This is a genomic window from Nostoc sp. LEGE 06077 (genome assembly GCF_015207705.1).
In the GTDB taxonomy this organism is placed as follows: domain Bacteria; phylum Cyanobacteriota; class Cyanobacteriia; order Cyanobacteriales; family Nostocaceae; genus Nostoc_B.
In genome coordinates this window covers 1-57,671 of sequence record NZ_JADEWI010000013.1, presented here as the reverse complement: position 1 = coordinate 57,671, position 57,671 = coordinate 1, and the positions used below count along the sequence as shown (strand labels likewise).

Genomic DNA, 57,671 nt, shown 5'->3' with positions numbered 1-57,671 from the left:
GTAATTTTCCTAAAGCTGCCAAAATATAAGCACTTCCTTTGGCTTCTCTATTCGTTGGTGCATGAACGATTTTGAGTTTTTTATGATTTAATTGTGGGGGAAATAAATCTATTCCTGCAAAACTCAGTGAATAAGGTAAAAATGATGATTTATTTGGTGGGAGAAAATAAAGTAAATCAGGATTTAATGCCCAAATATGTTTAACATAAGGCTCAATTTTTTGTAAGCCTACACGCCTATAATTGTCTAGCTGACCAGAATTACATTGCCCTTGATAACAGTTGGAATTATGACAAGCAGCTATTTGTGTTCTCTGCATAGTGGGATATTTTTGTCTAATATCACAACCGTTATAAGTAACAAATAGTTTAGCATTCTCTGGGTAGAATGGCAGTTCAAACTGATTGAGATGACTATTAGGGAAATGAATTAGTGATGAGCCAAAATTAAAGTGAAAAACATCATATTTATTTCTGATATTCATAAAAGCTAAGGCTAACTTTAAAAAACGCCCAGCTTTCGGTTTTATTTTTTGAATATTCAGATTAATATCAGCAGGATATTCTAACCAATTTTGTTGCGAGATTAAAACTGTACTATCTAATCCTAATGCTTTCTCACCTTGAGCTAAACCCCAAGAATTACCACCAACTGATGTAGGTAAATGCAGAACTTTCAAAATGACATTTTACCTCTCAAAATTATTAACTTGATGTAGGGATTGCATAATTGTTTTCTCAATACCAATATTAAAAGAAGTAAAAACAGGATTTAACGTTTGTTTTAATAATGTGATATCAGCAATCAAATCAAAATATCGAGTTTTATCTGCTACTTCAATATTGACTTGTCTTTGAGCGAAATTGCTAATTAGATTAGCAATTTGCCTTAAATTTATAATTTCTTGACTTGCTATATTAATTAAATAATGATTAGGGGATTTTTTTAAAAATTCGGTTAGAATACCCACAAGGTCGTATATATAAATAACTGATAGTTTTAAGCCATCTAAATCACTAAAATCATTTTTGTTTTTTTCAATAAAAATTTTATTTCCTTGTAATATATTATTAATTAATCGAGGAATTAGCTTATCCATTTGTCCAGGCCCATACACACCAAATAACCTAGTTATCGTAATATCCATATCATGACGAAACAGGGCTAATGCTTCTTCTGCACAAATTTTGCTGAGAGAATACCAGTTGTCTCTATTCAGAGGAGATGTTTCGACTAGAGGTTGAAAGCTTGGTGAATAAACATTACCAGTAGAAGTATAAATAAAGCGTTGTACTTTAGCTTGACGTGCTATTTCCGCTAATTTTACTGCACTAACCACATTCACATTCAATAAATGTGCGGCTTTTTCTGGTACCTGACGGTAGTATGGTGATTGCGCCAAATAGATAACAGCGTCAGTCCCAGGGCTGATAGAAAATTGTGCAGATAAAATACCAGTTTCTAGATCAATTCCCTGTTTATCAGAAGAACTAATTCCATATACATCTACTCCCAGTAATTTTAAGTGATTAAATAAATATCTACCAATAAAACCTTTAGACCCAACAATTAATACTTTCATTTGGCTATTCCTAAATCTTGATAAGCTTTTTGTAACCTCTGGGCAAAGGCTTCGAGAGTAAAGTATTTTTCTATATATTGTCTACTTTTGATGCCAATTTCTGGTAATTTTTCCCTACAATTAACTAAGTCACGTAAATCTTTTTCTAAAGTCTGAATATGCGTATTAATAATTGGGCATTCTTCTGGGTTTAATAGGTACTCTTGTGGTTTTCTGATAAAACACATTACAGGCTTACCCATTGCCATCCCTTCAAGTGCAAAATAGCCATGAAAACCTATTAAGCATTGATCAAAAATTATATCAGCAGTACGGTATATTTCTAATGCTTGTTCATTAGGCATTTTTTCAACAAGAATTAATTCTATGGAAATACCTTCATTTTGAAGATTTTCTACTGCTTTACTTAAGAAGTGAGTGCCTTTAAATTTGCGATGATTGGGAGCATGAACAATTCGTAATGGTTTCGTTTTATCTATTTCAGGATATGCAGGTTGATACTTTTCACTATTGACACCATATAAATCAACTGGCCAAAAAAACAAATTGTTTAAGCTACCGGGAGTGTACTCGATCATATCTCCCATAGAAAAAATAGCAGTAGCGTATTGTTTAATCTTATTTACATAATTTATTCGTCTATTTTCATCACAAATACAAGCTTTACCAACAGCATCACATTCTATACAACAATTCGGTTTTCCCAGTATTTGTGTAGCTTGTTGACTGCGAACATCAGCACCGTATGTCCAGAAAAAAATATGTATGCCTAGTAATTTATAAACGAATAATTCTCTAAAATTTATCTGTAGAGGTTTCCAAGATAAAAGTAACCCGCGATCGCAGTATAAATGAAGCCGATCAGCCCAAAGACAAGCCCATACAAAAATAAATAATGAAGTGAACTTACCTATTAATGGAATTCGAGTCCATTGGCTTAAATTGTAGTCAAAGCTTTGGGTGATAAAATAGGTTTCGTAAACTAACGACCTAGCTTTTATCCCTAACAGACGTTCTGCTTTAGCTTTTAAAGCTAAAGTAATAATGGGCGTTCCCAACCACAAGCTGTTTATCTGAGATGAAGTTAACTTTTTATAAATAAATCGTAAGGGTGATAAAAGTATGACTAGAAATATCACCCCAATAGATAAAAAATCATAAATAAGCCTAAATATTTTTTTCACACGACGGGCTTAGTTAAGAGAACAGAGATACCATTGGGATTTGCCGGATTAAATTGATAATCTTGAACTCCTAATTCTTGCAACCATTCTTGAACTTCTTCTTCTGTATGTTGCCAAGCATTGTGGGGATGATACCAGTCGAAGTTGACCATATTATTAGTCTCGAAGTCAAATGCGTCATTCCAAAAGCATTTTACGAAGTTGTAATAAATTAGTCTTTGGACATCATGGGTTCCAGCAGGTATACCAAGAATGGGGATAGGTTGATTTAATATAATTTTAGCGTTGAGATGATTTAATTCTCGCCCTAACTCAGTTAAACCCTCACAAGCTTTGTAGCAAGATTCTGGATCAAGGTTTGTAAATGATTCTCTAATATATTGATCACAAAATTGCCTAGCTGCACCCATTTTTTTATAAACATAAAAAAACAATTGCCCACCAGGTTTAAGTTTGCTATAAATTGCCAATAAAGCATTTTTTGTATTAGGAGTATGGTGAAGTACACCATCTGCAATAATAAAATCAAAAGAGTCATCGCTAAATGGCATATCCATTAAGTCAGCCTGAACGACATGACAGTTTGGCAGATGTTTTGTATTTTCAAATGTCGTGAAGGCTGCTTCTGAAATATCGACTGCAAAAACTTGTCCTTTGGTATTTTCGGCAATAAATTTCGTGTTAAAGCCAGAACCAGGGCCAACTTCCAAAATTCGATCAAATTTTTGATAAAAAGCTTGGAGGTTTTCTAAATTAGCAATACCCAGTTTTTTGCAATACCATTCGTATAAAAATTCTTGATGGCTAGATTCTAACCCGTAATTGCGAAAGCGACTCCATTTATCAGAGAATGTTTCGTTAGTCAAAAGTTGCTCTTTAGCCGATTCTTGTTCAGATTCATCAGCGATCGCACTCAATCCGTACTTTTCCTCAAACCATTTTAAATCAGGTTTTAATGTTCCTTGTAAAAAACAAGGAACACCTCTAAATACTGGATACCAAGACTGAGAATTGCTTTTGATTATTCCCTCAATAACCTCTTCTTGATCTAATTTTAAGGGAACAAATTCAGCGCTTTGATGTATTTTATCTAGGTAAAAAACAAATTCTTTTTTCATATAAAATATTTTTTATGATTTTGGTAAAAGACCCTGTTTATCAAGAAACTTCTCATAGGCGAGCATTTGCGTTTTTATTGTGTCCCATGAACTATGATATTTATCAATCCAGAGTTTTGATAATGATGCTAAATACAATAGTTTATCTGGATTTTCAATAATGTCTTCCATCTTAGAAAAAATCTCATCTTCACTTTTGCAGTTAATTACAGGTGGTAATTCACTGTATTGTTTGAGAATATCATCTTCGTTAATATAAGTACAAATAGGAGCAGCAACTGCCATTGCTTTAAAAACAATGCCACCAAAAGAACCAAGCTTGAATTGATCAACTACCACATGACAGGCTTTAGCTGTTCTTTCAAATTTTATCGTTCCCATTGGCTGGCTCCAGAGGACGAAATCAGCACAATCTTTTTCAGTTAGTAATTTAATACTATCTTGGACATTGGCTCCCCACATACAACATACCATGCCAACTTTATAGCCAGCTTGACGAAGATTACAAAAGGCATTTAAGAATATTTCATTACCTTTATCTGCATATCCTGTGCCAACTACCCAGTCATGACGTGTAGGAAAGAAAAACAAAAAGTCTGCATCTAATTGTTGACAAAGCTTTTGTCTTAGTTCTTGCCAACCTTCAATTTGCAATCCATGATTTTCATCATAGGGATGATTCATCCCAGAAACATTTTCACCAGCTAACAAAATTGCATTATTGATGCAGTCGGAGTTTGTGACAAAAACATGTTCAGCTTGACTATATGCAATAGATGTTAGTCTTCCTTGTGCTGTAGGTTCAAAGGGAATGTCTCGTAGGGTTCCGTGTTCAAAGGCAAAATAGGGATGTTGTGTTATTAAGGGTAAGATAGGATCTGTAGAATAGCCTTGGATAATATCATAGGAGTCAAAAAGTTTTTTCCACAATAGAATAATATAACGATAACCTTCTAAATCTTCACAAACTAACTGGTCTTTACGGTTAGGAAACTTATATTTAAATGTTTCAATTATCTGCTGAGTTCGTTCATCATAGTTAACATTTTTATAGTTATTCTTGAAGTTAGTATTTCGCTGACTTATTTTATTTGTCTTATGGGAAATATTCAATACTCTTTTTAAAATTTTTTTTAACAAGATGATGCGAAACTTTTGGTAAACAAATCCGAAAATATAATGTTTGATAAAAATAATTTGCTTGATAAATAATTTTAAGCTCTTTGTTATTCGGGAAATGATTTTATATACATTTCCATTCATTGAGCAGCGATAAAATCTGTGAATTTCTAATACTTGCCACCAAAACCATGCTAAATATACTTTGTTTTGACGTTTTGCTGTTAAGTAAAACAAGCAATATAATATATAGCCTTGGGCAAACCATTTAGGGCGTTGAAATTGTTTTAACTCTACTGAATTCCAATCAGGAAAAAATTGGTCTTTAATCTCTCCTTCAAAATCTGCATCTTCCCATTCAGGACACCCCATAATATGGTAGTAGTCATAACATATAACATCACAATCAAATCCTATTTTATTTAGAAGTTTGGCATTATTATAAGCATTATTTGCAATGTTACCTATGTGTAGAATACTTGGCTTGCGCCCATACTTTTGTTGAAAGTCTTTAACCCATTGGAAAGAATGATTTAACTCTATGTCATTCATAATACTTATTTAATTGAAGGTAAATTAAAAAAAATACACCATTTAAGATATAAATCAATCTGTTGATAAATTAGCCTCTATTAGTTGAATTATTTTTTTATGCAAAAATTATAATCACATTGCAGAGTGTTTTCTAAGACCAGCTTTCAAGGAATTTACTACTAGCTGTTGATCGCTATCAGTCATTCCTGGGAAGATAGGTAATGTAATTGTCAAGTCCTCTGCATTTGCCGCATGAGGATATTGTTCTGCTTTGAGGTTGTATTTGTTTTGGTAATAACCAAGGCGGTGGACAGCGTGGGTTCCGGGTCTAGTTTGGATACCATCTTCTGCTAGTGCTTCCATTATGGCGTTGCGACGATTGTTACCACCTTCTAGGATACGTATGACATAAGATTGGTAACTGTGTCCACACATAGGAGATATGCTAGGTGTGGCAATGTCGGCTATGCTTTCTAACAGCACATTGTATTGTTTAGCGCAGCTGATGCGATCTGATAAAAGTTGATTGAGTTTTGCCATTTGTGCTAGACCGATCGCAGCTTGGATGTCACTAAAACGAAGATTAAACCCCAAGTGATCAAATCGCCCCATATAGTATGGTTTTGTCGCCTCAATATCACGGTTGGGCGAAGCACCATGATTTCTTAAAACTTTTAGTCTTTCGGCTAACTCCCCATGATTAGTTGTGACCATTCCGCCTTCGCCTGTAGTAATGACTTTGCGTGGATGAAATGAAAAACAACCGATGTCACCAAGTCCACCGACTGGCTGACCATTATATGTAGTACCAACTGCACAGGCGGCATCTTCAATGATGGCAATATTATACTTCTGGGCGATCACTAAAATTTCTTGCATTCGTGCAGCTAGTCCAAATAGATGCACTACGACTACAGCTTTAGTTTTTGGAGTGATGGCTGCTTCCAAAGCTACAGGGTCAATATTAAATGTATCGATTTCTACATCAGCAAAGACTACCTTAGCACCTACGTATTCAGCACAATGAGCAGATGTCACCCAGGTAAATGCTGGTACAATCACTTCATCTCCTGGCTGTAATTGCAAAGCCATAACCGCCAAATGTAAAGCAGCTGTACAAGAGGTGGTTGCTAGAGCATATTTTACTTGGTGGCGCTGTTGAAATAACTCTTCAAATTGGCGAGTCATTGGCCCTTGAGTCACCCACCCGGAGTCTAAGCATTGCTTGACCATCAGGATTTCTTGCTCGTCAAAGGCTGGGGAAGTGATCTGCATTTATTTACCAATAAATTTTTCTAAAATTAGGCGATCGCAATAGTTTTGTACTACTAAATGTTCCAATACTTTAGTCACACTATCTGTTAAATTCTCTTGATCTGTGAGACATTCCACTTCTGGATTGAGTGGTTGTTCATAAGGGTCATCAATACCAGTGAAGTTTTTGAGTTCTCCAGAACGTGCTTTTTTGTACAAACCCTTAACATCGCGCATTTCGCAAACTTCTAGAGGTGCATTGACAAACACCTCAATAAAAGACCCGATATTCTGTCTCACTTCTTCTCTGACTTGACGATATGGCGAAATTACTGAAACCAAGACAATGACTTCATTGCGAGTTAATAGGTTAGCAATAAAACCAATGCGGCGAATATTTTCATCGCGGTCGGCTTTGCTAAACCCTAGACCTTTGCTGAGGTGTTGTCGGACTAAATCTCCATCTAGTAATTCGACTTTATAGCCTTGCGATCGCAACTCTAGTTCAACTTGTGAACTAATTGTTGTTTTTCCGGCTCCACTCAGACCTGTAAACCAAACTGTCACACCACGCTGTTTCAGTTTTATACAACCTCCAGTCAATGCAGTCAGAGATAAAGTTATAGTGACAAGTGCTGGTTTGTCAATCTGAATTACCAATAAAATTATTGTCTGGCTGCATCTTCTAAAGCTTGTCTAAGTTTTAATCTAACGAGATTTTCCTCACCAACCCTTTGTGGAGCCGATAAATTAGCTACCGGTTGACCAACTTTAGGGATGTTATAGCCGATGTGCGCCATTTTTTTGACGAAACTATCAATAATAACTTCTGGTGCTTGGACTAACTCTTCATAGCTAATCACCATCTTTCGTTCATTGCTCACTTGCGCTAAATCTCTGGTTATCGAGTGACGAGTTGCTAACAACTGTCCTGCTATTTGTTGTTCAGGTGGTAATTCTTTCAGAGTTGGATAGTTTCTGGTTCTAAAAGACCACCATTTATCCACCGAACCTAATCTTTCTTGACGTACGCGCCAAACTGACTCCGCAACATCAACTAAATTTCGTTGCAAATCGATAAAAAAGACGTTGGGAATTTGATTTAATACGGGAATAAAAAAATCACATAATAGGCACTTAAATATCACAGGCTGTGCAAATACATTGACAATTGCATTTAATTCCTCAGTCAATTTTTCCAGATTGACTTTTTCTAAATCCTGCTCATCTGGCTCATGCACATCATCACAAACTCCCAGATGGCGAGACCAAAAATAACCAAATTCATGAGGTTCTTCTATCCGATTAGTGACTCCATGCTGACTTTTGTATTGTCTGCATTCATGGAAGCGATCGCCAATTAAAATTCTTTGCATAAATGCACCCACAGCAGGGGTTTCATAAAACCGCGCCATTAAATTTGATGGATACCCAATATTTAACCGCGATGCTAATATCTGACTGAGTAAAGTAGAACCCGACCTTTGCGTTCCTAAAATTAAAATAATTGGCTCATTTACTTGCACTACTGGCTGATTTTCAAACTTATTTTGCAGAGGTATAAGTAGTTGATTCAAATTTTGCAGAATTTCTTCTTCAAATTGATTTCTTTGAAAAGTAGTTAATCTTTCTTTTACATCAAAAGAAGATTTTTCTTTATAATTATTATTCATATTCATAATTTATATTTTATTTTTTTAATAAGTGAAATGGTAAAACATAGAAATGGGGATATTCTGCCAAGATTTGTTTACTTGTCAATTGACGTAAATAATCGGAATTATCATACTCTTTGATGTAATAAAAGTATTTTTTATCTTGTGTACCCCAACGCGATTTAAAATTATACACTCCCGTTTGTGTTAACCATGTCCCACCCCAATTCCAGTAAAGATAACCACGTTTTATAGCTTCTAACATAGCTTCATAAATTATCAAACTCATAGGCTGATAAATGCGATAGCTGGTTAAGGTAGCAGGTGTATAATATTCAGCCGTGTGATTGTAGAAAAATACTAATAAGCCTGCAATAATTTGACCATCTTTTTCTGCTAAATATATGCGGTAATCTTGGTCATAAACAAATGTATCTCGAATCGCTGTAAAAATAGAAAAAGGCTTAGGCATTCCCCCAATTGCGGAAATATTCTCCTGATGCAAATCAACTAAAGCTTGTAAAGCTGCCAATGAATCAGAATGATATATAGTAATTTCACTTTTTTGCGCTTTTCTAACACAGTTACGTGTTTTTTGGTGAAACAAGTTCATGAGAGAGTCAGCAATTTTTTCATGGTTGCTAATATCCTTAGGTAAATTAACTAATTGTCCAATGCGTTCATCGCGTAATGTGTATAAAGAATAAGACTCATAAAAATCCACATCAGATGCCAAAGGATTAGAAATTAATGTCGAAACTACGACAGATTCTTGAATAGCTAAAGTTTGAAAAGCATCAATAAGTGCTTGTTTGACTTTTTCTGGATGTGCTGCTTGGGGTGAAATAATCACTCCTCCATTACTTCCATAAAAAGGTAGAGAGTTGAGTATATTTCCATAGGTAGAGTTGCGTTTGATGAATGATGGTAATGCACCAACTAAACATCCAGAATCGTAAGCTAAAAGATAATAATCCTGACTATTAACTAAAATTTGCTGCAAAAAATTTCGATATTTTATCGAGCTATAAAGAAGGGAAGACGGACAAGAGTGCAATAACTCTTCGTAATAACCTTCTCTATCTTGTGTTAATAGCGCAATTTCAATACTCACGTTGATTTGACCAGATTGTATGACAAGCTAATACTACTTGTTGAAGTTCTGCGTTAGATAAGGCAGGATATATAGGCAACGAAACTGTTTCGGCAAATAATCTTTCGGCCGTTGGAAATTGATGTGGTTCTAAACCCAGCAAGCGGTGTAGTAAATTATCTACACCACGTCTCACTTGAATGTTATGGTGATGAAATTGCTGTTGGTAAGTCTCAAAATTACCGTTAACTCTGACAGGAAATCTAAAAAAAATGCTTATCTGGTTGATAGCTGCTGGAAGTTCCAGTGAACAATTATGGAGATGATGCAAATAGTAGTTAGCAATTTCTTGTCGTCGTTGTAAGAAATTTGAATATCGGGAAAGTTGGCTCAAACCTAAAGCGGCTTGTAAATCCGTGAGAGGTGCAGTTATTCTTTCTTTTACAGAAAAGCTATCTCCATCACGCAGCGATCGCATCTTTTCTAACAGGTTACTACTATTTGATACCGCCATTCCTCCTTCTCCTGTAGTCAAGCACTTGGTAGCATGAAAAGAAAATATACCAATTGTGCCAATACTTCCGACTTTAGCACCATTAATACTCGTACCAAAGGCCTGACAGCAATCTTCAATAATGGGTATACCAAAACATTTCAAAGCATGAGTATTAGCAGCAACACCAAAAATATGCACAACAATAATTACTGCTGTTTTAGATGTTACTTGAGCCGCAATCGTCTCCTGTGTCATATTTCCATCATGGCCAATATCACACAGAACAGGTTTAGCACCGACACCAATTACCGACTCCATTACACTTTTGCAAACGTAAGTAGGTAAAATTACTTCATCATCATTATTCACGCCTAATGCTGTTAAAGCTAATACTAAAGCAGAAGAACCACTAGCAACTGCAACCCCACCTGCTACATCCAAGTAATGTGCTACTTTTGTTTCTAACTGATGAACTAACTGGCCTTGAGCAATCATCCCACTTGATAGTACAGTTACAACAGCTTGTTGATCAGCTTCTGTTATCCAAGGCTTAGAGTGGGTAATCATTCATCAAATCATTTAATTACTAATTGGTTGCTGGCAAGCACCATGATAAGCATTTTCGTCTACGCTTATATCATCCCACAATGGGTTAATTAAATCTTGTGGGAGTGCAACTTGATCTGCTGTTAACCTCAATAACGCCTGCATCAAGGGGATTGTTTTCTCTTCACCATGATTCCGCACTAACCATTGTCGCAACTCTTTACCTTTGTGTTCTCGCAACTCAGGATTATCTACTAAAACAAGCAATGCTTGAGCAATTTCAGCAGGTGTAGCGACATTAACCATAGGTGCAACATCACCCAAATACAAGGGTTCATATTGCTCTGTGCGGAGTTTCATAATTACTGGTTTACCAATTGCTGCTGCTTCTAAGGCGGTTGCACCATAGTAACCATAAACAAATTGGTCTAATACGATATCACAAGAACGGTAGTAATCAATTAAACGTTTTTTACCGACTGGACTGAGAATGATAAATTGATTTTCAATCCCAGATGATGGCAATTTTTGCCTAAATTCTGTCGCAGAATTACCCCAAGCCAGAAAGATAAAGCGAATTTCTGGTTTTTGTTGAGCGACATTAATTAATGCTTGGAAAAAAGTTTCATCTTGTCCTTTAACTTCTTTATCTAATCTAGATGTAGTTAGCACATATACACCTTTACCATATTTTGCTTCCCACTCTTTTCTAGCTTTTCCTTCTCCGGGAAAATAGCGAGAATCATCCATTGGATAAGGTAAATATACACCGTTAGTTAACCCAAGTCGCCGACAATGCCCTAAAGTATGCGGATTAGAAATCATCAAAAATCTAGCAGCATTAAAAGCTAAATTCATAACTTGACCAAAATCATTCCCCATACCAGTGGAAAATTGCAAGTCTCCACCAGTAGAAGAAACACAGTAAGGTTTACCGCTGAGATAAGCGGCTATAGGAATATTAGTACCGTAGATAACATCAAATTGGGAAAGAGCATTGGCTAACTGATAATATGGATAAACACCTTGATAAGCCATAAATGGCTCATAACGCAAACAAAGTGAGTCTTTTAATAAATGTAATAAAGGTGAGCGATCGCCTTCACAAAACTTGAGATAAGCTGAATAAAACTGAGAACCTTCTAACGGTATCCGGTAACAAGGTATTTCTAGAGGAATATCAGGATAAGCATTTAAGAAATTTGTCCCATCCAGTAAATCTGGGAATTCTCCATCAAAATTCTCCCATTCTGGTGCGCCGATCGCACTCACATCTGCAATATTGGGAAATAAAGCTACTTCATAGTTATATTTTTGTACTAACATAGCCCATTTGTGCATATTTTGAGCCATGTTATCTAAAAATGCACATTTTATTGGCTCTGGATGTTTCTCCAAATAATCTAATGCAAATTGCCAAACAGATTCAGAATAAATACGAAATCGGCTAATATTATTTGCTGTCAAATAAGGATGATTCCAAGGATAAGAATCAATGCTGTTATATCTGTTTTTTTGGAAAGCTTCGTTAAGTGCAATCAGCTTACTATTATTAGTTTCTAACTCTACTTGCTGACGTTGTAATTCTATTTGCTGGCTTTGTAGTTTCGCCTGATATTGTGTTAATTCTATTTGTTTATTTTTAATTTGCGAAATCACAGGTAATTTAAAAATTATTTTATAAATAAAATCCTTAATCCTTGATTCTTGCATTTACTTTATTTATTTAACATTGACATTGAATTAAGTAATTAGAGGCGTAAAGTAATCTAAGATATTTATGTATAGTTTGTTGTGTTTCACTATTGCTCAAACAAATATAATTTTTTATAAAAACTAGATTTAAATATCTTCTTTGATATATTCTACAGGTACTTGTATATTAATTAAACCAAAACAAACTCCGGGAAATTCATTATTGACTTTAAATTTTAAACCAGAGACATTACGAGCTAAAACTTCACTATAAGGAAAATTATTTTCATAATTCCAACCATTAGCACAGTATGCAGAAACACTGTATTCTCCTGCGGCTAAATAGTTTTCGTTAAATTTAAAGCAAACCTTGAATTTACCACTAATATTATGCAAGTTATGATTTTTTAACCCACTAGATTGCCAAAAAGTATGTACACCATCAGAACGAGTAATTTTAATTCCTACATCAGCAACAGACACTAGACGATTAGCAAAGATGGTAACTGTAATTGCAAAACTTTGGTGTGCGTCGATGGTATATTTGTCTTCTCCATTAACAGTGAGTTTAATTTCTTCGATTTCAATATCAGGTTTACTTTCTGCTTGTATTTTATTCAATGTCAATTGATACTCTTCATCTGAGACACATGGGATTTCTAATTTAGCCATAGTTGACTCCCATCCATCTTTTAAATTCTGATATTCAATTTTATCGGCCTTTTGCCAAGTTCCTATTTTATAATTAATAAATTCAATATCAATTTTTTCTTTATTGAGAATTGATTGACTTTCTAGTAATAAATTTAAAGTATAGCTATTTTGTTTTAAATTCGCTGGCGGTACTTTAATAAATATATACCCACCAGTTTTTTTACCAGATTTAGCACTCAAAATTCTACAATCATAACCATCTTTAGAATACAGCCTTCCCCATTCAGATTCTAATAAATCTAGCCAAATAGGAACATTTGGATCTTCTACATTTTGCAGTGTTAGTGGAACGATTAAATCTTCTAAACTTCCACTCGATAATTTAATATGCCGAATATAATGTGTATCTGCAAAAATACAATTTTCTTGATTAGAAACTAATCTCAGTATCAAAATATTAGCTTCAGGATTCTCTAGTGTACTCACCAGGTATTTACTCTGATGCTTTTTAGCCATATTGCCAATTCTTGTGGCTTCATCTTCTCGCTTGCGATAATCCTCTTCATACTTATTCAGTACATATTCTGCTTCACCCATTTCTCGCAGTGAGCCGTTATCTAGCCAAATGACTGTATCACATAACATTTGCACTGCACTTGTAGCGTGACTGACAAATATTAATCCTTTTCCTTGATCACATAAATCTATCATTCTCTTGGTGGCTTTACCCATAAAATAAGCATCACCAACACTTAGAATTTCATCAACAACTAATATTTCTGGTTTGATAGCTGTAGTAATGGCAAATGCCAGTTTAGCATTCATTCCTGAACTATAAGTTTTCACTGGTGCATAAATGAAATGCCCTAATTCTGTAAATTCAATAATTTCTTCTGTAATTACTTCAATTTCTTCTTTTGGGCAACCATTCATGATTAAATTAAAGCGAATATTTTCTAACCCTGTTTCTTCTGGGTTTAAAAATGAAGTTAAACTTAACATGGCAGAAATATTGCCATTAACTTCTAGTTGTCCAGATGTAGGCTTTAGATTACCTGTGATTATTTTTAATAAAGTACTTTTACCAGAGCCATTTGGCCCAATAATTCCAACTTTTTGTTTAGCTTTAATTGTAAAGCTAACATCTTGAAGCGCCCAAAAAAGGTCGTGACGTATCTTCCCAGTTACCATCTCTAGAAACATACTCTTAGGAGATGAATACACTGGATATGCCATTGATAAATTTTTAACTGAAATTATATCTTCCATCATAGTAAGTTTCCAAACATTACCTGTAACTTACAAAATACTTTATAACCGAGAGAAAAAATAAGATGGCTCATAATTATGGCAACAATCCATGCGAAAGGATGCTGAAATTTGCCGAAATAAAGTGCATCTTGATAGCACCAAATAATATAGCTAAATGGATTAATATATAGTAAAGGTTGAAATATTTGTGGTATTTGCTCTGGTAAATAAAAAATCGGAAGTAAGTATACTCCTATTAATGTAAAAATCTGGACAAAATCTTTAATATCTTTGAAATAAACGCCTATAGCAGATAGTATATAAGCTATACCAATCATCATTAAAGATTGAACAAATAGAAGAATTGGCAATAGTAGAAAGGTAAGATTAATCTTTTGAAATGCAATACTAACATAGATAATTAGAATTAATAAGAATATAAGTTGATTGATTAATGAAGAGATAACACTTTTAATTGGTAAGATAGCAATTGGAAATACTAATTGTTTAACTAAATTGGCATGGCTAATAATTACGGTACTCGCTTTACCTAAAATTTCTTGTAAACTCAACCAGGGAATTAATCCAGATAGTATATAGGTTGTATAGTCAAAAGGCAAATTTCTATTCGCACCGATTTTAATTTTAAACACAAAAACAAATATAAAAATATAAACACCCATTAAAGTTAAAGGGTGCAATATTGCCCAAACATTACCTAAAACTTGACCTTTATATCTGTCAGTAATTTCACGTTTAGCCATTTCCAAAATTAACTGTCTGTGTCTTTGAAAGAGATAGGCTATTTCTCGAAATGGCTGCAAATTATCTTTTAAAGTAAACATTCTGGAGAAAAAAGTAATAAGTATGAGCTAAGGAAGTTATAAAAAAAGACTACACCATTTTTCTAAATTTAATAGTGACCAGATTAATAAGCGGCGATTAGCCTTTCCTTGTAAATGCTCATCGACTAATTGGCTAACGGCTGATTGGTCTAAGAAATTGTAAATTTTAGCATGATTATTTTCAATTGTGCGCCGCACATAATCAATACTTTCTCCCTTAAACCAACTAGCATCTGGTGCAGAGAATCCCTGTTTAACTCGTTCCGTTAAAACTTTGGGAATATAGTTGCTCATAACTTCGCGGAGCAATAATTTACCATCTTTGTTCTTCTGAAAATACTTGTCAGTTTTATTTCCTGGTTCATTTTCGTTTAATCTGATTACTTCTGTGAGATTGCCCAATTTTAACCGAGTGGGTATTTTCATGGCAAAATCAACTAAATCGTTATCCAGAAATGGCACTCTCGTTTCTAAGGAATGCGCCATACTCAATTTATCTTCCACAACTAAAAGCCCATGCAAGAAAGTTTTAGCTTCAAAGTAAAGAGAGTGATTAACATAGTCTTCTGGACGGGTTAGTTCAACCGAATGCTGTTTAAAGACACTGCTAAAAATATCTTTAGTAGAAATATGTTCTACTTTTGACCAAATCGGTTGAAAAACATTTTTAATTTCTTCTGGAGATAGTAACCGTTGCCAAAAACTATAGTATTTATCAACGTAATGCTCAAAATCATTATTGACGACTGCACGGTAATAGCGCCAAGGATAACCTGCAAATAGTTCATCTCCTCCAGTACCAGCAAGCACAACTTTCACAAATTTGCTGGCTAATTGGGCTACATAAAAATTTGGATAACTCTGCCCTACACGCGGTTCTTCTAAATGCCATGCTAAACGCGGCATTACTCGTTCCATATCTCCAGCTTTTAAGACCATTTCATAGTGTTCGGTCTTGAATAAATAAGACATATATTCAGCAGCTTCTCGCTCATCATAACTGACTTCGACACCAGAAGCAGAATTGAGGTCAAAACCACAGGTGAAGGATTTAATATAGGGAAGTTGTTGCGCCGCGATCGCAGTAATTGAGCCACTGTCTATTCCACCACTTAAATAAGCGCCTAGTTCGACATCACTCATTAGCTGGCGGCTGACTGCTTGGCGAAATAATCTATCTAATTCTTCTAAATATTCTCTATCATCTAAAGGATTGTCTGGTTCAACAAAATGATAATCCCAATATTGTTGTTGCACCGACTTTTGCGTGTCTAATGATAGACACATATATGTTCCTGCTGGTAATAGTTTTATATCTTTAAATAAAGTTTTATCAGTTAAGAAATTTTGAAATGTCAAATATTCCAGTAATCCCTCAAAATCTATGGAGCGAGGATAATCGGGATGTGCCATGATGGCTTTGACTTCCGAACCAAAGATAAATTTAGTGCCTGTGTTTGTGTAATATAAAGGTTTAATTCCGTAGCGATCGCGTGCTAAAAATAATTCTCTGCGCCGCTTGTCCCAAATAGCAAAGGCAAACATACCATTGAATCGTTCCAGGCATTTTTCTCTCCACTCTGCATAAGCATAAAGTAGCACTTCGCTGTCTGTGCGGGAACGAAATTGATAACCCAGAGATTCTAATTCAATGCGTAATTCGTTAAAATTATAAATCTCTCCGTTGTAGGTCATAATCAACTGACCATCCACTGTAGACATTGGTTGATGACCGGCTGGAGATAAATCTATGATAGCTAGACGACGATGACCTAAACCAAGACCATTATCTATATATTGTCCTTCACCATCGGGTCCTCGGTGAGCGATCGCATCTGTCATTTTTTTGAGTATCACTGGGGATACTGGATCGCCATCTAGATTGAGTATACCTGTAATTCCACACATTCAATTTCGGTAAATTTCGTTTCTGAATATTAACATTTTTATAACTCAAGTTTTATTTCATTAGACATTGGATAAACTTTCTTACCTACAGATTCACCGTGAGCATCATAAGGCATCACAGAGACATAATAAGTATTTTGTTTGGGTAATGATAATTCTACCTTCGTATTTGATGTTGTAATTAAATTGATTTCATGATGCGGTTCTTGCTCAAGATATTTATACATATCTGGGTTCCAACCACTTTTATTACTCCAATATTTTTCTACTTTTTTATCGCTTCGCCATTCGTTATAAGACCATTCTCTTTTATTTTTAGAAATGTAGATTTTATATCCTAGTAAATCATTATCAAAATCTTTACTAGGCTCCCACTCTAAAGTTACATTATCCTGAAAAATTTCTATATTTTTAAATATAATTTCTGTAGGAGCATAATAAATAGGTTGACTCTCCTGAAGAATTCTTTTTTTATCTAAAACACTTTTATAATAATTCCACCCATATAATTTATCTTGTTCTTGTTTGGCGTTGGCAGTTTTTTTGTAGTAATAAGGTAATGTACCTTCATAAGCTTTTTGGTAAAAATAAAAGTAAGATGGATATATGTATCTATATGGCATCTGTTCTATTTCATCTTTTACCTTGTCTTGATCTACCCAACTTTTAAATAATAACTCTTGATATGCAGCTACTGAGTCTATTGAGTAAGGCGTGTGGCTGAGTTGTGCAAATGAAGGTATGATGCCATCTTTTATAACTGTTTCTCCATCAGTAAAAATATCTGTATCAAAGTAGTGGTACTGTTGCTCATAAAATACTTCAGCCAATACATGGTTTCCGGCTTGAACTAAGCGAGCTTTGTATCCACCTGCTTTAAACAAATCTACAGCTAATCTAGCTCCATGACCACATCGCATTTCCCCTAATTCCAGTAATACTAATGGATCAAAGACTGGTTGTCTATCTGGATAAGTTGGTTGTAAATACGCATTATGCACACTACTTCTACGTAAAAACTTTAACAAAGCAATGTGCTTTTCTGTATTAGTTTTTGCTTTCTTTGTGACTTCTAAAAATATATATTTCAGGGCTTTTTTACGATTAACACCTTTCAATTGTTGTTCAACTTTAAACAACCTTTCAAAATCATAATCATAAGTTATGTCTATTTTTTCTAATGGTTTTCCTAATCTTAAGGGTGAATATTTGGGGTTGTAAAAATCTGTACCTTGTCGTTCATATTTAGCAATTTGAAAGTTTTTAATATAATTTTCTGTCTTTTGATAGTTGACGTAATTAGGCCAGAGAAACACTGCTAATAAACCTAAAATGAAAAAAGTGAGTAAGTTTTTACGATGACGAAAAAATAATTTAATAATCATTACATCAGCGAAGTTAGATTGACATCTAATCATGAATTAGATTAGATGTAATACACATTCACCTTATGAATGATTTGATCAGGATTTAATCAGTTATTCCTACTGCGCGGCGGCGACTAGCGACTTCTTCCTTGTGACTATTGCGCCATTCAATCAGTTTTACTAGTCCTTCTTTTAGTTGTAATTTGGCTGTAAAATCAATTTCCGTAGCTGCTTTTTGAGGACAACCTACACGGTTAGTCACAAAGGTTTGACCACCTGGTTCATATTGAATTTTCAAGTCAGAACCTGTAACTTCTAAAATCAATTCTGCTAACTCTTTAATAGTGGTTTTAACGCCAGTGCCAACATTATAAAAAGCATCTGTAGCAGTTGATTTCATTGCACAAACGTTAGCTCTAGCACAATCTCCGACATAGATAAAATCATAAGCTTGTGAGCCATCACCATAAACTACTGGGGGTAATCCTTTATCTAGCCTGTCCAAGATTTTCATAATTACGGCAATATAAGTACCCTGATAATCTTGGCGCGGCCCATACACGTTCATATACCGCAGTCCCACATAATCAAAATGTTTTTCTGTACCTTTGTAGCGATGATACAGAGAACGGCACATATGTTCGCCGGCGATTTTAGTTGCCCCGTAGAAAGTAGTATTATTATATGGATGGTCTTCTCTCATTGGCTCTTCAATTGCATCACCATACACAGAAGCCGAGGAAGAATAAACTAGCTTTTGTACTCCATTATTAATACAAGCTTCTAAGACATTAAACGTACCGCCTATATTAACTTCAAAGGCAGAACGGGGATAATCGTAACAATGTAATAACCACAGGGCGGCAAAATGAAAAACTCCATCAATATTTTTCATTGCCTGATCTAAAATATCTCGGTGAAGGAGTTCACCACCTAAAGGAAAAACATTCACTCTAGGGTCTTGAAAAGCTTCAGTTAAGTTTTCTTGTCTGCCACGAGTGAAATTATCATAAATGCGGATTTCTTCGACATCTTCTTTTAGTAGTTGATCAACTGTGTGAGAACCAATTAATCCAGCGCCACCAATCACTAAAAGCCGCTTGCCCTGTAAATCCATAATTTTTCTCCAGTTTGCACCTAGGCAGATTCATCAACAAAGAGTTAGTTTACCCTAATTAGGATGCTATGAATCAAGGACTATAGCTTCCTTGATTGTTTTAACGATGCGGTTAATTTCGGGGTCGGCTAATTCTGGCCAGATGGGTAGACTCAGCACTTCATCGGATAGCAGATCACTCACGGGATTTGTGGGATACTGACCTTTATATACAGGCAATTTATCTTGAGGAATGGGATAGTAAATCATACTACCGATGCCTTGGGCAGCTAAATTTTGTTGGACGCGATCGCGCTTGCCATCTAAAATCCGAATGGTGTATTGGTGAAACACATGACCATCGGCGAGGTGTGGTGTAATTACACCTGCAATATCAGCCAATAATTCGTTGTAAGTTTTTGCAACTCTGCGTCTGCCTTCATTCCATTGATCAATATGAGGCAACTTCACACGTAAAATTGCCGCTTGCAATGTATCTAGGCGGGAGTTATAACCTAAAACTTCATTATGATACTTCTTCTTTGCCCCATGTACGCGTAACATCCGGGCAGTTTCAGCAAATTGGTCATTATCAGTAGCAATTAATCCCCCATCACCAAAAGCACCTAAGTTTTTGGAAGGGAAGAAGGAATAAGCGCCAACATCGCCGATTGTACCTGTTTGCTTGCCAGTAATGCGGGTACGTGTGCTTTCTTGACACTTCTCATTACATCCCGCACAAGTGCCATGATAACGTGCGCCGAAAGACTGGGCGCAGTCTTCAATGACTTTGAGATTGTGGGTTTGGGCAATGTCTAAAATGGCTGCCATCGCTGCCGGATTACCATAGAGGTGAACTGGCATGATGGCTTTGGTGTGTGGTGTAATTTTCTCGACAATGGCGACTGGGTCAATGTTAAAGCTATCGGCACTAATATCAGCAAATACGGGTGTTGCGCCTACATTACTAATTGATTCGGCTGTGGCGAAGAAGCTAAAGGGTGTGGTAATGACTTCATCGCCTTGACCAATTCCTAACGCTTTTAAACCAATGACTAAAGCATCAGTTCCAGAGTTTACCGCGATCGCGTGTTTCACGCCCAGATATTTGGCTGCTTCTTGCTCAAATAATTTGACATCCGGCCCCATAATAAATTGACCAGACTCCAACACCCGTGTGATGGCTGCCTGAATTTCCGGTTTGAGAGATTCGTATTGTGGTTTAAGGTCGAGAACAGGAATTTTATCTTGGCTCATGAAACCCTTATCACTTCTGTATCTGATACTTGTTGATATTTAGTGCCTGTAGAATCTACAGCATAGCCATCAGCATCAAACTTTAGCACATCTCCGTAGGCACTCATCCACCCAATTATTTTTGCGGGTACTCCTGCTACCATTGCATAAGCTGGTACATCTTTTGTCACCACTGCGCCGGCGGCGACAAAAGCACATTCATGCAAGGTAATACCACAAACGATTGTGGCATTTGCACCGATACTGCTACCGCGCTTGACCAAAGTTTTCAGGTAATCATTACTGGTATTGCGCGGAAATTCACAACGGGGTGTTTTGACGTTGGTGAAGACCATACTGGGGCCGCAAAAAACATAGTCTTCTAAAATTACGCCTTCATACAGCGAGACGTTATTTTGAATTTTGCAATAATCACCCACAACTACGTTATTAGAAACTAAAACATTCTGCCCAAAGATACAGTTACGTCCAATTTTTGCTTTGGCGAAGATGTGGCAAAAGTGCCAAATTTTTGTACCTTCGCCAATGTCTGCGCCTTCATCCACATAACTGGATTCATGTACAAAATAATTAGCCATGTAGGGATTTCTGCGCCTCCTCTAAAATTTCCACGACGGCTACACCATTCCACCCATCAGAACGGGGTGTTTGACGAGTTTGCAAACAATCTAGGAAGTGTTGACACTCGATTTTTAGCGGTTCTGATGCGGCTACTTCCACAATTTCACTACCTTGGTCGTAGTGTTTTAAATCTTGGTCAATATGTTTGTGATGGATGGTCACGGTTTGAGCGACTTCATCGTAAACCAACATCTGCGCTTCGGCAATCACTACGGTACTGCGTTCTGTTAACGGCCAATACCATGAACAATTAATCTGGGCTGATTGACCGCTACCAAAACGCAGGTCAACTTGCACAGAATCTTCAATACTGGGTTGCAAGATAGCATGACCTTGAGCTTGGACGCTTTGCAATTTTGGGTTGCCCAATAAGTCTAATACTACAGAAACATCATGGGGGGCAAATGACCACCAGACATTTTCTTCGCTGCGGACTTTGCCGAGTTTCAATCTTCTGGCGGCGACGTGGAGAACTTTCCCGGCTTGACCACTAGCTAGATAATTTCGCATCCAAGCGATCGCTGGCTGGTATAACAATAAATGTCCCACCATTAAAATCCGCCCGTGTTTGTCGGCGTATTCAGCCAGTTCTCTAGCTTCCTTTGTCCGCAGTGTCATCGGCTTTTCGACAAACACATCTTTACCTGCTTGTAAAGCGGCCATTGCCAATTCATAATGGCTAGGTGCGGGTGTGGCCAAGACTAATGCCGGGACATCTGTTGCTAAGGCGGCGGAAAAATCACTGTATGTAGTAATATCTGGGTAAGTTGTGGCGATCGCTTCTCGTAAACCAGGATGGGCTTCAGCTACTCCCGCCAACGCCCCTAAAGCGTGTAAATTCCGTACTAAGTTTTTACCCCAATTTCCCGCCCCAACTACTATTACTTGTGCTTGTGTTGAATTTGTCACCACTTCACCTATCCCTACAGCAAAGTTACTTTATCGTGCAGGCAATCCAGATGTCGAGTGATTCCTCTGGTATCAAGAATTGCTTTGGCTTTGTCCACTAAATCGACATAATCTACTTGACTGTGGTCGGTAGCAATAATTACCAAGTCAGCCGCCGCGATATTCTCATCAGTTAAGGGCAAACTAGCGAAACTTTGACCTCGGACTTCAATTTGCGGCACAAAAGGATCATGGTAAGTCACGGTCATTTTATCTTCTAGTAAATAATTAATTACCATGATTGATGGTGATTCTCGCCAATCACCCAGGTCTTTTTTGTAAGCTGTGCCAATGACCAAAACTTGCGATTTCGCTGGGGCTAAACCCAAATTATTCAATACGCGGCGGGCTTTTTCCCTGACAAACAACGGCATAGAGCGATTGATTTCTCCTGCCAAGGCGATAAAGTGAGTATTAAAATTCACTTCTTTAGCCTTCCATTCTAGATAATGGGGGTCGATGGGGATGCAGTGACCGCCGACACCAGGGCCAGGATAGAAAGGCATAATGCCAAAAGGTTTAGTATTGGCAGCGTCTAAAACTTCCCAAACATTTAAACCGATGCGATCGCACAATAACGCCAATTCATTCACCAAGGCAATATTCACAGCCCTAAAGGTATTTTCAAACACCTTCACCAATTCTGCCGCCTTGGCACTACTTACTGGTACTACATGATCGATTGTCTGCTGGTAGAATAAAGTCGCTACTTCTAGTGAATGAGCATCTGAAGCACCAACTACCTTGTTAGTATTTTTAGTAGTGTATCGTTGATTACCAGGGTCTACCCGTTCTGGTGAATGGGCTAGAAAGAAATCTTCTCCCTGCTTTAAACCACTAATTTGTTCTAAGACTGGACGCATCACCTCATCCGTAGTCCCTGGATAGGTGGTAGATTCTAAAGTTACTAACTGTCCTGGTCGTAAGCGTTTAGCAATAGAATGAGTCACACTTTCTATGTAACTCAAGTTTGGGGTTAAATTTTTTGTTAATGGGGTGGGGACGCAAATTACAATCACGTCCATTTCGGCAAGGGCATCAAAATCTAAAACAGCTTTTAACTTACCACTACTAACGACTTGTTTTAAATCTTCGTCTTTAATATCTGTGATGTAATTGTCAGCCATGTTGACTTTTTCAGCCCTTTGGGGATTTTGCTCAATTCCCACAACTTGATAACCAACTTTGGCTTTTTCGACCGCAAACGGGAGTCCTACATATCCCAAACCTACAACACCAACAATCGCTGTATGTGTTCTAATCTTTGCTTGTAAATCTAATAAAACGGCAGGTTTTTCAAACATGGCTCTACGGATAATAATTACACCTAGAAAATTGGCAATTTTACTGTTGTAATATAGAATATTTCCAATTTTTTATAAGATGGATAACTAAAATTATTGTAAAAGTTTTTACAATACTAGATAAAAATAATTTGTCATCTGTCAAAATGACTCAATACTGGTTGCAGATCCCCAACACATAATTATCCCATCATTGAGTTGCGTGATTATGCCATATTCATCACTCAATAGGTAAAGAATGAGATTGGTAATTATCGGTTAACACAATACAGACTTCGGCGTTGGCTCAAGTGCGATCGCTGTATTAGTTTAGCAGTTTAAGGACAATATATATGATGATATGTAACAAGTTATGAAGCGTGTAGTTTTAGTTACTGGACACTATTGGAATTCTAAACGCAAAGCAGGTTTTCACTGGCTGGCTGAGGCTTTTTGGCATCAGGGTTGGGAAGTTATTTTTGTCACTGCTGCCTTGAGTTGGCTGTCTGTAATTCGGAGAGACTACCGCCTAGCTTATCCTGTATTGCAAGAAGCAAACACACTTCAGCCAATGCGGCAAAATTTCTGGAGTTATGTTTGGTTTACCCCTTGGCATCCGGCTAATCTGCGCTCTCATCTACTCAATCATCTTAGCCGTGGTTTGTTTAATTTATACGGTCAACTTCCTCTAGGAAGCGTAGAACCTCTATTCAAAGAAACTGACTTATTTATCTTTGAGAGTACACCAGCTTTGCTACTATTTGACCGATGTAAACAACTCAACCCCCAAGCTCAGTTTATCTATAGAGTGTCGGACGACTTACGCCTTTTACGCAATCATTCAGTTGTATTAGACACCGAAGAACGAGTAGCCCCCAAATTTGATTTAGTCAGTGTTCCCAGCCAACATATTTACCGTTTATTTGCGGGCTTACCTAATCTAGAATTAGAGTTACATGGTATTCGCAAAGACTTATTTACTCAGGATTATGTCAACCCCTACCCAGTTTCAGATATACCTAACGTCGTTTTTGTCGGTAACGCTCATTTTGATTATGAATTTTTAGAGCAAGCTAGTCAATTATTTCTAAATTGGCAATTTCATATAATTGGGCCAATGAATAATTTACCTCAAAGAAACAATATTTTTGCTTATCAAGAGTTACCTTTTGAGTCTACAGTTGCCTATATTAAACACGCAGATATTGCACTTCAGACACTAGCATATAGTCCTGGTGCTGAATGTTTTACTGATAGTCTCAAAATTATTCAATATAGTTACTGTCAACTACCAATTGTCGCTCCAGCTTATCTTGCATCTTCAAGAACAAATGTTTTTTACTATAAACCAGGAGATGCTAATAGTATTTATCAAGCTTTAATTGCCGCGCAGATGTATGACCGTTCCCAAATATCAACTGAAAATATTTATTCTTGGGATGACTTAGTATCACGGTGGATTAAACGTATAGACAAAAATTCACCAGAAATTATCTAATCAACTTAAATTATCTGGGTCAATTCCTTGCGCTCTTAAATATTCTGCCAGTTTATCAGCGCGTTGGCTTTCTTGTTCGGCTCGTTGGCGTTCTTGTTCAGCTTGTTCTTTCAGTGTTGGTATCCAACCAGCAGTATTGTACCAGCGTAGCCATAAACCAGTGGTCTGTTGATAAGTTCCCTGCCAAAGACCTAATCCTAGGTCTAATTCTTTCAACCAAAATCGGTTATCTGATAAAGGTGTTGGCTCATAACGAGTACCATTAAGTCGAAAAGCCCGCAAATTATTTTCGTAGCGGTCATAGACAACATAATAGGGAACGCGCAAAATTCGCTCATACACTTCCCATTTGGTTGGGGGTTTGTTGGCTTCGCGCAGTGTTTGTCCCAAGTCTTCCTGTTCTGTACCTGGTGAGAGTAATTCAACTACTAAAAATGGCGCAACGCCTTCTTGCCAAATCACGTAACTTAAACGTAAGTCTGGCTGTTGATTAGCAGTCGGTACTCCTAAAACCATGTACCAGTCAGGACGCTTGTACCACAATGTATGGCGCGGGTCATAGTAGAGATTTAAATCGCTTGCCAGTAAAATTTCTGCTGGTGAATAGTTAGCAGGTTGACAAGTCTCACTGAGTAAATCTGCTTGAATACAATGAAATCCGTCTGGCAAGCCTGATTCCCCGATTAATTCACTAGGTAAATCATACATTGTCGGCATAGTTTCTCCTGGTGGGCGGGGCGGGTCAGTTTGATACATAGCTGCTACCTCAAATCATAGTATCTGGGTCAACACCTAAAGAACGCAAATATTCTGCCAACCGTTGCGATCGCTCCTGTTCTTGTTGCAATCTTAATTCAGTGTCAGATAACTGTTGTTGTGCCTCAACTGCTTGTTGCTGTGCCTCAACTACTTGTTGTTGTGCTTCAACTGCCTGTTGATATGCTGCAATTGCTTGATTTTGTAAGGTTAACGCTGCCTCTTCTGGTGTTGGTACTAACTCTCCTTCAGGAGTAAAGTAACGAAGTTTAGCATTTTCCACACCCAAATACAGTCCAAGTACCTCACTCCAACACCAACCACGCGCATCAGGCTCGATTTGTTGATATTTATTACCAATCAACTCAAAACCAGCAAATTCTAAACTTTCGGGTGAAAACCAAAAATACTCAGGTGTATGAAATCGGTTTTCATAGAGACTTTTCTTTAAATTCCGATCAATGTTAGCTGTACTTTCCGAGAGTAATTCAATAATCAAATCAGGATAACGACCATCTTCTTCCCAAACTACCCAAGAATTGCGGTGTCGCTTTTCCGTATCCTTCACTAAAAAAAAGTCTGGGCCACGAAAATCTCGATTTCGTAATTGTTGACGACTAAAGTATATTGTCAGGTTTGCACCAATAAAATAGTCATTTCGGTCACGCCACAGCCATTCTAAGCAAGTAACTAAAAGTAATAGCTGTGCATAATGCAACGAAGTTTCCATTTCCGGCTCATCACTTAACAACCGAGTTGCATCGGGCATTTGTTGTTCTAGCTGTTGCGCTGTGACAAACATGGTTTTATACCTGATTGCGTATTAATTTAATTTTAATTTGGAGTGGAGCGAAGCGATAGATGAGTCCCAGATTCCGCTAAACTGAGACTTGGTTTATTGCATTGTAATCAGGCAGCATGGAAATCGGACAAAAAGTTAAGGTGTATCGTTTACGTGATCGTGTACCCAGTTCAGTTGCTCAAAAACTAGGTAAAGTCGGCGTGATTGAAGGCTACAAAATGACTGATGGTAGCGGCGTTGGCATCGTGGTGAAGTTTGAGGATAATAGCGCCACTTGGTTTTTTGAGGACGAAATCAAACCAGTTTAGTCAGGCTAACTCAAGGCGGAAGCTAAGAGTATTTGCCTAGTGCTAAGTTGGAGTGGAAAAGACAGGCGGTAATTGGAAATCACAAAATGTCCCTAATATTGACATTTTTAGGCAATAGCGGCATCGCTCGTAGCAAAATTGCGATCGCCGCAGCTAAACTATTTGCAAGCCAAGGTAAGCGTGTACTATTGGCAGGACTGGCAGAACCAGTGTTACCTATTCTCTTAGAGCAAACACTCTCTGCCGACCCTCAAGAAATCGCTCCTAATTTGCAAGCAGTACAGTTGCCAGCATCTGTACTTCTAGAACGCAACTGGGAAGAATTAAAAAAACTTGAGGCACAATACCTACGTACACCCATTTTTAAAGAGGTTTATGGGCAAGAACTGGTAGCATTACCAGGAATGGACAGCGCCCTCGCTTTAAATGCTATCCGCGAATATGATGCCAGTGGCAAATATGATGTAATTATTTACGATGGCACGGGTGATTCTTTTACTTTGCGGCTGTTGGGCTTGCCAGAATCTCTCAGTTGGTATGTCCGGCGATTTCGACAGTTATTTGTCAACTCCGATTTAGGCAAGACAATTACAGAATCGCCCTTAATTCAGCCACTGATTAGCAGTTTTTTTAACGTCAACTGGACAGCAGATAACTTTGCTCAACCCACAAACCAAGCCAACGATTTCTTGGATAAGGGGAAGGCGGCTTTAGCTGACCCCAACAGAGTCGCAGCCTTTTTGGTAACTACCAATGACCCCATTGAAGTCGCGGTTGCTCGTTATTTGTGGGGTGGCGCTCAACAAGTTGGTCTGACAGTTGGTGGTGTGGTGCAGATTTCTGACCAAACAACAGCAAACTTAGGCACAGAATTTACACCTTTAGCTGTAAGTGTTGTCCCTGATGTTACGCAAGGGGAATGGCAAGCGCTAATAAATGCTTTACCCAACTTTGTCGAACAAGCAAACCAAGTACCAAGACCAATAGCAATTGATGTCCATAATCGTCAGGTACGCTTATTTTTGCCTGGATTTGATAAAAAACAGGTAAAACTCACCCAAGTCGGGCCAGAAGTAACGGTAGAAGCAGGCGACCAACGCCGTAATATCTTCCTGCCGCCAGCCTTGACTGGTAGGCCTGTGACTGGGGCAAAATTCCAAAATAACTATTTGATTATTTCTTTTTAAACCGTAGAGATGAGTTGAAGTATGAAGCCTGAAGCATGAACAATAAATTTCATACTTCATACTTCATACTTTCCTATCCCCAATACATAATCTTATGTCTGAATCAACTCCTATACCCCCCAATTCCAACCCGGCTGAGGCAGTGGACTCAGTAATAGATAATTCTAGTGAAGCAGGAATAGTAGCAGATAGCGATCGCAATGCCAGAACTCGCCAGCTACTAGGAATGAAAGGTGCAGCACCCGGTGAAACTTCCATTTGGAAAATCCGCTTGCAATTGATGAAGCCTATCACCTGGATTCCCCTGATTTGGGGCGTAGTCTGCGGTGCAGCTTCTTCGGGTAACTACACCTGGACATTAGAAAATGTCTTGAAAGCCGCAGCTTGTATGTTACTTTCGGGGCCGCTGCTGGCTGGTTACACCCAAACCATGAATGATTTTTACGATCGCGAAATTGATGCCATCAATGAACCCTATCGCCCCATTCCCTCCGGCGCAATTTCTGTACCCCAAGTTGTTACCCAAATTTTAGTATTATTAGTATCAGGCATTGGTTTGGCATACCTCCTAGATATCTGGGCTGGTCATGAATTTCCTACCGTTGTAGCCCTAGCGATTTTCGGATCATTGGTTTCTTATATTTACTCTGCCCCTCCCCTGAAACTGAAGCAAAACGGCTGGCTGGGGAATTATGCTTTAGGTGCAAGCTACATCGCCTTACCTTGGTGGGCTGGTCATGCTTTATTTGGTGAACTGACTTGGCAAGTTTTGATTCTCACCTTAATTTACAGCTGGGCAGGGTTGGGAATTGCCATTGTGAACGACTTTAAAAGTGTCGAAGGCGATCGCCAATTAGGATTAAAATCACTACCAGTCATGTTTGGTGTCACCACCGCCGCTTGGATTTGTGTGTTGATGATTGATGTCTTTCAAGGCTTGATGGCTGCTTATCTCGTCAGCATCCATGAAAATTTATACGCCGCCATTTTGGTACTGTTAATCATTCCCCAAATCACCTTCCAGGATATGTATTTTCTGCGTGACCCCTTGAAAAATGATGTGAAATATCAAGCCAGCGCCCAACCATTTCTGGTTCTCGGTATGTTGGTGGTCGGTTTGGCGTTAGGCCATGCGGGAGTTTAAAAAGTGCTGAGTTAAAAGTGCTGAGTGCTGAGAAATCAGAAAAATTATATTTAGTTAAGCACTCAGCACTATTTTCAATTTGAATATTACCTAGGACTCAGAACTTAGCCTGCCACACTGCGATAACATAACTTTTAACTGTTATTTTTATCAGGACTGACAGTGTTGCAAGCAATTATATTTATTATTCACAGCATTCAAAAATTTTTAGTACCGATTTGTTTTGTTGGTGCATGGAGTTTGATTATTCTCGTCGCGTTGAGTCTGTGGACAGCAGCGCGGGATAGCGTAGCTACAGCCAAACAAATGCACCAAATTCCCTGTCCTGGGTGCCAATTTTTCACCGACGACTACCGCCTTAAATGTACTGTACACCCGTCTGCTGCTAATACAGAAGATGCAATCAACTGTATGGACTATCAGCCGAAAACGAATCCTTATTTATATTAAGGGTGCATACTTCGACTACGCTCAGTAAGCAGGGGTTTAGGAGTGTAAGGGTCTAGGGGTTTAAGGGTGTTCTAAATTTTACACTTCATACTTTAACATCGTGTGCAACTTTTTCTCAAACCTAACCCCCAACCCCTTCCCTACGTTCGCGCAGCGTGTCGCAGACAGGGAAGGGGAGCAAGATTCAAAGCCTCTCTCCGCTTCGGCTACGGTGTACACACAAGTCGAAAATTTGCTGTATGAAACCGCATCCCGCCTTAAACTAAAGTTCCAGGCTCATAGCCAAAGTCCACTCAAGTGGACTATAAGACATTTTTAGGTGAGTCATCTTCAGATGACTTTTGCTATGAGACTCGGAATTCATTCCGAGGCGGGACAGATGCACTACACGAATATTTGTGTGTACACCATAGCTCCGTTTCGGGGAGAGGTTTGGAGAGGGGTTTCAAGAATAAGTCGCACATTACATTACTTTACTAATGTCCAACAATACTTTTAACACGCCCCGACGTTGGGCTTCTGCAAAAGCGGCAATAGCTTCTGTGAGGGGATAATGGGCATGAATCAAGGGTTTTACGTCTACTTTTTCTGCTGCTAATAATTCCAATGCAGCCGGGAAAGGCCCACAACGGGAACCAATCAGGGTGATTTCGTCCACAACCAAAGACGAAGCATCTAAACTTAAATTGCCTGCGTATGTACTTTTCATGACTAACGTACCACGAGGTCTTAAAGCGCGACGAGCGATCGCAAATCCTTCAGGATTACCAGTACAATCTACGGAAATATCAAAAGCTTTATCGGTAACTGCATCAACTAAACCAGTTTTCATCCCTCTGGCTGCTAAATTCGCCAGTTTTTCTGAATGACGACCGATAACCAACAAGTCACAGCCAGTTAAAGCCAGGGTTTGGGCTACCAGTTGACCAAGTTTCCCATCTCCCACAACTAACACCCGGTCATCTGCACACAACACCACCTGCTGCTGAATTTCCAACGCTGCTGCTAATGGTTCGGTAAAAGTTGCAATGTCTGTAGACACATTATCCGGTATAGGATGTAAGTTTTCTACTGGTAAACACAGATAATCTGCAAAAGCCCCGTGACGGTTAACAATGCCCAAAACTGTGCGATTTTCGCAGTGAGTCGGCTGTCCTCGACGACAGAAGCGACAATGACCACAGGCTGCATTAATTTCGCCTACTACCCTTCTATTGATTAAGTTCTCCGGCCCTTGTTCCACAATGCCAACAAACTCATGTCCCAAAATACCAGCATACGGATAGTAACCCCGCTTCAACTCCAGGTCAGTATTACAAATTCCCGCCCGTAAAACACGCACCAAAGCTTCCCCTGGTTCAGGTTTGGGAATTGGAATATCTGTGCGTAGTTCCAGTTGTTGGTTTTCGAGCCACAGTCCTTTCATCACTATTCCACTGGTAGATACTGCACCAACCGGTGAATAGTATAACAACTTTACTCTACTCCGCGTGACTCCGCGTTAAACTACCCGCCCCTCTGCGTTTGTGAAATTACTCCCAGCCTAAGCAAATTCCCCCATATCCTGATGGCAATTAACGCCAATTTTATTTAACCAAATGATCAAATCTTCGGAATGCACCGCGATTTCACTTCCTAACGTTTTGATATAAAGTAGCCCATCACTAATAGTTAAATCTCTGATGGGATACCAAGCATCACGATTTTGAATCAAAAGATCCAAAGGAATACCACCTTTTAAAACATTTTTGCGATATCTCCACCAAGCACGCCATAGAAAAACAGATTTCGTACAGTGCATCTGATAGCCTTTTGGCACTTGGCAATATTTATATCGATAGAAACCTCGATTGTCCATCTCTCCTTTTAAGAGATAACTGTATTCTACTAATACCTGATTGATCGATTCCCAATGAGAGGAATTTGCCTGAACGAGAAACTCCGGGAATGTGCTATTTAACTGGGCTGTAGCAATTACACCTTGAGATTTGGCGGTAAGTTGGTTAGTTTTATATACAGTTTGCGCGGTCAAAGCAGAGTTAGATAACAACATATCTTTGTTGTGGATAGTTTTATCTACAAACTCACGAATTAACTCCAGATTGGATAACATAAGATTTATACCAAGTACAAGGTTATGTAACTTAGTAGTTTCGCTAGACTTACAACCCAATCAGGATAAGTAGAAATCGGTTTACACTAAAAACATTGTTGGTTCAAACTTTTATTAAATTAAAGTATAAAAGCCTACACTAATTTTGATAGTGTAGGCTTTTTAAATCAGCTATCTGATGGATATTAAATTTTCAAATCTTGGAGAAATGGCGCAAACACAGGAGCCAAGTCTGAACGACTGAGAACTAGGGTAGGATAAGAGCGATCGCTATAATCTTCTCCAGATATCAAAGGAAATGGCTCAGATTTGAGAGACTTCCAACTCCCACCAGCCGCTTGCACAATTACCCAAGCGCCGGCTATATCCCAAACTTTCGGTGTCGCTTCAATTCCACCTAACACCGCCCCAGTCGCAACGGTGAGAAAGTTATAACTAGCCACACCCAACATCCGAATTTTGCAAGGAAAACCTGGTTGAATAACAGAGGTACTGCGGGAACAAAGGTTAAAAAAGTGATTACCGCTGGGAGCATCAACACTAGAGTGAATGGGATGATTATTGAGAAATGCGCCCGTCGGTGTGACTAAACCCGATGTACCTGGCCAAAAACCGTGAAAACTTTGACCCAATAGCGGTACGTGAACATATCCAAACACAGGCGTACCTTGATACAGCAAACCCAGGGAAATCGACCAAATAGGAATACCACGGGTAAAATTAGTTGTCCCATCTAAAGGGTCAATTACCCAACACCATTCTGTCCCCGGAAAGGTTTTGTCAGCTTCTTCGCTCAAAATACCATAACCAGAAAAGTTAGAGGCGATCACATCTCGAATTTCTTGATCTGCCCATTTATCAGCCCGTGTTACCAAACTACCATCAGCTTTTTGTAAAGCCTGCACTTGACCAAAATCTTGTATCAGTTGTTTGCCCACTCTGGTCGTTGTAGTGTGGGCAAAATCAAGAACTGTTAACCAAAAATCATTCATTAGATTACTAGGGAGTGAGTTAATAAAGTAAAAAGTGAGTGTCTTTTTACTTTTGCCTTTTTCCTTTTACCTTACTAGCCCCTAATACCCATACACCAAATTTTTATTAGTCTAGATCACTTTCTAGAACAGATGCGATCGCCTGTTTGGTACTAGTTTGAAATTCTGTGATGTTGACGCGGTTGAGAAAACCAATTGACAACACCATTCCCACAGCTTCTAAAGCAAATACCAACCCATAAGCTAATTCCAAACTGGGTAACACTCTCCGCCCAATATCCAAGAGTGTACCGCCGATAACAACTGCTAAACCTCTAGAAATAGACTGCGCCAGTCCCCATGCACCAATAAATGTCCCAGCGGCTTCGGCTGCTGTTAAATCTAACATCAAGCTAATTGCAGCCGTTGTTAAAAATCCAGTCGCTAAACCAAACAACACCAAACCAAATTTTAAGAAAGCTGCATTAGCTGTAAATCCCGAAATCCCCAGCAATAATGCACACAAAGCCACCAACATACAGCCTAAACGGGCGCTGCGGCGCTTACCTAAACGCGGAACAATCAAAAACCCAGCCACAGCGTAAGCAACCAGCAAACCCATACCATAATAAATATTCAATTTGGTGCTTTCCGCCAAAGGCATTTTAAACACCTGACCCGCGTAAGGTTCTAAAATTGGGTCTTGCATAAACAAACAGAGTGTCATCACCACCAAAAAGGTGAAAAACAAACCTGTTTGGGGACTGGCTGTTAAAATTTTCCAAGCAGCATCTAGGGTAATGCTATCTTCGCGGTTTACCAATGTGGAACGGCTGGAATATTGGGAGTATTTTTTTTCCACGCCAAAAGTTGCGGCGATCGCTAATCCAAATACAATAGCTGGGACAATGATAAATAATTGGTTGATCGATGCCTGTAATGTCTCTACACTTGCTTCTGGTGTTAATTGTTTGAGCAAGCTCGAACTAATAATTGCCCCAACAATAATTCCCACCATTAGCATCGACCAAACTACACCCACAACTTTAGAACGGTTATCTTCTTCCGATACATCTACCAACAAAGCAGCGAAAGCCGTCCCACTAGCGCAAATTGCTAAACCGTACACAGCAAAAACTAAAGATAGCAAAGCTGTCCAGCCAATAGTTTGAGTTGTCCAAACCCAGCTACCAGAGACACTCGCAGCATTATTCAGTTGCCACATTACTTGTACAGCTAAAAAAGCAGCGATCGCAAATATCGCCGCCCCCACCCATACATAAGCTGTCCGGTGATAACCCCATAACGGTTTAGCATCTGACATCTGACCAAACCAAATCCGCGAAGGCGACACAAACGCAGGTAAAGCCAGCACCAGCGCCACCAACGTCGCCGGAATCGCTATTTCTTGAATCATGACCCTGTTGAGTACACCCAGAGTCAAGATAGACATCATACTCAGCCCCATTTGAAACAAGCCAAGCCGAAACATAGTCGGTAAATTGACCCTTGGCGCAACTGGGTATTTTGTTTCACTATCAAACACTTCACCGCTTGCCATAGTTAGTTTTTTGGATGGTTTATCAAAATAGTCTCTCTTTAATTAAAGATAAACTGTTCGATAAAACTTATATTCCCAATTCTTAAAAAATTTTTGGCTTAGTAAGCTAAATAACACATTCAGTTCGGGGAATACTAAAAATAGTGGGTTCTCGTTAAAACATTTTGTGTAGATAATATCGCTAAAATAGTTAATTTTAATAATAATTCGTTCAATTATATATTTTATGAAATTCCATCCCAATGATATTTCTGATGCTTACCAAGCTGAAAAAGCCGTTTGGCAAAAGTTAAAGTCTGCTTTCATTGATGAGCAGGGTGAAGCCTTTCATTGTTATCAACTATTTGATAAATACGGAAATCTTCAGCGCGAAATTGATATTCTTATTGTTCATCGTCAGTTAGGATTATGGGTAATTGAATGTAAGGGATGTTATATCAATAATATACAAACTATTAATGGTGCTGAATGGAAAATGAAAAACTGGTATGAACATTGGATCAAACCAGTGAATCAAGCACAAGCTCAAATGTTTGCGCTGAAAAGCCATTTGCGGCAACAACTAGAATTTTGTAATTCATTATACTTTAATTTTAGAGTTGCCCTGCCATTTATTAGTCACGAACAGTGGCAAAATAAAGGATTTGCAAATTTTCCAAATACTCAGGGTGTTGTACTAATTGCAGAAGATTTTAAACCTTATACTTTAAAGCATAAATTTACTCAGAGTGTTCAAAGTAGGCAAAGAAATTTAAATGATGAACAATGGCAATCATTAATGCGTGTTTTTGGTATCACCAATCAAACACCTGTGGACAAAGTATCATTTTCAATATCTAAAGAGAGATATATAGAAAAGGAAAAAACGCAAAAAACAGATGACTCAGAAAATCGTAGTCCTGCCTGTAAAATAATTAAGTTGCCTCGTCAGAACTTTCCCGATAATAACTTTCCTATTATTTGTGTCCACCAAAATTATGCTAACAACTTACTCGAAAGCATTTTTCAGCCTGACCTAGAAATAATAAATCAGCCTGACTTTGAGGAGTTAGAAAATCTCTTAATTGAAGAAGAGGATGACTTGCTACTCGTCGATGACGACGAAATAGATGAATTTTTAGAACCTCAGTCTGATGAGGACGACGCAAAGTCGGGAAAAGCCGCTAAATCGCGTCGTCGCACACAAAGCAAGAAAAAGCACTACACAGAAGATTCAATTCGCCTTTACTTGCAAGAAATCGGGCGGATTCGCTTGTTGCGGGCAGACGAAGAAATCGAATTGGCGCGGAAAGTTGCAGATTTACTGGAACTAGAAAGAATCCGGGAAAAACTTTCAGAACAGTTAGATCGCGATCCGCGTGATAGCGAATGGGCAGAAGCAGTGCAAGTACCTTTGCCAGCTTTTCGCTATCGTCTGCACGTTGGTCGCAGGGCTAAAGATAAAATGGTGCAATCGAACCTGCGGCTTGTGGTTTCCATTGCCAAAAAATACATGAACCGTGGTTTGTCATTCCAAGACTTAATTCAAGAAGGTAGCCTTGGTTTGATTCGCGCTGCTGAAAAGTTCGACCACGAAAAAGGTTATAAATTCTCCACCTACGCTACATGGTGGATTCGTCAGGCAATTACACACGGGATCGCCGATCAATCCCGTACTATCCGCCTACCAGTTCACCTTTACGAAACCATCTCCCGGATTAAGAAAACCACCAAGCTACTTTCTCAAGAAATTGGCCGCAAACCCACTGAGGAAGAAATCGCTACTCGGATGGAAATGACAGTTCAGATGCTTTGGTTTATTGCTAAATCCGCCCAGCTACCAATCTCATTAGAAACGCCTATTGGTAGAGAAGAAGATTCTCGACTGGGCGATTTTATTGAATCTGATGGCGAAACCCCAGAAGATCAAGTTTCTAAAAATTTGCTCCGCGAAGATTTAGAAAAAGTCCTCAATGAAGCCTTAGCTTACTTCTACCGTGGTTTTATCCGTAGTAATCTAGGAGAGATGCAAGAAGCCATTGGTAATTACAACCAAGCATTGAAAATTAACCCTGGCTTTGCTGAAGCTTATTTTCACCGAGGGATTGCCCTTTTTTGTTTAAAAGACTTACATAGAGCAATTGAGGATTATAATTATACCTTACGGATCTATCCTGATATTGCTGAAGTTTACAGTCGGCGGGGATTTGCACATTATTCTCTGGGAAATTACCAAGCAGCACTTGAAGATTACTCGCAAGCATTAAAAATTAATTCTGAAAATGCTATAACGTACTACTATCGTGGACTGGTGTATGAAACCCTCAGCGACTATGTGAAAGCACTTGAGGACTATAACCAAGTTTTGGAGATTAATCCTGAGTTTACCGAAACATATTATAAACGAGGCAGTATTCATTACAATCTAGGAAACTATCAACAAGCACTTGAAGATTTAAATAAATTACTGCGTATAAATCCTCATAATTCTCAAGCTTATAACAAACGAAGTAGTATTCGATCTGCACTGAAAGATTACCAAGGCGCAATGGAAGACTTACAAAACGCTTCAAAACTTAACCATATTTAGTGGTAAGCCAAAAAAGCTATTCTTTAGTCACCAAAATGAGTGAGACAAATTATCAACAATTAACTGAAGCAGAATTACGGGAATATATAAAGCATCATCCCCAAGATGAAGAAGCCTTTCAACACTATCTGAGCATTATTAGATCCAAGCCAAATAGGGTTGTGGTTAGCACCGGGGAACAGTTAGAGGCTGAGTTAAAAAAAAGACTGGCATAATAAACAGCGATCGCACCAAAATCAAATTACTAACCAACGCTACACTAAAAAAGTAAAAAAATGTAAATGTATAGATATTGCGATCGTGGAAACAATCACATTAGGCAAAAACGGCCCAACTGTTCCACCCCTGTGTATTGGAACTTGGGCTTGGGGTGATAAACTGTTTTGGAATTATGGCAGCGACTACGGACAAGAACAGTTACAAGCAGCGTTTACAGCAGCCTTAGAAGCGGGTGTTACTTTTTTTGACACCGCCGAAATTTACGGGATGGGACTGTCAGAAAAGTTTTTAGGGCAATTCATCAAGCATACACAACAAACTGTGCAAGTCGCCACGAAATTTGGCCCTGTTCCTTGGCGATTTACAGGACAATCTGTCAGTGATGCCTTAACAGAAAGCCTCAAACGTCTACAACTAGAGAGAATTGAACTGTATCAAGTGCATTGGCCATTTGCTTTCTTTTTGAGTCAAGAAACACTGATGAACACCTTAGCCGATGAAGTGAAGCGGGGAAGAATTGGCGCAGTCGGTGTCAGTAATTACTCAGCATCGCAAATGCGAGAAGCACATCAAATATTAGCAGCTAGGGGAATTCCTTTAGCAGTCAACCAAGTAAGTTATTCTTTACTCACGCGCCAAGTAGAAAGTAGTGGTATTATCGCCACAGCCCGTAATCTTGGTGTAACAATTTTAGCTTACAGTCCTCTAGCCCAAGGATTACTCACAGGTAAATATACTGCTGAAAATCTCGATATGCTGAGTGGTGCTAGAAAGATAGATTCAAAATTTAGTAAAGAAGGCTTGCAAAAAATTGCACCAGTGATATCTCTATTACGTAGTATAGGAGAAAAACGCGATCACACTCCGGCGCAAGTCGCACTCAACTGGTTAATTGCCCAAGGTAATGTGATTCCCATTGCTGGAGTCAAAACAGCCGAACAAGTCAAACAAAATATTGGCGCTTTAGATTGGCAATTAAATAACGATGAAATTGAAGAACTAGAAAAAATTACTCGTCCTTGGTTAAATTAACTCTTAAATTGTAAATATTCAGCTTGTAGCTGCTCTAAATCTGCAATTGTGAACATAAGACTATGGAAAATACATCTTTATCTATGTTCCTACAAGCTGATAGAAACTGTTAGCAGTCAAAGTGAAATAATCAACAGTCGTCAGTAACTAATTAACTATTGACCATTGACTATTAATTCTTGACTAAGAAGCTGATTCTCTAGCTGAAGATGAGCCTAGCTTTTGATTTGCAGAAACGGGAGCTTCACGACGGCCGCCTGTCCGCAGTTTAGGCTTGGGAGTAGAGCGTCTGTCATCGTCACCGTTGTTAGCATCTGATTTGTTCCAAGAACGGTTTCTGTCGCCAGAAAATTCCCGACGTTGCTTGACAATTTTGGGTTTAGCCACAGGAAGTTCCTCTTGGGGAATTTCTACATCTGAGCTTAACCAAGCAGGACGGGTTTCATCGTAAGCAAGTTGCAGTGCAGCAGCAGCGATCGCATGAGCATCATACTGTTCAATCAATTCGCTGACAATGGGTAAGAATGAAGCTAACCGTTCACCGGTCAAGGCTTCTCTGACTTGTTCTTGCAATTTATTGATGTGTCGTGCTTCAATTTGCGCCCGTGTAGGAATGGACAGTAATTGCCAGTTTTGACGGTTATGGCGCTCAAATATTTGCTGTTTGCGACGCTCAAAAGGCTGAACCAAGGTAATTGCTGTACCTTCTTTACCAGCACGACCAGTCCGACCAATCCGATGCACGTAGGTTTCTACGCTATCAGGTAAGTCGTAGTTAATTACGTGAGATAGTTGGTCAACATCTAAACCCCTTGCAGCAATGTCAGTGGCTACTACCCAGCGCACTTGGCGATTGCGGAAGCGGGTTAATAACCGTTCTCTGGCTTGTTGGGACAAATCACCGTGATATTCATCTACACTGTGACCAGCTGCTTGCAGTTGGTTGGTTAATTCTGCCGCTGTTCTGCGGGTACGGACAAAGATTAAGGCTGTTTCTGGATCTTCCATTTCCAGAATTGGCTGTAAAGCTTTGGCTTTTGTCCAGTGACGGGGAATTAAATAAGCTACTTGATTGATTTTGTTGGGTGCAGCTTTGGGTTGCTCAACGGTAACTGTGACGGGCGAGTGCAAAAACTTGTTCACCAACATTCTAATTGATGGTGGCATTGTTGCGGAGAACAAGGCTGTTTGGCGATCTTGAGGTGCTTGAGAAAGAATTTTCTCCACATCATCGATAAAGCCCATACTCAGCATTTCATCGGCTTCATCCAACACAAACCACTTGACTTGATCTAATTTCAAGCAACCGCGCTCTAGCAAGTCAATCACCCGTCCAGGAGTCCCGACAACGACGTGAACACCCCGTTTGAGTTGCATAATTTGGCGGTCTATTGATTGACCACCATAAATTGCTAAAGCTCGTAAGTTACTGTTGCCAATAAATTGGCTGATAGCATCATGAACTTGAATCGCTAATTCACGGGTTGGTGTTAAAACTATAGCTTGCACGGCTCTTTGGTTAACATCCAGCCGTTCTAAAATTGGTAGGGAAAAAGCTGCCGTTTTGCCTGTACCTGTTTGAGACTGTCCTACTACATCTCTGCCTGACAATAGTTGAGGAATGGCTTGGATTTGAATGTTAGTAGGCGCAGTAAAGCCCATTTTTTCTAATAGTTCTGCGCGGTCTTGGGAAATTCCTAGTTCAAGAAACGAAAGATTCATCAATTCTCCTAGATTTTGTTTTTAGACTTTTTGATTTTTAGATTGGGAAATCGAAATCTATTTGTAACTACTCAACAACTTGACCGTAGAGGTCATAGGTATCAGCACTGTGAATTGCTACTGGCACAATGGTTCCTAATTTCGCTGCGCCTGTAATGTACACCTGACCATCGACTTCAGGCGAACTTCTGCCTGAACGACCAATTAATTCACCACTTTCAGGATTTTCTTGCTCAATCAGGACATCAACTACTTTGCCGACTTCCTGTTGATTTTTACGCCAAGAAATTGGTTGCTGAAGTTCCATGAGTCTTTGCCGCCGTTCGTCCATAAGTTCTTGGGGTAACTGATTGGGCAAACTGTAAGCGGGGGTTCCTTGTTCTGGTGAAAAGGTAAAGACACCAACATGGTCAAATTCATGCTGCTGCACGAAGTTTAGTAGATGCTCAAAATGCTCTGGGGTTTCTCCCGGAAAACCAACAATAAATGTTGTCCGCAATACTGCTGTTGGTAGTGCAGTTTTGATGCGCTCGATAATTTCATTATTTACCCGCCCTTGCCAAGGACGGTTCATGGAGCGCAGAATCTCAGGATGAGAATGTTGCAAGGGCAAATCCAAGTAAGGTAGAACGTTGGGTATTTCACCAATTGCCGCAATGACATCTGGGGTCAATCCTGTGGGATAGGCATAGTGCATTCTAATCCAAGGTATATTCACTTTTCCCAAGGCTCGGAGTAATTCGGCTAATTTGGGCTTGCCGTAAATATCCAATCCGTAATTGGTCGTGATTTGGGAAATCAGAATGATTTCTTTTACGCCTTGGTTCGCCAACTGCTCGGCTTCAGCGACAATCGATTCAATAGTCCGCGATCGCTGATTTCCTCGCAGATAAGGAATAATACAAAACGCACACCGATAATCGCATCCTTCAGCTACTCTCAGGTAGGCAACACCCTCTGTGGTCGTGCGGTAACGCGGTGTGGTTTCATCGGCGATATAAGTTGGTTCGGCGCTAATTTGTTTAACACGCTCTCCTTGTTCGGCCCGCTCAATGACGTTGACGATTTTGTGATAGTCGCCTGTACCCACCACTGCTACTGCTTCTGGCAACTCTTCCAATAATTGCTCTTGGAAATGCTGCGCCATGCAGCCTGTTATAACGATTTTTTTATTAGCCTCTGCTAATTCTACTAAAGTTCTGACAGATTCTTCTCTTGCTGCTTCAATAAAACTACAAGTATTAACGATAACGTAATCTGCTAACTCTTCATTTGAATCTACGCCATAACCTGCTTCTACCAGCAGCCCTAGCATATGTTCTGTATCAATTCGATTTTTCTCGCAGCCCAAATGAGATATTGCTATTGTTGGCTTTTCACCCATACTCTAATTTCTGAGGTTTGTTCTTCTAGGTCACACAAAGGGCGGTAGCTTCGCTCTTTGTCATGCACGCCTTTGTTGCTGACAACGCCCAGGTAAGTTTTCCCACTATCAACAACTGTTCAGTGGACTTATGACCTGGATAATTTGCGGTCATGATATGATTATGTCTACTATTAGTCTGTTTCCCAGGGTAAATAGAGTGTCTTTGAATTTTTAAGACACTTGTAATATTTTTTAACAAATCGCTTGTTAGTATTTTACACTACCGCAGCGTATACGTTGCTAATTTACCTGTCGGGAAGCCGCCCAAAAGGCTGGTTGTGAGAAGTCGCTACCCTAGGGAAATCGCACTTGCGACTACGCCTAATCAAGCAGTAATGCTACCCAATGCTCAGACAAGATGCCTAAACTACGGGAAGCTGCCTTGCGTCTTGTGAGTGGCAAACTCCTCTTGTAGCCAGGTTTTATCTTAACATATCTTATGGAACGTTTTACGCCAAATTCCATCCACAGATGGAGGTAGTAAAACTAGCACCAGAGAAGATATCAATGCTAATCAAGGAACTAGGGACGTGAGACGAGAAAATGGGAGCTAGGTGAATTTTAATCCGAAAACCCCATCCCTAATCCCTAATCCCTGAATAATACTTGAAGACGTGGACTTATATCAGATCTTTAAAACTCGTACACCCATTATTGGCGTAGTTCATCTACTGCCATTACCCACCTCACCCCGCTGGGGAGGTAGCCTAAAAGCTGTGATTGACCGCGCCGAACAAGAAGCAACGGCTCTTGCCAGTGGCGGAGTCGATGGCATTATTGTCGAGAATTTTTTCGACGCGCCATTTACGAAAAATCAAGTTGATCCAGCCGTTGTGAGTGCTATGACTGTGGTGGTGCAAAGGATACAAAATTTAGTAACCTTGCCGCTGGGTTTAAATGTGTTGCGGAATGATGCCAAAAGTGCGATCGCGATCGCCAGTTGTGTGCGGGCAGAATTTATCCGTGTGAATGTGTTGACAGGAGTCATGGCCACCGATCAAGGATTAATTGAAGGCGATGCCCATCAATTACTCCGCTATCGTCGGGAATTGGGCTGTGATGTCAAAATTTTGGCAGATGTCTTAGTCAAGCACGCCCGGCCTTTAAGTTCACCCAATCTCACAGTCGCCGTCAAAGACACCATTGAAAGAGGTTTAGCTGATGCAGTAATTTTATCTGGTTGGGCGACAGGTAGTCCTCCTATCCAGGAAGATTTGGAACTAGCTTGTGGTGCAGCCAACGGGACACCAGTATTTATTGGTAGTGGAGCCGATTGGGAAAATATTGCTACACTGTTGCAGGCAGCAGATGGTGTCATAGTTTCCAGTTCCTTAAAACGTCATGGTCGGATTGAGCAACCAATTGATCCGATTCGTGTCAGTCAATTTGTCGAAGCCGCACGCCGCAGTTGGAACTCCAAAAGCACAAACAAATCAACGGAACAAGTCAAGTTACATTCATAGTCAGTAGGGAGTAGGAAATTCACTACTCCCCATTCCCCAATCTCTAATTCTTTACAGCAGTTATGATTCGCCGCCGTTCTACTCCTTGGATTCACAAATGGTCGCGCCCAATAATTGCCGCGATCGCCGGATGTGGTGCTTTGGTTACAGGCTATCTCACTATCGAAAAGCTAACAGGAGGGAGTGCAGCTTGTGTCGCACAAGCTGGTACTAAAGGCTGTAACGATGTACTTTCTAGTGCTTGGGGTACAGTTTTTGGTCAACCACTAGCTTTGTTTGGATTTTTGGCATACATCGGTATGGTGATTTTGGCTTTGGCTCCCTTGGTATTGAAATCTGAAGATAACAACCAGCGCAAGCAAATCGAAAACTTGACATGGTTACTGTTATTGGTGGGAGCGATCGCCATGTCTGTTTTCAGCGGCTATTTAATGTATGTGCTGGCTTTCCAAATTAAAGCGTTGTGTCTTTACTGTCTAGCATCTGCTTTATTCTCCTTAAGTTTGTTAGTTCTGACAATTCTTGGCCGCACCTGGGAAGATATCGGACAGATTTTATTTATTGCCCTAATTGTGGGTATGGTTACATTGCTCGGCACTTTAGGTGTTTATGCTGGTGTGAATCAATCAGGTACAATATCTGGATCAACTGGTGGCCAAGAACGGATTAGTTTTACACCTTCACCCACAGAAACACCTAACCCAGAATTCGGTTGGGAAATTACCACAACCTCTGGTGAAGCAGAAATCGCCTTAGCTAAACATCTGGTGAAAGTAGGTGCTAAAGAATATGTTGCTTACTGGTGTCCTCATTGCCACGAACAAAAACTGATATTTGGTAAAGAAGCTTACCAAATAATTAACGATGATATTAAGGTAGAATGTGCTGGTGATAGTCCTAAAGGGAAGCCAGAATTATGCCAAGCAGCCAAAATCCAAGCTTTCCCTACTTGGATCATCAATGGCCAAACTTATAGTGGCGTTCAAAACCTCACGGAACTAGCTAAGATTACTGGTTATACAGGCCCAAGCAATTTCAAGTATTTCAAGTAATCACTGTTAGCAAAACTGTTTTTCTCAATTAGATTTCACAAATAGTGGTCAACTGGCTGAATGTAACAATATGTTCCCCGTTGACCTATTTTTTTGCAAAGCTATTTTCCAGCGTTAGTATAAGTTACAACAAAATTATTAAAATTCTTAATTTCTTAGTTCTCATTGCCCAAATAAAATATTTGTCACTTTTTGGTCAACGAAAATATACTTTGTTATTAGCAATCAATATTTATACTGAACCTGTTCCTCATCGATACGGAAATACTGGTTAACCTTTGCTTAATCATCAGTCATCATGAATCCTTCCTCGTTAACACTATTTCAAATTATTTGCTGGAACATAACCATACTGACAATTCTTTATACAATAAATCCAATGATATCTCGTAGTATATTTACTGGATTTTTGACATCTGATTGATATCCATACTAATTAAAAGTATTTCTCCCCACTAGGTAATGGGAATGAGTAAGCAGCTAGGTAAGAGTTTTGTCAGGTTAAATTTGAATTTGAACCTGAAGCAGTCACTTGATCGAAAATATAGAGAATTAGTTGTTGCTTTTAGCGTTGCGGTCTGCATGATACTGGTGCGCTCTGTAGGCATGTTTCAATCCTTAGAACTAGCAGGGTTAGATCAATTTTTTCGCTTACGTCCAAACGAACAACCAGAAGAGCGGATCACAATTGTAGTGATTGATGAAGATTCTTTACGGCGAGTGGGTTCTTGGCCAATTCCTGATGGTGTAATTGCTCAGTTATTGAAGAAATTACAAGTTAATCAACCTCGTGCCATTGGCCTGGATATTTATCGGGATTTAGCTGTAAATCCGGGACACCAAGAATTAGTTGATCTTTATAGTTCTATGCCTAATTTAATTGGTATTCAACTATTAACGCAGAACCAAAATATGCGTGTTTCACCTCCACCAAACCTGAAGCAACAGCAAGTTGGTTTTAATAATTTACTTTACGATCCCGATGGCAAAATTCGGCGAAATTTGTTGTATTTACACATGAATGATCAACACTATGAAAGTTTCGCCCTGAAGTTAGCTTTGCTGTATTTACAATCAGAGGAAATTAAACCACAAAAAGCTGCTAAGAATCTGGATTATTTACGCTTAGGTAAGGCTATATTTACTCCTTTCCGAGGTAATGATGGTGGTTATGTGAGGGTTGATGATAAAGGCTATCAAATTTTAGCTAACTTTCCTAAACCATCATGTTATAAAGCATCTGGGGAGTTATGTAGTTTCCGCCAGATATCGATGAGTGATTTACTTGATGGTAAAGCTCCAATTAGTTGGATACGCGATCGCATAGTTTTGATTGGTTCCACTGCTGCCAGTTTGCAAGATTTTGTCTTTATTCCCTACTCCAGTCAAATGTTAGGTACAGCCAAGCCTGTGGCTGGAATTGAACTCCAAGCTTATTTTATTAGTGAGTTACTTTCATCGGCGATTGCCGGACGACCTTTATTAAGAGTTTTTCCTAAATTTGGGGAATACTTATGGATTTTTGCTTGGTCTTATTTGGGATCAGCAATTATTTGGCGGATTAAATCTATCAGTAAAAGTCTTCCTAGAGTTGTACTATCTTTATTAATCCTATTTTTGAGTAGTTATGGAGCTTTTTTGGCTGGTTGGTGGCTCCCTTTAATTCCCGGAATACTCAGCTTTAGTAGCGCAGCTATATGGATGATTTTTCATATTGCATATATGCAAGAAGAATTAAAACGTTCTAAAGAGTTTTTACATCAAGTCATCAATTCTATTCCTGATCCAATTTTTGTTAAAAATGAACAGCATCAGTGGATCGTATTAAATGAAGCTTACTGTCAATTTATTGGTTATCCTGATAGTTTACTTTTGGAAAAATCATATTATGAATTTTTTCCTCGCCATGAAGCTGAGGTTTTTCGTCAACAAGATGATTTAGTTTTTTTAACACAAAAACCACAAGAAAATGAAGAAGAATTTACTGATGCAACTGGTCAAACTCATTTAATTGCCACTAAGCGATCGCTTCACAAAGACGCGGCAGGAAATTTTTTTTTGGTGGGTGTGATTCGAGATATTACCCAGCGCAAGCTGATGGAAGAAGAACTACGACGCACTGCGGCTGAGTTATTTCGCTCTAATACGGAATTAAAACTCAAAGAAGACCATCTGCGGTATCTGGCTTATCATGATCCTCTGACAGGTTTATCTAATCGAAAATTCTTTGTTGAACAACTTTATGAGTCGTTGCAGTGGTCACAAAATAACAACTTGTTCCTAGGACTGTTGTTTATTGACTTGGATGGCTTTAAACAAATTAATGATACTTTGGGACATGATATGGGCGATCGCTTGTTAGTGATCATCGCCCAGAGACTCAGCAACTGTTTACGTGGAAGTGATACTGTGTCTCGTTTGGGTGGCGATGAATTTACGGTGATTCTCCGGGCAATTCCTGATGTCCAAGTAGCAGCTAGAGTCGCAGAAAAAATTCTCGTCAGCATTACAGAACCAATTGTTTTGTCAGGATACACCACTAAAATTTCTGCCAGTATTGGCATCAGTGTTTATCCCATTAATAGCCAAGACGTGGAAACTTTGATTAAACAAGCCGACTCGGCTATGTACCGTGCTAAACACTTAGGTAAAAACCGTTATGAGTTGACTTGATTGCTCTTGTGTCTGTTGAGCAATCACGAATTTTAGCGGGATAGAGCAGATCTAGTCATGTTTAAACATGGCTAAATTTTTTATGCAGCCACTTCTATAGTACAATTGAACTAATTAAGGGTGGCGTTAAATCATAGTACAGTAATTTACTTTGGCTGGAAATTTATATATGAGTAACAGTACTTAAAGTAATTTTGAATTATACTTAGTTTGATAAATTAAGATTTAATAAAGAAATCACTAAATGAGTCATTTTTGTAGTTCAGCTTCCTGAGTATTGCTGAGATGTATCCAATTTACCTCAAAAATACTGAGGAAATTTGTATGTTTTTTAACAAACCGAGATAGTGTTTCAACGTATAAATATAAATATTTTATTAAGATTTTATGTTGTAGACTATTGCTTTAGAGGTAATTATTTAACCTTTAGCGGTTTCTTTGATATGAGTTCTAACTTTAGGCTGATGTCTATAAATGCTATTTAGGTATATTTCTTAAGTGTCGAGAAAATTTTTGCCCAAATCATTTTACTCAAACAATTTTTCGAGAAAATAAAAAATTTACTAAAGTTTAATTTTTTCAGAAACCCAGACCGAATCAGATGTAGGTAAAAAAAGTACTGAAGAAAATCAAAAAAAAATGGATAAACGTTTGATGATTACCAACTTAAAAATTACAAGTATTCTAATATTGTGTGTAAGTACCTGTTTAGTGATTCCTAAAATCGCTGATGCTAGAGGTAATTTCAGCGATTCAGTGGCTAATAGTTTGACTCGCACAGACGGTAACGCTGTCACAAATGTCCATATTAATTCTCAGGGGTTAACCGATGTCTATGTTCCCCCCAATTACGGTGTTCCTGACAGTCAGCACGGTAGCGGTACACGCTAGTAAGTGCCAAACCCAACTTAATTAATGTGCATAATTGTGCATGATCATGACAAGAATAGTTTAAGAGTTTTATCGATAAGTAATTAACTTAAAGCTACAGATTTACTCCAATGACGTTCTTGTACAAGTGTGTGAATTTGCCAATGAGGATCGGGTTCGGGATAATCGATGCGGTAGTGTCCGCCCCGGCTTTCTGTCCTAAAAGCAGCACTTCTCAGAATTAAATCAGCTACATCTAATAAATTGCGAGTTTCTGCCCAAAGTCTTAATTGCCGTTCGATATTGGGTATTGGGAAATTGACAGTTTCGTTGGCACGTAAAGTCAGCAAGAATTGACTCAACGGTAAAATAGCAAAATCTTGCTGCCAAGATTCTACAGTTGAGATCGCTTCATCTAATCGTGATTGTTCTCGACAAATGCCAGCACTTTGCCAAACTAACCGCGGTAATTTCTCTCGTAATGCTTCTAGCTGTGCTTGCTGAGTTTGCCAATCACTCGCATCTAAGCTAAACTCCCGCAAAGACGGCTCTGAGACATCAGGTACTAGTTCAACGTCTGTCAGCTGAATTTTCGCCATCTGTGCGCCAAACACAATACATTCCAGCAAAGAATTGCTGGCTAAACGATTTGCTCCGTGTACTCCCGTACTAGCAGTTTCCCCAACTGCGTATAAACCCGGAATATTCGTGCGATTTTGTAAGTCTGCCACAATCCCACCCATCCAATAATGAGCCGCAGGAGCCACCGGAATCGGTTCATGAAAGACATCAATTCCCCAACGCTGACAAACTTTGATGATATTAGGAAAGCGATGCTGAATTTTCTCAGGGGGGATCGGGCGCATATCTAACCAGACATGGGCAGTAGCCGGATCAACCGCAGTACTTTGCAGGTGGCTAAAAATGGCTCTACTAACCACATCTCTGGGTGCAAGTTCCCCGGCTGGGTGATAGTCAAAGGCAAATCGCCGCCCTGTATTATCAACCAGATGTGCGCCTTCGCCCCTGACAGCTTCACTAATCAAAAAGCGATCGGCACCTTGTTTAGTCAAAGCTGTAGGATGAAACTGCACAAATTCCAGATCTCGGAGAATCGCCCCAGCCCGCCAAGCGATCGCCACACCATCACCTGTACTCACCGCGGGGTTAGTCGTTTGGGCAAATACTTGACCACCGCCGCCTGTGGCTAAAACTACTGCTTTGGCTTTTACCCAGGTAATTTCACCTTGATAAAATAAGCTAATTCCCTGACAGCGACCTGTTTGGGGTTCTAACCACAGACTCAAAGCCAAAGCTTGCTGAATCACTTGAATATTTTGGCGATGTAATACTTGCGCTGTTAAGGTAGTTGTGACTTCTCTACCTGTGGTGTCAGCAGCATGGAGAACACGGTTACGAGAATGGGCAGCTTCTAAAGTCAAAGCTAAAGCTTGACCGTGACGGTCAAAAGCTACGCCTAAATTTACCAAAGATTGAATGCAACTAGGGGCTTCTTGCGCGAGGAATTCTACTGATTGCCGATCGCACAAACCAGCACCAGCTTGCATTGTATCTTCAATGTGCAACTGTGGTGAATCTTCGGGAGCGATCGCTGCGGCAATACCGCCTTGCGCCCAATCACTAGCAGATAAAGTAACAGTTTCTTTAGTAATCAAGCCGACTTGCAAAGACTCTGGTAAACACAGCGCTGTGTAGAGTCCTGCGGCTCCAGCGCCGACTACAATCACATCAAATTGGCGAGGAATTTCTATTTCAGGCAAGGTCGGAGACAGGGAAGGTTTTTACGATATTTTCTGAAACACTCAGTACTCAGTACTCAGCACTTGGCTATAAGAGAACCACTCCCGAAAATGGGGAGTGGACTACTATTGTCTACATTATCGATAATTGGGCTTATCTGTAGATACCGTTGTTAAAGCGATCATCTCCTTCATTGAAGGCAGGCTCTAAGTCTGTCACAGTGAAGTTATCGAAATTAGATTGGAGGAGTTGTTTTTGGCGATCGCTTAGTCCTGGTAGATCTAAAATATCTTCTACCTTGCTGTAAGGAGCATTCTTGATGATTTTCTTAGCCAGGGTAGGATACAAACCAGGATAATTTTGAAAAGCGCGGACGTTGGTATTATTCAAATCAATTTTTTTACCAAATTCCGTAGCTAGTTTATCATCTGCCTTGTTGCGGAACTCCACTGCCAAAACAGGCACCTGTGGTAGCGCCAGACTGTTGATCCCAACAGCTTGGGCTACACCAGTTGAACCCAACCATCCCCAGCAACCAAGCAACAAACTAAATACTGTTAATAAACGCACCAATTTTTTCACGACTTTTTTACCTCTTTCCATCAAACTGAATAATGGCTTTAAGCTGACAGCTGTCAACAGTTTATAATCTTTGAGGCACAGTTATGACTCTTGACTATTGAACGCCAGTTGCGACAAGTCGGCACTGGCACCCACTGCACTGGCGACTGTTAACTAAGAACTGATAGCTCAATCAACACACAGCAGTCATCAGAAACTAATATACAGCGTATTAATATCCACAATATTTACTGTTACTGGGTTTGATTCAATTTACTTTTTGTTACAAAGTTTTGTCTTGGGCAATTTTATACTTGTTAAAATACGCGTATATTTTTTTACTTGTGCTGGGCTATGCATTTATTATCAGCCATAGCATGAATTCGGGATTTTAAGAATGTCGATTTCCATCAAAGTTCTTCTGTTACTTGCTACAACAATTTATCAAGCGATCGCTATCTACTGGGAAGAGAGACAACCACCGCCGGGTAAATTGATTGATATTGGTGGATATCGCTTACATCTTTACGTTTTAGGAGAAGCTAGACCAACAATTGTTTTAGAACATAGCTTAGGAGGAATAGAAGGCTATTTTCTGATTGAGGAATTGGCCAAATTAGGACGAGTATGTATATACGATCGCGCAGGTTATGGATGGAGTGATCACAGCCCATATCCTCGAACTAGCCGTCAAATTGTCCAAGAATTAGACTTACTACTGACTAAAGCCGGTATTGAACCACCCTACGTTTTAGTAGGCAATTCTTTTGGTAGTTACAATGTGAGACTATATGCCCATCTGTTTCCCGAAAAAGTTGCAGGAATCGTACTCACAGATGGATTACATGAGACAGGAATGTCACAGATGTCTCTCCAATTACAAGCCTTAAAGCTATTTTTTATTTCTGGTTTTCTGATTTCTATTCCAGGCTCAATACTGGGGATTATCAGATTACTGAGAGTATGTAAAGTATTTGAATTAATCAAGCCTGAGTTACGCAACTTTTCTCAGAATTCTCTCAATTGGGTTAAACGTTCTTTTTGTCGTCCTAAACACTGGATAACAATGAGCCGAGAGATGATAAATCTAGACAAAAGTGCGCGTCAGGTGAGTATTGCTAAGGATTTCGCTCAAAGTCCTCTAGTTAGTATTAAAGCTAATTCCTTCTTTAAACCATCTTTTTGGAGTATTTTTATCCCTTTACGAGGTGCTAACCAGTTGCGGGATAAAATGCACATCCAGTTAGGTAATTTATCAACAGATTTTCTGCAAGTTGAGGCAAATCAAAGTGGACATTTTGTCTGGTTAGATCAACCAGATGTAATTGTCGATGCAGTGAAAATTGTGCTTGCTAAAATCTCGTCTTCTCTCTAAAAAAATATCTTTTAAATCACTCGATATCTGGATGTTTAATATACAGCGGTAGCCAGATAGATTAGGATATCTTCAAACGCCAAAACTACTTCACTGCAAGCATTTGACTTTTGCTACAAGTAGAAACACTCGGAAAAACTGAAATATGTGAAGAAAAATTAACTTACTAAAACTCTCTTCACTCCTGCCTTCTGCTATACCTGTCAATTAATTGTTGAAATCTAAATTTTTAAGCACAATTAGCTGCTAACAAAAATAAGCCGTCTACCAAAATAGTACTTAAGACTGCCCCAGCAAAAGCGTACCAGTGTCGCTGCTGGTGACGTAATGGTAAAATTCCTGCTGTTAATAATATCAATGCTAGAGCCACAGCCCAGGCTTGTCCCCAAGGTGTTTGGACTTGAGTGACAGCAGCTTGTAAAATTGGTGACACGCTGTCAGGTTCTACCTGCATAATTTGCCGCCAATAGGGCATGAGGTCAACTATGTAGAAATACACATCTGTTAAAACTGTGCCGAACAAGGAACCTAAATAAAACCAGTTACCAACCTTGCACCAGTTTCTCACCAGACACCAACAAGCAAACGGTAAGCCGATAGACTCCACTGGTAAATGCCATGCAGGTTCCCAACGTAACCAACCCCAATAAATTGCCCCTGCTAACCAACTCCAGCTAAAACCTAAGAGTAAATCCCCCCAGATGTATGTTGCAGGGCGTGACATTAAGCGAAAACTCAACCACACCCAAAACCCAGTCATCGCTAAACTGAGGCTGGGTAGCGATCGCACTAGTGGTGCTTCAATAAATACTGGGACTGATACTAAAAACACCGCCGCCGCCAACACTAACCAAGTTTGTCGAGACGATATTAACAATGGTAAAGATGGGGACGCAGAAAGTGTAGATTCTAATTCTTCTATACCTAGGTTCCCCGCTTTCTTTACGGTTAATTCCTTATCTATAGCTGTAGTAGAAGCGTTGTAACTAAACAAAGTATTATTAATCAAAGTTTTAATAATTGTAACTAAACTTTATCTTATTTAAGATAACATACCTAAAAATCCCCCCCTAGGGCATTTTTATTTTACCTAGATTTTGCGTAATTTTAAATGTCTGAGAGAAATAAATCATGAAAAAGGGGCGTGAGGTTAATATTTTCCCTAAACCCTGATCTCCCATCTCAACAAACAAAATTTTTGCCCGCAAAACATAGTTGACAACATCATGAAGATGATAAAACTTAGACACCGCAAAGCTTTTCACTCTATCAGCTATTACTTGCCACCTGTCACCTGTCACCTATTACCTCTCATCTCTTACCTATCGCCTGCTATAAGTATCCTGTAAGCTTCTCAAAAAGATGTTTGTGTAATTGGTTGTAATCGGAGCGATCGCAGGTAAATTAATGGCTTTATCAAAACGTCTATGGTTCGTGCTTATAAGTGCCACATCGGCAATTTCCGTAGTGGCCGCACTTCCCCTAAAAGTTATGAGTACTCCGCCCAACCCAGAGGTTAGTGGAGTGCAACAAATGAATATTTTGCAAGCAATTGTTTTAGGCTTCGTCCAAGGAATGACGGAATTCCTACCTATTAGTAGTACAGCCCATTTAAAAGTTGTGCCGATAGTTTTGGGTTGGGGTGATCCGGGAGTGGCGTTTACAGCGGTGATTCAGCTGGGGAGTATTGCGGCTGTGCTGTGGTACTTTTGGGAAGATTTAACCCGAATTGCCAAGGGAGCATTTAGAGCGATCGCCCAAAAAGATTATGCTGATTATGACTTTCGTCTATCTTTAGGAATTGCCTTGGGAACCTTGCCAATTATCTTTTTTGGCTTGTTGATCAAAAGATTTATACCCGATTATGATAATTCGCCCATTAGAAGCATAGGCTCAATTGCGATCGCTTCCATATTTATGTCCCTATTATTGGGAATTGCCGAAAAACTCGGCAAGCGACAACGAGACTTTGAACAACTGACCATGAATGATGGGCTATTAATGGGTTTAGCACAATCTTTAGCCTTAATTCCTGGTGTATCCCGTTCTGGTTCCACCTTAACAGCCGGGTTATTTATGACCTTACAACGGGAAACAGCCGCCAGATTTTCCTTTTTACTTGGTATTCCCGCCATTACCCTAGCAGGGTTAGTCGAGTTAAAAAGTGCTTTGGGTGAAGTTAGCGGTACAGGATTCTTACCCTTAATTGCAGGTGTGATTTCAGCGGCGATTTTTTCTTATATATCCATTGCTGGTTTACTGCGGTTCCTCAAAACCCAAAGCACTTGGGTATTTATTTGGTATCGCCTCGCCTTTGGCATAGCTATTTTAGGTGCGATTAGTGCTGGAATTTTAAAAAATAGTTAATCGGTAAGGATGAAGGATAAATTATGAAGAGTAGGGGCGAACGGCCGTTCGATCCTACTACTTCATACTTCATACTTCCAATGACCAACCTTCATCCTGCCAAAATTACCAAGGTGCTACCCAACTCCATCGCCGCTGAGATTGGCTTTGAAGTTGGAGATGCGATCGTCGCTATTAATGGTACACGTCCCCGCGATTTAATTGATTATCAATTTCTCTGTGCAGATGAATTTTTAGAATTAGAAGTTTTAGATACAACTGGCAAAACCCATCACGTCGAAATTGAAAAAGACTATGACGATGATTTAGGCTTGGAATTTGAAACAGCCTTATTTGATGCGTTAATTCAGTGCAATAATCGCTGTCCCTTTTGCTTTATTGATCAGCAACCCCCAGGTAAACGCTCTAGCTTGTATTTTAAAGATGATGATTATCGTCTGAGCTTTTTGTATGGCTCTTACCTGACATTAACTAATTTACCCGAACGGGAATGGCAGCGGATTGAACAAATGCGCTTGTCGCCCTTGTTTGTATCAGTTCATGCAACCGAACCAGATATTAGAATACGGTTGCTGAAAAATCAGCGGGCGGGACAAATTATGGAACAACTGCGCTGGTTCCAAAAAAGAAGATTACAAATTCACGCTCAAGTTGTGGTTTGTCCGGGGATAAATGATGGGCAACATCTGGAACAAACCCTCAAAGATTTAGCGTCATTTTATACTGGTGATGTACCTGCCGTGGCATCGGTGGCAGTCGTGCCGGTAGGTTTGACGCGGTTTCGTCCTCAAGAAGACGAACTGATACCTGTAACTAGAGAAAAAGCTCAAGAAGTTATTTTACAAGTGCGATCGCTCGCTAAACAATTTCGCCAGAAATGCGGCTCAAATGTTGTCTGGTTAGCCGATGAATGGTTTTTAATTGCTGGAGAAGAACTACCCACAGAAGCTGAATACGAAGACTATCCGCAAATCGACAACGGTGTCGGTTCGATTCAGTTATTTATTAAGCAATTTGCATCTGCTGCTACGGAATTACTACCAAACAAAATTTCTCCGCCCAGAAAATTTACTTGGGTAGTAGGTAACGCCGTCGAAAAAGCATTTCAACCGATATTGCAACGCCTAAATTCTGTTGAGGGGTTAGAAGTAAATATGATGGCTTTAGCTAGTGATTACTGGGGACAAAGTATTAGTGTCACTGGATTACTCACAGGTCATGATTTACTTTTATACCTTAAACAAAAAGATTTAGGTGCAGGAATTTTGTTGCCAAATGTCATGCTTAAACATGGCGAATTAGTATTTTTAGATGATGTCAAACTTGAGGAATTAGCTAGACAATTAAATACAAAAATCCTCCCAGTAGCTGGAGTAGAAGAACTAATCACTACCTGTATTACTGAACAAGTCTGAGCTTAAATATAAAAACATCAGTTGTTTTTCGGAGGTAATTTATTGTTATGCTGAATGATAAATAATAAACACTGTCTAATAATAAAAAAGTGAGGGTTAAAAGTGAAGAATCAGGGAACTGCAATCAAAGTCACAAAAAAAGCCAGATTCTTCATTTTTAGTTTTAACTTTTTAATCGTTAATTGTTTAACTAGTTTTAATATTTTAGCAGTTAGGGCAGCAAGTGAAGAACCTGTATTAAGCGTAGTCCAGAGTACAGAAAACAGGCAGCAATGGACAGGAATTACTAAACGCTTGCAAGCGATTGGGGTAAATTATTGTGTGATTCCCTTATCAGCAGTTAGAAGTAGTGGTGATTGGGGCGATCGCCGCGTCTTATTTTTGCCCAACGTTGAGACATTAACCCCCGCCCAAGCGATCGCCTTAGAATCATGGGTGAGTAAAGGCGGCAAAATTATCGCCAGTGGCCCGGTTGGCAGTTTATCAGCGCCGGGAGTGCGGCAGTTATTGCGATCGCTCCTTGGCAGTTATTGGGGGTTTGGGTTAGATGAAACACAACAACTCAAACCAGCCAAAACTCAGCCACAGAGATGGGCTAACCAAACCGAACTATTTGGACAAGTTCGTGGTGGTGTGGTCATTCCTGAAGGTGGGACGAGTCAAGCCACCGCAGTTTGGAATGCCCCAGACAATCCCGCCGCCGTCGTCACTACAGAATGGTCTACCTTATTAGGCTGGCGTTGGGGAACAGATGCCGCCTCCACCTTTGAGTTAGATAACGCTTGGTTAAAAGCTGCCATCAATCATCATTTAACAGCACCATCCCCAGGACAGCAGAAAATTGCCGGGGCTGACTCCAAGTGTTCCACCACAATTGCCACTGCTTCCCTGAATTCTCCATCCCCCATAACTCCCGTTATTCCCCAAGCCCCATTAGTTCCCCGCACCTCTCGTCCATCCTCCCCAGAAGCCATTGATCAACTAGAACAAACAGTGCGCTGGAATGTAGAACCCAATTCCAATCAGCCAATTGACGAAAAAGAAGCGATCGCCCTCCAGCAAGAATTAGAAAATTTAATTAGTCGGGTAGAAAGCGCCCATTTAGCCGCCTCAGTTCATGCTGCTAACCTGGATGAAGCCATCGCCAGCAATCCCCAATCTCTCAAAGAAGAAGAAACCCGTGTCGCCTCCACTAGACCAGGATTTGCGAGTCAGAGTAAAGAACAAGCCATTACCCAAGCGCGGCTAGTCGCCAAAAACATTCCCCAACTCATAGCCAATAAAAACTATGCCTTAGCGCGTCAGCAATGGTTAGCCACCAGAACCAATTTGTGGAAACATTTTCCTACCAATCGCCGATTAGCCCCTGCCGAAATTCGGGCAGTTTGGTTAGATAGAGGCACAATTGTCCGGGCAGGGGGCGAAAAAAAATTAGCCGAAGTTTTTGACCGTTTGGCACAATCGGGAATTAACACTGTTTTTTTTGAAACTCTCAACGCCAGTTATCCTATATACCCCAGTAAAGTTGCACCCCAGCAAAACCCCCTAATTCGTGGCTGGAACCCTTTAGCCGTGGCGGTGAAATTAGCCCATGAACGAGACATGGAGTTACACGCCTGGGTGTGGACTTTTGCCGCCGGGAATCAGCGTCACAACCAAGTTATTAATGTTCATCCTGATTATCCAGGGCCAGTACTGGCAGCCCATCCTAATTGGGCAAACTACGACAACAAAGGTAATACCATTCCCCCTGGTCAAACCAAACCATTTTTTGATCCAGCTAACCCAGAATTGCGGCAATATCTCTTGAAGCTGTTTGCAGAAATTGTCAGCGAATATCAAGTAGATGGTTTGCAGCTAGATTACATTCGCTATCCCTTCCAAGATCCCTTGGCTGGTCGGAGTTACGGTTATGGTCAAGCAGCACGAGCGCAATTTCAAAAGTTGACTGGTGTTGACCCATTGACTATTTCGCCCACCCAAGTTGAGTTATGGCAAAAGTGGACAGAATTTCGTACCCAACAAGTTGATAGTTTTGTCGCCGAAGTCTCTCAAATGATGCGGCAAAAGCGTGAGGATTTGATTTTGTCCGTGGCAGTATTTCCCTTACCAGAACGAGAACGTATTCAGAAACTCCAACAACATTGGGAAGTGTGGGCAAGGCGGGGAGATATAGATGTGATTGTCCCCATGACTTATGCTCAAGATACTGCCCGTTTTCAACGTCTTGCCCAACCGTGGATAGCTTCTAGTCAGTTGGGTTCAACTTTGTTAGTTCCAGGAATTCGTTTGCTGTCTTTACCAAATTTGGCAGCATTTGACCAATTACAACTAATTAGAGACTTACCAGCCAGTGGTTACGCCCTGTTTGCGGCGGAGAATTTTAACAATGATTTGCTGAAAATCTTTAATAGTACTCAAGGTAAAGTGCCATCTATACCAGATGAACCAATTCCCCTACGCCAACCTTTTGAAACTGCCGTTGTGCGTTATGGGTTGCTAAAACGAGAATGGCAGTATGTTCTACAAAACGAACTAGTGCAGATACCTGCCATTAAAGTTGCAGATTTTAACAACCAAATAGAAGTCGTAGAAAAAGCTTTAAATCAACTGGCGGCTGCCCCTTCTCCGGCGAAGTTACTTACAGCCAAAGCCTCATTAACTCGCTTCCAGTCGCAATTTCGCATTTGGATGCGCGATGCGGCAACGAATAACCCTTATCAAGTCAAAGTTTGGGAAAATCGCCTGGCAACCATCGAAAGACTATTACGCTATGGCGAAAGGCGATCGCAACTACGTCAGTAGGGTGTCAGGTAATACGGTTCGGATAAGAAAATCACTCGTGGAGGTCAGCAAGGGGGCAGGGGTGC

General features: G+C 39.5%; 47 protein-coding genes and 3 pseudogenes (1 of these 50 running past the window's edge). 19 read left to right on the top strand and 31 right to left on the bottom strand.

Annotation, left to right across the window (positions count from 1 at the left end):
- The 20 genes from IQ244_RS11550 to IQ244_RS11455 all read right to left on the bottom strand — a co-directional run.
- On the bottom strand, positions 1-679 hold the 5' portion of the coding sequence (locus tag IQ244_RS11550) for a glycosyltransferase (RefSeq protein WP_193893809.1). It extends 395 nt beyond the left edge of the window; only the first 679 of its 1,074 coding nucleotides appear in the window; it begins with the start codon at positions 677-679; its stop codon lies beyond the left edge, outside the window.
- Between the two features lie 9 nt (positions 680-688).
- Positions 689-1,582, bottom strand: coding sequence for an NAD-dependent epimerase/dehydratase family protein (locus IQ244_RS11545; protein WP_193893806.1), 894 nt, complete (start codon positions 1,580-1,582; stop codon positions 689-691).
- Positions 1,579-2,640 (bottom strand): glycosyltransferase, encoded by a 1,062-nt coding sequence (locus IQ244_RS11540; RefSeq protein ID WP_228058861.1) that lies wholly within the window; start codon positions 2,638-2,640, stop codon positions 1,579-1,581. Before IQ244_RS11540 ends, IQ244_RS11545 begins: the two co-directional genes overlap by 4 nt.
- 122 nt (positions 2,641-2,762) lie before the next feature.
- A complete protein-coding gene (locus IQ244_RS11535) occupies positions 2,763-3,884 on the bottom strand; it encodes a class I SAM-dependent methyltransferase (RefSeq protein ID WP_193893800.1) in 1,122 nt (373 codons plus the stop codon).
- A 12-nt stretch (positions 3,885-3,896) separates the two neighbouring features.
- Complete coding sequence (locus IQ244_RS11530; protein ID WP_193893797.1) at positions 3,897-5,555, bottom strand: glycosyltransferase; 1,659 nt, start codon at positions 5,553-5,555, stop codon at positions 3,897-3,899.
- Positions 5,556-5,669: 114 nt separating this feature from the next.
- Positions 5,670-6,812, bottom strand: coding sequence for a DegT/DnrJ/EryC1/StrS family aminotransferase (locus tag IQ244_RS11525; RefSeq protein WP_193893794.1), 1,143 nt, complete (start codon positions 6,810-6,812; stop codon positions 5,670-5,672).
- The gene (gene cysC, locus IQ244_RS11520) at positions 6,813-7,373 is read right to left on the bottom strand and encodes an adenylyl-sulfate kinase (protein WP_193894043.1); all 561 of its coding nucleotides are present in this window, start codon (positions 7,371-7,373) and stop codon (positions 6,813-6,815) included. It lies immediately after the preceding gene.
- 83 nt (positions 7,374-7,456) lie between these two features.
- Positions 7,457-8,464 (bottom strand): sulfotransferase, encoded by a 1,008-nt coding sequence (locus IQ244_RS11515; RefSeq protein ID WP_193893791.1) that lies wholly within the window; start codon positions 8,462-8,464, stop codon positions 7,457-7,459.
- Between the two features lie 16 nt (positions 8,465-8,480).
- A complete protein-coding gene (locus IQ244_RS33225) occupies positions 8,481-9,560 on the bottom strand; it encodes a GNAT family N-acetyltransferase (RefSeq protein ID WP_193893788.1) in 1,080 nt (359 codons plus the stop codon).
- Positions 9,550-10,602: a DegT/DnrJ/EryC1/StrS family aminotransferase gene (locus IQ244_RS11505; RefSeq protein WP_193893785.1), complete on the bottom strand. Its 1,053-nt coding sequence runs from the start codon at positions 10,600-10,602 to the stop codon at positions 9,550-9,552. The genes IQ244_RS33225 and IQ244_RS11505 overlap by 11 nt, the downstream gene beginning before the upstream one ends.
- 12 nt (positions 10,603-10,614) lie before the next feature.
- Positions 10,615-12,294 (bottom strand): glycosyltransferase, encoded by a 1,680-nt coding sequence (locus IQ244_RS11500; protein WP_193893782.1) that lies wholly within the window; start codon positions 12,292-12,294, stop codon positions 10,615-10,617.
- 129 nt (positions 12,295-12,423) lie between these two features.
- Positions 12,424-14,202, bottom strand: a complete 1,779-nt coding sequence (locus IQ244_RS11495; RefSeq protein WP_193893779.1) for an ABC transporter ATP-binding protein — start codon at positions 14,200-14,202, stop codon at positions 12,424-12,426.
- On the bottom strand, positions 14,199-14,945 hold the full coding sequence (locus IQ244_RS11490; protein WP_228058860.1) for an ABC transporter permease: 747 nt from the start codon (positions 14,943-14,945) through the stop codon (positions 14,199-14,201). The genes IQ244_RS11495 and IQ244_RS11490 overlap by 4 nt, the downstream gene beginning before the upstream one ends.
- A 117-nt stretch (positions 14,946-15,062) precedes the next feature.
- Positions 15,063-16,934 (bottom strand): asparagine synthase (glutamine-hydrolyzing), encoded by a 1,872-nt coding sequence (gene asnB / locus IQ244_RS11485; protein WP_193893757.1) that lies wholly within the window; start codon positions 16,932-16,934, stop codon positions 15,063-15,065.
- Between the two features lie 38 nt (positions 16,935-16,972).
- The gene (locus IQ244_RS11480) at positions 16,973-18,319 is read right to left on the bottom strand and encodes a hypothetical protein (RefSeq protein ID WP_193893754.1); all 1,347 of its coding nucleotides are present in this window, start codon (positions 18,317-18,319) and stop codon (positions 16,973-16,975) included.
- 85 nt (positions 18,320-18,404) lie between these two features.
- On the bottom strand, positions 18,405-19,418 hold the full coding sequence (locus IQ244_RS11475; protein WP_193893751.1) for an NAD-dependent epimerase/dehydratase family protein: 1,014 nt from the start codon (positions 19,416-19,418) through the stop codon (positions 18,405-18,407).
- Positions 19,419-19,484: 66 nt separating this feature from the next.
- On the bottom strand, positions 19,485-20,654 hold the full coding sequence (locus IQ244_RS11470; protein ID WP_193893748.1) for a DegT/DnrJ/EryC1/StrS family aminotransferase: 1,170 nt from the start codon (positions 20,652-20,654) through the stop codon (positions 19,485-19,487).
- The gene (locus IQ244_RS11465) at positions 20,651-21,232 is read right to left on the bottom strand and encodes an acyltransferase (RefSeq protein WP_193893746.1); all 582 of its coding nucleotides are present in this window, start codon (positions 21,230-21,232) and stop codon (positions 20,651-20,653) included. Before IQ244_RS11465 ends, IQ244_RS11470 begins: the two co-directional genes overlap by 4 nt.
- Entirely contained in the window at positions 21,225-22,184 is a 960-nt protein-coding gene (locus tag IQ244_RS11460) for a Gfo/Idh/MocA family oxidoreductase (RefSeq protein WP_322746055.1), read from the bottom strand. Before IQ244_RS11460 ends, IQ244_RS11465 begins: the two co-directional genes overlap by 8 nt.
- Before the next feature lie 14 nt (positions 22,185-22,198).
- Positions 22,199-23,527 (bottom strand): nucleotide sugar dehydrogenase, encoded by a 1,329-nt coding sequence (locus tag IQ244_RS11455; protein ID WP_193893740.1) that lies wholly within the window; start codon positions 23,525-23,527, stop codon positions 22,199-22,201.
- 352 nt (positions 23,528-23,879) lie between these two features.
- Between IQ244_RS11455 and IQ244_RS11450 the strand changes: the two genes are divergently transcribed.
- Entirely contained in the window at positions 23,880-25,004 is a 1,125-nt protein-coding gene (locus tag IQ244_RS11450) for a glycosyltransferase (RefSeq protein ID WP_193893723.1), read from the top strand.
- Here the strand turns inward: IQ244_RS11450 and IQ244_RS11445 are convergent, their stop codons facing one another.
- Both IQ244_RS11445 and IQ244_RS11440 read right to left on the bottom strand, forming a co-directional pair.
- Positions 25,005-25,760 carry a Uma2 family endonuclease gene (locus IQ244_RS11445; RefSeq protein WP_193893720.1) on the bottom strand — a complete coding sequence of 252 codons (756 nt, stop codon included), beginning with the start codon at positions 25,758-25,760 and terminating at the stop codon, positions 25,005-25,007.
- 10 nt (positions 25,761-25,770) lie between these two features.
- Positions 25,771-26,562 carry a Uma2 family endonuclease gene (locus IQ244_RS11440; RefSeq protein WP_193893717.1) on the bottom strand — a complete coding sequence of 264 codons (792 nt, stop codon included), beginning with the start codon at positions 26,560-26,562 and terminating at the stop codon, positions 25,771-25,773.
- Between the two features lie 116 nt (positions 26,563-26,678).
- Between IQ244_RS11440 and IQ244_RS11435 the strand changes: the two genes are divergently transcribed.
- From IQ244_RS11435 to IQ244_RS11420, 4 genes are all read left to right on the top strand, one after another.
- Positions 26,679-26,870 carry a DUF2862 domain-containing protein gene (locus tag IQ244_RS11435; RefSeq protein ID WP_096583306.1) on the top strand — a complete coding sequence of 64 codons (192 nt, stop codon included), beginning with the start codon at positions 26,679-26,681 and terminating at the stop codon, positions 26,868-26,870.
- A gap of 86 nt (positions 26,871-26,956) precedes the next feature.
- Complete coding sequence (locus IQ244_RS11430; protein WP_193893714.1) at positions 26,957-28,057, top strand: ArsA family ATPase; 1,101 nt, start codon at positions 26,957-26,959, stop codon at positions 28,055-28,057.
- 94 nt (positions 28,058-28,151) lie between these two features.
- Positions 28,152-29,201, top strand: a complete 1,050-nt coding sequence (gene chlG, locus IQ244_RS11425; protein ID WP_193893711.1) for a chlorophyll synthase ChlG — start codon at positions 28,152-28,154, stop codon at positions 29,199-29,201.
- Positions 29,202-29,363: 162 nt separating this feature from the next.
- Positions 29,364-29,651: a hypothetical protein gene (locus IQ244_RS11420; RefSeq protein WP_193893708.1), complete on the top strand. Its 288-nt coding sequence runs from the start codon at positions 29,364-29,366 to the stop codon at positions 29,649-29,651.
- Positions 29,652-30,114: 463 nt separating this feature from the next.
- Here the strand turns inward: IQ244_RS11420 and IQ244_RS11415 are convergent, their stop codons facing one another.
- From IQ244_RS11415 to IQ244_RS11400, 4 genes are all read right to left on the bottom strand, one after another.
- The gene (locus IQ244_RS11415) at positions 30,115-31,077 is read right to left on the bottom strand and encodes an MDR/zinc-dependent alcohol dehydrogenase-like family protein (RefSeq protein ID WP_193894040.1); all 963 of its coding nucleotides are present in this window, start codon (positions 31,075-31,077) and stop codon (positions 30,115-30,117) included.
- 117 nt (positions 31,078-31,194) lie between these two features.
- Positions 31,195-31,764: a hypothetical protein gene (locus IQ244_RS11410; protein WP_193893705.1), complete on the bottom strand. Its 570-nt coding sequence runs from the start codon at positions 31,762-31,764 to the stop codon at positions 31,195-31,197.
- Between the two features lie 185 nt (positions 31,765-31,949).
- Positions 31,950-32,756 (bottom strand): inositol monophosphatase family protein, encoded by an 807-nt coding sequence (locus IQ244_RS11405; RefSeq protein WP_193893702.1) that lies wholly within the window; start codon positions 32,754-32,756, stop codon positions 31,950-31,952.
- A gap of 106 nt (positions 32,757-32,862) precedes the next feature.
- Positions 32,863-34,296, bottom strand: a complete 1,434-nt coding sequence (locus IQ244_RS11400) for a BCD family MFS transporter (protein WP_193893699.1) — start codon at positions 34,294-34,296, stop codon at positions 32,863-32,865.
- 226 nt (positions 34,297-34,522) lie between these two features.
- Between IQ244_RS11400 and IQ244_RS32455 the strand changes: the two are divergent.
- The 6 genes and pseudogenes from IQ244_RS32455 to IQ244_RS11385 form a co-directional block, all read left to right on the top strand.
- Positions 34,523-34,843, top strand: a pseudogene (locus IQ244_RS32455) (nuclease-related domain-containing protein); the annotation flags it as partial.
- A 411-nt stretch (positions 34,844-35,254) separates the two neighbouring features.
- Positions 35,255-36,250, top strand: a pseudogene (gene rpoD / locus IQ244_RS32450) (RNA polymerase sigma factor RpoD); the annotation flags it as partial.
- Positions 36,251-36,265: 15 nt separating this feature from the next.
- A pseudogene (locus tag IQ244_RS33220) lies at positions 36,266-36,442 on the top strand (tetratricopeptide repeat protein); the annotation flags it as partial.
- Complete coding sequence (locus IQ244_RS32445; RefSeq protein ID WP_322746058.1) at positions 36,416-36,865, top strand: tetratricopeptide repeat protein; 450 nt, start codon at positions 36,416-36,418, stop codon at positions 36,863-36,865. The pseudogene IQ244_RS33220 and the gene IQ244_RS32445, both read left to right, overlap by 27 nt.
- A gap of 35 nt (positions 36,866-36,900) precedes the next feature.
- Positions 36,901-37,080, top strand: coding sequence for a DUF6887 family protein (locus tag IQ244_RS11390; protein WP_193894037.1), 180 nt, complete (start codon positions 36,901-36,903; stop codon positions 37,078-37,080).
- Between the two features lie 85 nt (positions 37,081-37,165).
- Positions 37,166-38,116 carry an aldo/keto reductase gene (locus IQ244_RS11385; RefSeq protein WP_193893693.1) on the top strand — a complete coding sequence of 317 codons (951 nt, stop codon included), beginning with the start codon at positions 37,166-37,168 and terminating at the stop codon, positions 38,114-38,116.
- Positions 38,117-38,299: 183 nt separating this feature from the next.
- Here IQ244_RS11385 and IQ244_RS11380 read toward each other — a convergent pair whose 3' ends face one another.
- Positions 38,300-39,838, bottom strand: coding sequence for a DEAD/DEAH box helicase (locus IQ244_RS11380; RefSeq protein ID WP_193893690.1), 1,539 nt, complete (start codon positions 39,836-39,838; stop codon positions 38,300-38,302).
- 67 nt (positions 39,839-39,905) lie between these two features.
- On the bottom strand, positions 39,906-41,222 hold the full coding sequence (gene rimO / locus IQ244_RS11375) for a 30S ribosomal protein S12 methylthiotransferase RimO (protein ID WP_193893687.1): 1,317 nt from the start codon (positions 41,220-41,222) through the stop codon (positions 39,906-39,908).
- 656 nt (positions 41,223-41,878) lie between these two features.
- Here rimO and btpA point away from each other — a divergent pair.
- From btpA to IQ244_RS11355, 4 genes are all read left to right on the top strand, one after another.
- Entirely contained in the window at positions 41,879-42,727 is an 849-nt protein-coding gene (gene btpA, locus IQ244_RS11370; RefSeq protein WP_193893684.1) for a photosystem I biogenesis protein BtpA, read from the top strand.
- 62 nt (positions 42,728-42,789) lie between these two features.
- On the top strand, positions 42,790-43,779 hold the full coding sequence (locus tag IQ244_RS11365; protein WP_193893681.1) for a vitamin K epoxide reductase family protein: 990 nt from the start codon (positions 42,790-42,792) through the stop codon (positions 43,777-43,779).
- 468 nt (positions 43,780-44,247) lie between these two features.
- On the top strand, positions 44,248-46,452 hold the full coding sequence (locus IQ244_RS11360) for a CHASE2 domain-containing protein (RefSeq protein WP_193893678.1): 2,205 nt from the start codon (positions 44,248-44,250) through the stop codon (positions 46,450-46,452).
- Between the two features lie 639 nt (positions 46,453-47,091).
- Positions 47,092-47,343, top strand: coding sequence for a hypothetical protein (locus IQ244_RS11355; RefSeq protein ID WP_193893675.1), 252 nt, complete (start codon positions 47,092-47,094; stop codon positions 47,341-47,343).
- An 83-nt stretch (positions 47,344-47,426) separates the two neighbouring features.
- On the opposite strand, the gene nadB is transcribed toward IQ244_RS11355, so the two are convergent.
- Entirely contained in the window at positions 47,427-49,103 is a 1,677-nt protein-coding gene (nadB, locus tag IQ244_RS11350) for an L-aspartate oxidase (RefSeq protein ID WP_193893672.1), read from the bottom strand.
- A gap of 133 nt (positions 49,104-49,236) precedes the next feature.
- Complete coding sequence (gene psbU, locus IQ244_RS11345) at positions 49,237-49,665, bottom strand: photosystem II complex extrinsic protein PsbU (protein ID WP_193894034.1); 429 nt, start codon at positions 49,663-49,665, stop codon at positions 49,237-49,239.
- Positions 49,666-50,041: 376 nt separating this feature from the next.
- On the opposite strand from psbU, the gene IQ244_RS11340 reads away from it, so the two are divergent.
- Complete coding sequence (locus IQ244_RS11340; RefSeq protein ID WP_193893670.1) at positions 50,042-51,019, top strand: alpha/beta fold hydrolase; 978 nt, start codon at positions 50,042-50,044, stop codon at positions 51,017-51,019.
- Between the two features lie 229 nt (positions 51,020-51,248).
- Here IQ244_RS11340 and IQ244_RS11335 read toward each other — a convergent pair whose 3' ends face one another.
- Positions 51,249-52,028, bottom strand: coding sequence for a DUF3120 domain-containing protein (locus tag IQ244_RS11335; RefSeq protein ID WP_193893666.1), 780 nt, complete (start codon positions 52,026-52,028; stop codon positions 51,249-51,251).
- A 398-nt stretch (positions 52,029-52,426) separates the two neighbouring features.
- On the opposite strand from IQ244_RS11335, the gene IQ244_RS11330 reads away from it, so the two are divergent.
- The 3 genes from IQ244_RS11330 to IQ244_RS11320 all read left to right on the top strand — a co-directional run bounded on the left by IQ244_RS11330 (position 52,427) and on the right by IQ244_RS11320 (position 57,606).
- A complete protein-coding gene (locus IQ244_RS11330; protein ID WP_193894031.1) occupies positions 52,427-53,386 on the top strand; it encodes an undecaprenyl-diphosphate phosphatase in 960 nt (319 codons plus the stop codon).
- Positions 53,387-53,466: 80 nt separating this feature from the next.
- The gene (locus IQ244_RS11325) at positions 53,467-54,801 is read left to right on the top strand and encodes a TIGR03279 family radical SAM protein (protein WP_193893663.1); all 1,335 of its coding nucleotides are present in this window, start codon (positions 53,467-53,469) and stop codon (positions 54,799-54,801) included.
- A gap of 102 nt (positions 54,802-54,903) precedes the next feature.
- Positions 54,904-57,606 (top strand): glycoside hydrolase family 10 protein, encoded by a 2,703-nt coding sequence (locus IQ244_RS11320; RefSeq protein ID WP_193893660.1) that lies wholly within the window; start codon positions 54,904-54,906, stop codon positions 57,604-57,606.
- Positions 57,607-57,671 lie beyond the last annotated feature (65 nt).

Bases quoted from the DNA above. Each gene is read 5' to 3' on its own strand.
- IQ244_RS11445 (WP_193893720.1), bottom strand. From the start codon at position 25,760: ATGTATCAAACTGACCCGCCCCGCCCACCAGGAGAAACTATGCCGACA.
- IQ244_RS11365 (WP_193893681.1), top strand. From the start codon at position 42,790: ATGATTCGCCGCCGTTCTACTCCTTGGATTCACAAATGGTCGCGCCCA.
- IQ244_RS11515 (WP_193893791.1), bottom strand. From the start codon at position 8,464: ATGAATAATAATTATAAAGAAAAATCTTCTTTTGATGTAAAAGAAAGA.
- IQ244_RS11390 (WP_193894037.1), top strand. From the start codon at position 36,901: ATGAGTGAGACAAATTATCAACAATTAACTGAAGCAGAATTACGGGAA.
- IQ244_RS11400 (WP_193893699.1), bottom strand. From the start codon at position 34,296: ATGGCAAGCGGTGAAGTGTTTGATAGTGAAACAAAATACCCAGTTGCG.
- IQ244_RS11450 (WP_193893723.1), top strand. From the start codon at position 23,880: ATGAAGCGTGTAGTTTTAGTTACTGGACACTATTGGAATTCTAAACGC.
- IQ244_RS11430 (WP_193893714.1), top strand. From the start codon at position 26,957: ATGTCCCTAATATTGACATTTTTAGGCAATAGCGGCATCGCTCGTAGC.
- IQ244_RS11465 (WP_193893746.1), bottom strand. From the start codon at position 21,232: ATGGCTAATTATTTTGTACATGAATCCAGTTATGTGGATGAAGGCGCA.
- IQ244_RS11505 (WP_193893785.1), bottom strand. From the start codon at position 10,602: ATGATTACCCACTCTAAGCCTTGGATAACAGAAGCTGATCAACAAGCT.
- IQ244_RS11545 (WP_193893806.1), bottom strand. From the start codon at position 1,582: ATGAAAGTATTAATTGTTGGGTCTAAAGGTTTTATTGGTAGATATTTA.
- IQ244_RS11470 (WP_193893748.1), bottom strand. From the start codon at position 20,654: ATGAGCCAAGATAAAATTCCTGTTCTCGACCTTAAACCACAATACGAA.
- rimO (WP_193893687.1), bottom strand. From the start codon at position 41,222: ATGGGTGAAAAGCCAACAATAGCAATATCTCATTTGGGCTGCGAGAAA.
- IQ244_RS11530 (WP_193893797.1), bottom strand. From the start codon at position 5,555: ATGAATGACATAGAGTTAAATCATTCTTTCCAATGGGTTAAAGACTTT.
- IQ244_RS11325 (WP_193893663.1), top strand. From the start codon at position 53,467: ATGACCAACCTTCATCCTGCCAAAATTACCAAGGTGCTACCCAACTCC.
- IQ244_RS11380 (WP_193893690.1), bottom strand. From the start codon at position 39,838: ATGAATCTTTCGTTTCTTGAACTAGGAATTTCCCAAGACCGCGCAGAA.
- IQ244_RS11330 (WP_193894031.1), top strand. From the start codon at position 52,427: ATGGCTTTATCAAAACGTCTATGGTTCGTGCTTATAAGTGCCACATCG.
- IQ244_RS11340 (WP_193893670.1), top strand. From the start codon at position 50,042: ATGTCGATTTCCATCAAAGTTCTTCTGTTACTTGCTACAACAATTTAT.
- IQ244_RS11455 (WP_193893740.1), bottom strand. From the start codon at position 23,527: ATGTTTGAAAAACCTGCCGTTTTATTAGATTTACAAGCAAAGATTAGA.
- IQ244_RS11480 (WP_193893754.1), bottom strand. From the start codon at position 18,319: ATGATTATTAAATTATTTTTTCGTCATCGTAAAAACTTACTCACTTTT.
- IQ244_RS11440 (WP_193893717.1), bottom strand. From the start codon at position 26,562: ATGTTTGTCACAGCGCAACAGCTAGAACAACAAATGCCCGATGCAACT.
- IQ244_RS11490 (WP_228058860.1), bottom strand. From the start codon at position 14,945: ATGGCTAAACGTGAAATTACTGACAGATATAAAGGTCAAGTTTTAGGT.
- IQ244_RS11500 (WP_193893782.1), bottom strand. From the start codon at position 12,294: ATGCAAGAATCAAGGATTAAGGATTTTATTTATAAAATAATTTTTAAA.
- IQ244_RS11410 (WP_193893705.1), bottom strand. From the start codon at position 31,764: ATGTTATCCAATCTGGAGTTAATTCGTGAGTTTGTAGATAAAACTATC.
- IQ244_RS11435 (WP_096583306.1), top strand. From the start codon at position 26,679: ATGGAAATCGGACAAAAAGTTAAGGTGTATCGTTTACGTGATCGTGTA.
- IQ244_RS11405 (WP_193893702.1), bottom strand. From the start codon at position 32,756: ATGAATGATTTTTGGTTAACAGTTCTTGATTTTGCCCACACTACAACG.
- chlG (WP_193893711.1), top strand. From the start codon at position 28,152: ATGTCTGAATCAACTCCTATACCCCCCAATTCCAACCCGGCTGAGGCA.
- IQ244_RS11475 (WP_193893751.1), bottom strand. From the start codon at position 19,418: ATGGATTTACAGGGCAAGCGGCTTTTAGTGATTGGTGGCGCTGGATTA.
- IQ244_RS11535 (WP_193893800.1), bottom strand. From the start codon at position 3,884: ATGAAAAAAGAATTTGTTTTTTACCTAGATAAAATACATCAAAGCGCT.
- IQ244_RS11525 (WP_193893794.1), bottom strand. From the start codon at position 6,812: ATGCAGATCACTTCCCCAGCCTTTGACGAGCAAGAAATCCTGATGGTC.
- IQ244_RS11355 (WP_193893675.1), top strand. From the start codon at position 47,092: ATGGATAAACGTTTGATGATTACCAACTTAAAAATTACAAGTATTCTA.
- IQ244_RS11360 (WP_193893678.1), top strand. From the start codon at position 44,248: ATGAGTAAGCAGCTAGGTAAGAGTTTTGTCAGGTTAAATTTGAATTTG.
- asnB (WP_193893757.1), bottom strand. From the start codon at position 16,934: ATGTGTGGAATTACAGGTATACTCAATCTAGATGGCGATCCAGTATCC.
- IQ244_RS11495 (WP_193893779.1), bottom strand. From the start codon at position 14,202: ATGATGGAAGATATAATTTCAGTTAAAAATTTATCAATGGCATATCCA.
- IQ244_RS11415 (WP_193894040.1), bottom strand. From the start codon at position 31,077: ATGAAAGGACTGTGGCTCGAAAACCAACAACTGGAACTACGCACAGAT.